At 43.4% G+C, this 57,671-nt stretch carries 59 protein-coding genes, 1 other RNA gene and 1 pseudogene (2 of these 61 only partly in view); 30 read left to right on the forward strand and 31 right to left on the reverse strand.

Features of this window, described 5'->3' with window-relative positions; all coding sequences use genetic code 11:
• From GK047_RS22190 to GK047_RS22215, 6 genes are all read right to left on the reverse strand, one after another.
• Window positions 1–531, reverse strand: partial view of a stalk domain-containing protein gene (locus GK047_RS22190; protein WP_163951830.1) — the start only. Its footprint begins 1,092 nt before the window's first position; the window shows 531 of its 1,623 coding nt (coding positions 1–531); its start codon is at window positions 529–531; the stop codon falls past the left edge of the window.
• 36 nt (window positions 532–567) lie between these two features.
• Window positions 568–2,199: a FecR family protein gene (locus GK047_RS22195; RefSeq protein ID WP_275901700.1), complete on the reverse strand. Its 1,632-nt coding sequence runs from the start codon at window positions 2,197–2,199 to the stop codon at window positions 568–570.
• A 206-nt stretch (window positions 2,200–2,405) separates the two neighbouring features.
• On the reverse strand, window positions 2,406–4,253 hold the full coding sequence (locus tag GK047_RS22200; protein ID WP_163951833.1) for a CHASE2 domain-containing protein: 1,848 nt from the start codon (window positions 4,251–4,253) through the stop codon (window positions 2,406–2,408).
• A gap of 164 nt (window positions 4,254–4,417) precedes the next feature.
• Complete coding sequence (locus GK047_RS22205; RefSeq protein ID WP_127454548.1) at window positions 4,418–4,651, reverse strand: ferredoxin; 234 nt, start codon at window positions 4,649–4,651, stop codon at window positions 4,418–4,420.
• Between the two features lie 65 nt (window positions 4,652–4,716).
• Window positions 4,717–5,214: a molybdopterin-guanine dinucleotide biosynthesis protein B gene (mobB, locus tag GK047_RS22210; protein ID WP_163951835.1), complete on the reverse strand. Its 498-nt coding sequence runs from the start codon at window positions 5,212–5,214 to the stop codon at window positions 4,717–4,719.
• A gap of 10 nt (window positions 5,215–5,224) precedes the next feature.
• A complete protein-coding gene (locus GK047_RS22215; RefSeq protein WP_163951836.1) occupies window positions 5,225–6,520 on the reverse strand; it encodes a DNA polymerase IV in 1,296 nt (431 codons plus the stop codon).
• Between the two features lie 215 nt (window positions 6,521–6,735).
• Here GK047_RS22215 and cimA point away from each other — a divergent pair, with 215 nt between their 5' ends.
• On the forward strand, window positions 6,736–8,355 hold the full coding sequence (gene cimA / locus GK047_RS22220; protein WP_163951838.1) for a citramalate synthase: 1,620 nt from the start codon (window positions 6,736–6,738) through the stop codon (window positions 8,353–8,355).
• A 62-nt stretch (window positions 8,356–8,417) separates the two neighbouring features.
• Here the strand turns inward: cimA and GK047_RS22225 are convergent, their stop codons facing one another.
• Window positions 8,418–8,951 (reverse strand): TlpA family protein disulfide reductase, encoded by a 534-nt coding sequence (locus GK047_RS22225; protein WP_163951840.1) that lies wholly within the window; start codon window positions 8,949–8,951, stop codon window positions 8,418–8,420.
• A gap of 131 nt (window positions 8,952–9,082) precedes the next feature.
• On the opposite strand from GK047_RS22225, the gene GK047_RS22230 reads away from it, so the two are divergent.
• Together GK047_RS22230 and GK047_RS22235 are read left to right on the forward strand one after the other, a co-directional pair.
• Window positions 9,083–10,390 (forward strand): MFS transporter, encoded by a 1,308-nt coding sequence (locus tag GK047_RS22230; protein ID WP_163951842.1) that lies wholly within the window; start codon window positions 9,083–9,085, stop codon window positions 10,388–10,390.
• Between the two features lie 80 nt (window positions 10,391–10,470).
• Window positions 10,471–10,887 (forward strand): M67 family metallopeptidase, encoded by a 417-nt coding sequence (locus GK047_RS22235; protein WP_163951844.1) that lies wholly within the window; start codon window positions 10,471–10,473, stop codon window positions 10,885–10,887.
• Here the strand turns inward: GK047_RS22235 and GK047_RS22240 are convergent.
• From GK047_RS22240 to GK047_RS22250, 3 genes are read right to left on the reverse strand one after another with little or no spacing between them, the layout of a single operon-like run.
• Entirely contained in the window at window positions 10,881–11,615 is a 735-nt protein-coding gene (locus GK047_RS22240; protein WP_163951846.1) for an exonuclease domain-containing protein, read from the reverse strand. The genes GK047_RS22235 and GK047_RS22240 overlap by 7 nt on opposite strands.
• A gap of 52 nt (window positions 11,616–11,667) precedes the next feature.
• Complete coding sequence (locus GK047_RS22245) at window positions 11,668–12,741, reverse strand: DUF294 nucleotidyltransferase-like domain-containing protein (protein ID WP_163951848.1); 1,074 nt, start codon at window positions 12,739–12,741, stop codon at window positions 11,668–11,670.
• Between the two features lie 47 nt (window positions 12,742–12,788).
• The gene (locus GK047_RS22250) at window positions 12,789–14,174 is read right to left on the reverse strand and encodes an ammonium transporter (protein WP_163951850.1); all 1,386 of its coding nucleotides are present in this window, start codon (window positions 14,172–14,174) and stop codon (window positions 12,789–12,791) included.
• Between the two features lie 304 nt (window positions 14,175–14,478).
• Here GK047_RS22250 and GK047_RS22255 point away from each other — a divergent pair, with 304 nt between their 5' ends.
• The gene (locus tag GK047_RS22255) at window positions 14,479–14,919 is read left to right on the forward strand and encodes a MerR family transcriptional regulator (RefSeq protein ID WP_163951853.1); all 441 of its coding nucleotides are present in this window, start codon (window positions 14,479–14,481) and stop codon (window positions 14,917–14,919) included.
• A 21-nt stretch (window positions 14,920–14,940) separates the two neighbouring features.
• Window positions 14,941–15,628 (forward strand): annotated as a pseudogene (locus GK047_RS22260) (zinc metallopeptidase).
• Between the two features lie 65 nt (window positions 15,629–15,693).
• Here the strand turns inward: GK047_RS22260 and gltC are convergent.
• The gene (gene gltC / locus GK047_RS22265) at window positions 15,694–16,581 is read right to left on the reverse strand and encodes a glutamate biosynthesis transcriptional regulator GltC (protein ID WP_163951855.1); all 888 of its coding nucleotides are present in this window, start codon (window positions 16,579–16,581) and stop codon (window positions 15,694–15,696) included.
• A gap of 159 nt (window positions 16,582–16,740) precedes the next feature.
• On the opposite strand from gltC, the gene tpx reads away from it, so the two are divergent.
• Window positions 16,741–17,259 carry a thiol peroxidase gene (gene tpx, locus GK047_RS22270; protein WP_163951857.1) on the forward strand — a complete coding sequence of 173 codons (519 nt, stop codon included), beginning with the start codon at window positions 16,741–16,743 and terminating at the stop codon, window positions 17,257–17,259.
• Between the two features lie 52 nt (window positions 17,260–17,311).
• Here tpx and GK047_RS22275 read toward each other — a convergent pair whose 3' ends face one another.
• Both GK047_RS22275 and GK047_RS22280 read right to left on the reverse strand, forming a co-directional pair.
• Window positions 17,312–17,701, reverse strand: a complete 390-nt coding sequence (locus tag GK047_RS22275) for a DUF1499 domain-containing protein (protein WP_163951859.1) — start codon at window positions 17,699–17,701, stop codon at window positions 17,312–17,314.
• 189 nt (window positions 17,702–17,890) lie between these two features.
• Window positions 17,891–19,237, reverse strand: coding sequence for an Nramp family divalent metal transporter (locus GK047_RS22280; RefSeq protein ID WP_163951861.1), 1,347 nt, complete (start codon window positions 19,235–19,237; stop codon window positions 17,891–17,893).
• Between the two features lie 185 nt (window positions 19,238–19,422).
• Here GK047_RS22280 and GK047_RS22285 point away from each other — a divergent pair, with 185 nt between their 5' ends.
• Window positions 19,423–19,917 carry a GNAT family N-acetyltransferase gene (locus tag GK047_RS22285; protein ID WP_163951863.1) on the forward strand — a complete coding sequence of 165 codons (495 nt, stop codon included), beginning with the start codon at window positions 19,423–19,425 and terminating at the stop codon, window positions 19,915–19,917.
• Window positions 19,918–20,729: 812 nt separating this feature from the next.
• Here the strand turns inward: GK047_RS22285 and ssrS are convergent.
• The 3 genes from ssrS to cshA all read right to left on the reverse strand — a co-directional run bounded on the left by ssrS (window position 20,730) and on the right by cshA (window position 23,754).
• A non-coding RNA gene (gene ssrS, locus GK047_RS22290) (6S RNA) lies at window positions 20,730–20,911 on the reverse strand.
• 50 nt (window positions 20,912–20,961) lie between these two features.
• Window positions 20,962–21,792, reverse strand: coding sequence for a YesL family protein (locus GK047_RS22295; RefSeq protein ID WP_163951865.1), 831 nt, complete (start codon window positions 21,790–21,792; stop codon window positions 20,962–20,964).
• A gap of 354 nt (window positions 21,793–22,146) precedes the next feature.
• Window positions 22,147–23,754, reverse strand: a complete 1,608-nt coding sequence (cshA, locus tag GK047_RS22300; protein WP_163951867.1) for a degradosome RNA helicase CshA — start codon at window positions 23,752–23,754, stop codon at window positions 22,147–22,149.
• A gap of 279 nt (window positions 23,755–24,033) precedes the next feature.
• On the opposite strand from cshA, the gene GK047_RS22305 reads away from it, so the two are divergent.
• From GK047_RS22305 to GK047_RS22330, 6 genes are all read left to right on the forward strand, one after another.
• Window positions 24,034–24,570 carry a DUF4178 domain-containing protein gene (locus GK047_RS22305; RefSeq protein ID WP_163951869.1) on the forward strand — a complete coding sequence of 179 codons (537 nt, stop codon included), beginning with the start codon at window positions 24,034–24,036 and terminating at the stop codon, window positions 24,568–24,570.
• 48 nt (window positions 24,571–24,618) lie between these two features.
• Entirely contained in the window at window positions 24,619–25,308 is a 690-nt protein-coding gene (locus GK047_RS22310; protein ID WP_163951872.1) for a DUF4247 domain-containing protein, read from the forward strand.
• Between the two features lie 153 nt (window positions 25,309–25,461).
• Window positions 25,462–26,283 (forward strand): YitT family protein, encoded by an 822-nt coding sequence (locus tag GK047_RS22315; protein WP_163951873.1) that lies wholly within the window; start codon window positions 25,462–25,464, stop codon window positions 26,281–26,283.
• Window positions 26,284–26,414: 131 nt separating this feature from the next.
• The gene (locus GK047_RS22320; RefSeq protein WP_163951997.1) at window positions 26,415–26,609 is read left to right on the forward strand and encodes a hypothetical protein; all 195 of its coding nucleotides are present in this window, start codon (window positions 26,415–26,417) and stop codon (window positions 26,607–26,609) included.
• 117 nt (window positions 26,610–26,726) lie between these two features.
• A complete protein-coding gene (locus GK047_RS22325) occupies window positions 26,727–26,963 on the forward strand; it encodes a Sec-independent protein translocase subunit TatA/TatB (protein ID WP_163951875.1) in 237 nt (78 codons plus the stop codon).
• A 239-nt stretch (window positions 26,964–27,202) separates the two neighbouring features.
• Window positions 27,203–28,372: a putative glycoside hydrolase gene (locus tag GK047_RS22330; protein ID WP_163951877.1), complete on the forward strand. Its 1,170-nt coding sequence runs from the start codon at window positions 27,203–27,205 to the stop codon at window positions 28,370–28,372.
• Between the two features lie 26 nt (window positions 28,373–28,398).
• On the opposite strand, the gene GK047_RS22335 is transcribed toward GK047_RS22330, so the two are convergent.
• Window positions 28,399–28,608 (reverse strand): DUF3906 family protein, encoded by a 210-nt coding sequence (locus tag GK047_RS22335; RefSeq protein WP_163951879.1) that lies wholly within the window; start codon window positions 28,606–28,608, stop codon window positions 28,399–28,401.
• 108 nt (window positions 28,609–28,716) lie between these two features.
• Between GK047_RS22335 and GK047_RS22340 the strand changes: the two genes are divergently transcribed.
• Window positions 28,717–29,670, forward strand: a complete 954-nt coding sequence (locus tag GK047_RS22340; protein ID WP_163951881.1) for a D-2-hydroxyacid dehydrogenase — start codon at window positions 28,717–28,719, stop codon at window positions 29,668–29,670.
• A gap of 56 nt (window positions 29,671–29,726) precedes the next feature.
• On the opposite strand, the gene serS is transcribed toward GK047_RS22340, so the two are convergent.
• From serS to GK047_RS22365, 5 genes are all read right to left on the reverse strand, one after another.
• A complete protein-coding gene (gene serS, locus GK047_RS22345) occupies window positions 29,727–31,013 on the reverse strand; it encodes a serine--tRNA ligase (RefSeq protein ID WP_163951883.1) in 1,287 nt (428 codons plus the stop codon).
• 307 nt (window positions 31,014–31,320) lie between these two features.
• Window positions 31,321–32,289: a 6-phosphofructokinase gene (gene pfkA / locus GK047_RS22350; RefSeq protein WP_163951885.1), complete on the reverse strand. Its 969-nt coding sequence runs from the start codon at window positions 32,287–32,289 to the stop codon at window positions 31,321–31,323.
• A 34-nt stretch (window positions 32,290–32,323) separates the two neighbouring features.
• A complete protein-coding gene (locus GK047_RS22355; RefSeq protein WP_163951887.1) occupies window positions 32,324–33,349 on the reverse strand; it encodes a tetraprenyl-beta-curcumene synthase family protein in 1,026 nt (341 codons plus the stop codon).
• A gap of 31 nt (window positions 33,350–33,380) precedes the next feature.
• Window positions 33,381–34,013, reverse strand: a complete 633-nt coding sequence (locus tag GK047_RS22360; protein ID WP_163951889.1) for a hypothetical protein — start codon at window positions 34,011–34,013, stop codon at window positions 33,381–33,383.
• A 60-nt stretch (window positions 34,014–34,073) separates the two neighbouring features.
• Window positions 34,074–34,388: a hypothetical protein gene (locus GK047_RS22365; protein WP_163951896.1), complete on the reverse strand. Its 315-nt coding sequence runs from the start codon at window positions 34,386–34,388 to the stop codon at window positions 34,074–34,076.
• A gap of 190 nt (window positions 34,389–34,578) precedes the next feature.
• Between GK047_RS22365 and GK047_RS22370 the strand changes: the two genes are divergently transcribed.
• The 6 genes from GK047_RS22370 (at window position 34,579) to GK047_RS22395 (ending at window position 41,043) form a co-directional block, all read left to right on the forward strand.
• Window positions 34,579–35,910: a multi antimicrobial extrusion protein MatE gene (locus GK047_RS22370; RefSeq protein ID WP_163951898.1), complete on the forward strand. Its 1,332-nt coding sequence runs from the start codon at window positions 34,579–34,581 to the stop codon at window positions 35,908–35,910.
• Window positions 35,911–35,935: 25 nt separating this feature from the next.
• On the forward strand, window positions 35,936–37,123 hold the full coding sequence (locus GK047_RS22375; protein WP_163951900.1) for an MFS transporter: 1,188 nt from the start codon (window positions 35,936–35,938) through the stop codon (window positions 37,121–37,123).
• A 17-nt stretch (window positions 37,124–37,140) separates the two neighbouring features.
• Window positions 37,141–37,833: an ATP-binding cassette domain-containing protein gene (locus GK047_RS22380; protein ID WP_163951902.1), complete on the forward strand. Its 693-nt coding sequence runs from the start codon at window positions 37,141–37,143 to the stop codon at window positions 37,831–37,833.
• On the forward strand, window positions 37,830–39,185 hold the full coding sequence (locus tag GK047_RS22385) for an ABC transporter permease (RefSeq protein WP_163951904.1): 1,356 nt from the start codon (window positions 37,830–37,832) through the stop codon (window positions 39,183–39,185). The genes GK047_RS22380 and GK047_RS22385 overlap by 4 nt, the downstream gene beginning before the upstream one ends.
• 13 nt (window positions 39,186–39,198) lie before the next feature.
• Window positions 39,199–40,299 carry an efflux RND transporter periplasmic adaptor subunit gene (locus GK047_RS22390; protein WP_163951906.1) on the forward strand — a complete coding sequence of 367 codons (1,101 nt, stop codon included), beginning with the start codon at window positions 39,199–39,201 and terminating at the stop codon, window positions 40,297–40,299.
• Between the two features lie 96 nt (window positions 40,300–40,395).
• Window positions 40,396–41,043: a nitroreductase family protein gene (locus GK047_RS22395; protein WP_163951907.1), complete on the forward strand. Its 648-nt coding sequence runs from the start codon at window positions 40,396–40,398 to the stop codon at window positions 41,041–41,043.
• 152 nt (window positions 41,044–41,195) lie between these two features.
• On the opposite strand, the gene GK047_RS22400 is transcribed toward GK047_RS22395, so the two are convergent.
• The 3 genes from GK047_RS22400 to GK047_RS22410 form a co-directional block, all read right to left on the reverse strand.
• The gene (locus tag GK047_RS22400) at window positions 41,196–41,936 is read right to left on the reverse strand and encodes a YebC/PmpR family DNA-binding transcriptional regulator (protein ID WP_163951909.1); all 741 of its coding nucleotides are present in this window, start codon (window positions 41,934–41,936) and stop codon (window positions 41,196–41,198) included.
• 161 nt (window positions 41,937–42,097) lie between these two features.
• Window positions 42,098–42,295: a cold shock domain-containing protein gene (locus GK047_RS22405; protein ID WP_163951911.1), complete on the reverse strand. Its 198-nt coding sequence runs from the start codon at window positions 42,293–42,295 to the stop codon at window positions 42,098–42,100.
• A gap of 127 nt (window positions 42,296–42,422) precedes the next feature.
• Window positions 42,423–43,139 (reverse strand): class I SAM-dependent methyltransferase, encoded by a 717-nt coding sequence (locus tag GK047_RS22410; protein ID WP_163951913.1) that lies wholly within the window; start codon window positions 43,137–43,139, stop codon window positions 42,423–42,425.
• Between the two features lie 584 nt (window positions 43,140–43,723).
• Here GK047_RS22410 and GK047_RS22415 point away from each other — a divergent pair.
• The 5 genes from GK047_RS22415 to GK047_RS22435 all read left to right on the forward strand — a co-directional run bounded on the left by GK047_RS22415 (window position 43,724) and on the right by GK047_RS22435 (window position 47,707).
• On the forward strand, window positions 43,724–43,915 hold the full coding sequence (locus GK047_RS22415; protein WP_163951915.1) for a hypothetical protein: 192 nt from the start codon (window positions 43,724–43,726) through the stop codon (window positions 43,913–43,915).
• 273 nt (window positions 43,916–44,188) lie between these two features.
• Window positions 44,189–45,025, forward strand: coding sequence for a TerC family protein (locus GK047_RS22420; protein ID WP_163951917.1), 837 nt, complete (start codon window positions 44,189–44,191; stop codon window positions 45,023–45,025).
• 87 nt (window positions 45,026–45,112) lie between these two features.
• A complete protein-coding gene (locus GK047_RS22425) occupies window positions 45,113–45,295 on the forward strand; it encodes a hypothetical protein (RefSeq protein WP_163951919.1) in 183 nt (60 codons plus the stop codon).
• Window positions 45,296–45,537: 242 nt separating this feature from the next.
• Window positions 45,538–47,328, forward strand: coding sequence for an oligoendopeptidase F (pepF, locus tag GK047_RS22430; protein WP_163951921.1), 1,791 nt, complete (start codon window positions 45,538–45,540; stop codon window positions 47,326–47,328).
• A 61-nt stretch (window positions 47,329–47,389) separates the two neighbouring features.
• Entirely contained in the window at window positions 47,390–47,707 is a 318-nt protein-coding gene (locus GK047_RS22435) for a LapA family protein (protein WP_240344097.1), read from the forward strand.
• A gap of 227 nt (window positions 47,708–47,934) precedes the next feature.
• Here the strand turns inward: GK047_RS22435 and GK047_RS22440 are convergent, their stop codons facing one another.
• Window positions 47,935–48,744 (reverse strand): DUF92 domain-containing protein, encoded by an 810-nt coding sequence (locus GK047_RS22440; RefSeq protein ID WP_205516916.1) that lies wholly within the window; start codon window positions 48,742–48,744, stop codon window positions 47,935–47,937.
• 203 nt (window positions 48,745–48,947) lie between these two features.
• On the opposite strand from GK047_RS22440, the gene GK047_RS22445 reads away from it, so the two are divergent.
• Window positions 48,948–50,153, forward strand: a complete 1,206-nt coding sequence (locus tag GK047_RS22445) for an HD domain-containing phosphohydrolase (protein ID WP_163951925.1) — start codon at window positions 48,948–48,950, stop codon at window positions 50,151–50,153.
• Here GK047_RS22445 and GK047_RS22450 read toward each other — a convergent pair.
• Entirely contained in the window at window positions 50,150–50,782 is a 633-nt protein-coding gene (locus tag GK047_RS22450; RefSeq protein WP_163951927.1) for a fumarylacetoacetate hydrolase family protein, read from the reverse strand. The two genes, GK047_RS22445 and GK047_RS22450, sit on opposite strands and share 4 nt — an antisense overlap.
• Before the next feature lie 17 nt (window positions 50,783–50,799).
• Window positions 50,800–52,059 (reverse strand): CapA family protein, encoded by a 1,260-nt coding sequence (locus GK047_RS22455; RefSeq protein ID WP_205516917.1) that lies wholly within the window; start codon window positions 52,057–52,059, stop codon window positions 50,800–50,802.
• A gap of 154 nt (window positions 52,060–52,213) precedes the next feature.
• On the opposite strand from GK047_RS22455, the gene GK047_RS22460 reads away from it, so the two are divergent.
• The 3 genes from GK047_RS22460 to GK047_RS22470 all read left to right on the forward strand — a co-directional run bounded on the left by GK047_RS22460 (window position 52,214) and on the right by GK047_RS22470 (window position 54,595).
• Entirely contained in the window at window positions 52,214–52,987 is a 774-nt protein-coding gene (locus tag GK047_RS22460) for a metallophosphoesterase family protein (protein WP_163951929.1), read from the forward strand.
• A 70-nt stretch (window positions 52,988–53,057) separates the two neighbouring features.
• Window positions 53,058–54,275, forward strand: a complete 1,218-nt coding sequence (locus GK047_RS22465) for an MFS transporter (protein ID WP_163951932.1) — start codon at window positions 53,058–53,060, stop codon at window positions 54,273–54,275.
• 101 nt (window positions 54,276–54,376) lie between these two features.
• Window positions 54,377–54,595, forward strand: coding sequence for a hypothetical protein (locus GK047_RS22470; RefSeq protein WP_163951934.1), 219 nt, complete (start codon window positions 54,377–54,379; stop codon window positions 54,593–54,595).
• A gap of 71 nt (window positions 54,596–54,666) precedes the next feature.
• Here the strand turns inward: GK047_RS22470 and GK047_RS22475 are convergent, their stop codons facing one another.
• Window positions 54,667–55,305, reverse strand: coding sequence for an O-methyltransferase (locus tag GK047_RS22475; RefSeq protein ID WP_163951936.1), 639 nt, complete (start codon window positions 55,303–55,305; stop codon window positions 54,667–54,669).
• 114 nt (window positions 55,306–55,419) lie between these two features.
• Here GK047_RS22475 and GK047_RS22480 point away from each other — a divergent pair, with 114 nt between their 5' ends.
• Window positions 55,420–56,571, forward strand: a complete 1,152-nt coding sequence (locus tag GK047_RS22480; protein ID WP_163951938.1) for a THUMP domain-containing class I SAM-dependent RNA methyltransferase — start codon at window positions 55,420–55,422, stop codon at window positions 56,569–56,571.
• Window positions 56,572–56,770: 199 nt separating this feature from the next.
• On the opposite strand, the gene gloA2 is transcribed toward GK047_RS22480, so the two are convergent.
• Together gloA2 and GK047_RS22490 are read right to left on the reverse strand one after the other, a co-directional pair.
• Window positions 56,771–57,166 carry an SMU1112c/YaeR family gloxylase I-like metalloprotein gene (gene gloA2, locus GK047_RS22485; RefSeq protein WP_163951940.1) on the reverse strand — a complete coding sequence of 132 codons (396 nt, stop codon included), beginning with the start codon at window positions 57,164–57,166 and terminating at the stop codon, window positions 56,771–56,773.
• 151 nt (window positions 57,167–57,317) lie between these two features.
• Window positions 57,318–57,671, reverse strand: the 3' end of a protein-coding gene (locus GK047_RS22490) for a DHH family phosphoesterase (RefSeq protein ID WP_163951942.1). It continues 561 nt past the right edge of the window; only the last 354 of its 915 coding nucleotides appear in the window; its start codon lies off the right edge, out of view; it ends in the stop codon at window positions 57,318–57,320.

Below are 57,671 nucleotides of genomic sequence, written 5' to 3' on the forward strand. Positions count from 1 at the left end.
CTGACCATCTTTATTACCGATAAGTCCATTACCCGCTACTGTAGATACTTGTCCATTCGTGTCTACTCTACGTATGGCGTTATTAGCTGCATCTGCAATCCATACATTCCCTTTGACATCAACAGTTATTCCAGTCGGTTCATTGAACAACGATTGACTCGATTTACCATTCACTAAACCACCTGTTGGTAAACCTTGACTATTCGTTTTCACAACAATTTCGGGGCCAGCGAATGTCGTTACTATCCCTTTTGAGATTTTACGAATGACATGATTGCGCGTATCGGCGACAAGAATACTTCCATCTGGAAGTTCGGCTATGCTGCTAGGCGTGCGGAAAGCCGCAGTCAGCGCGTCGCCATCTTTGTCATCAAAATCACCGATGCCCGCATGCGTTGTGATATCCGCCATTATTTGCCCATTTCCAGCGAATAACGCATTGGCAGACAATCCTGAAGCCGATACAAACGAGCCTCCAAGGAATGTAGCCATCGCCATCGAAGTTATGACTATATATGTAAAGGGTTTCATTGATTTCTCCTTTTTAAAATTACACCTTCGGACAATTTAACCAGCTGGAAGAGCATGGCCTTTTAGAGTAATTGTAGTTTTTACATTTTCTTTGGGAACAACGACCCTCTCAAGAACGCTCCCTTTTTTACGAACAATAATAATATCTTCTAGTGTAATCGTTGCTGTACGATCATTACCACCATCTGAGAATCCTTGCATCGGTATCGTCACTAATTTCTTTGTTCCTTTGAAACCAGTTGAATTGCCCGCGTTAGCTCCGTAGTTTGTCACTACATAAACCAATTCATTTTTAAGAGTACTCTTATATTCCTTAATGCCGGCAGTACTGTTATTCATATCGAAAATAGTACCGTTGACCAACTCTGAATTCGTGTAACTAATTGTTGTGTCATACAGCAAATGAGCCTCTACAGCATAGATGGAAGTATTATCATTAAAATCACTCAAATTAATATCCAAATCAAATAATCCAGTCTGACTTTGTTCCCCTGCAGACAAACTAATGGTCGGTTTCGGTGTTTCCGTCGGCGTTTCACTACTCCCCCCACCAGAAGTTCCCGTTGTTGGGGTTGATGTGGGCCCGCCATTTCTAGCTTCTTCAAATTTCTTCTTCTCAGCATCAGAAAGTTTCTTTAAGAGCTCAGCTTCTGCTCTGGCCTTCTCATCCGCTTTCACCTTCAGGTTCGCTTCTTCAATCTTTTTATTTGCATCCTCAGCTGTTTTGAGAATTGTAGTAAGTTTTTGCTTTATTTCGTCTAATTTCTTAGCTTCATCTTCCGCTTTCTTAATCTTTACCGCTTCAAACTTGAGAAGTTCATCTTGCTTCTTTTTTTCCAATTCTAAATCCACGCCTGCGGTCTTATCCAATTCCTGCACGTTATCCAGATCAAGCTTCCTCGTATTATCACTTATTTTCTTGTTCGTTTCCTCAATAACTTTGTTCATATCTGCTTTACTGATTTTTTGATCCTTCAATGCTCTCTTGGCTATATTTCCAATAAGGTTATCAAGGTTTTTCTTCACCTTATCAAGCGCTGCCTGATCTTTAATAAACATGGAGGTTTGATCTGCCGTTTCTTTACCTTCTTCCAATTCCTTCTTTTTCTTTGCTATAAATTCGTCATTCTCCCTATCAATATCAGCTTTATTTTGAATAAGAGCCTTAATAACATCAGGAGAAGCATCATTAATGAAATCCTCCAAGTCTATCAATTCAACCTTTAACGACAAATCCTGTACTTCATTTCGCGAATCTAAAGATATCTGTTGTGTAGGGTACAAATAAACGACTTTAGCAGCTTGTTCGCTTCCTGCATTAGTAGTGACTGTAGTAGCTGAAACTTTGCCGGCTCCAACAAACATTTTTGTTTCCCCAGTCCTTGGATCCACATGAACAAAAAATTGCGTTCCACGCACACCCATAACTGCCGTTGGTGTTTCAACTTCAAATTCATCATCAGAACCAGCTAGAGACTTAACCTTTACCCACATGGAGCCAGCCCATATTTTTAACTTGGATTTCTCGCTTCCACCCGATGTATGTAAATCCGATACATTAATTTCAGCGTTGTCACTCAATGTGACGGTGGCATCCCCGCTGCTCAAGTTAAGCGTAACAGTGGAATTCTCTCCCGTGTAAAGCGTGTCTCCCTGGTTTAAGCTCATATTCTCGTAAGCGTCGTATGTCTTAGAACCTCCACCCTTCTTCACCGTGACTTCTCCACTTAAAGAGGCAATTACTGCGATTCGGATCGTCTTAGCTTCAACAGACTTCACTTGCAAAGCAGAAAATAAAGTAAACACAAGACAAAAGCATAAGAAAACAGAAAGGAATGATTTCTTAGTAACTCTCACGATAAACGCCTCCTTAATTATAAATTCCCTATCACTTCATAAACCATCACTGGTTTTTCCTTACCTTTCACTTTCATTTCACCTATTGGTTCAATCCGAAAGAGACCTTCCACCCTCGCATAGGTAAGCTCACTGATCAAAATTTGACCAGGCTTGGCGTTGGATTCCAATCTCGCAGATAAGTTAACCGTATCTCCAATTGCCGTGTAATCAAGTCTTAAATCCTCAGAACCTATATTCCCAACTACCGCAGGTCCGCTATTAATGCCCAGTCCAAATTTAACACCGATGCCGTATTTCTCGATAAGCTTTTGCTCAAGAACGCCAGCTTGGGATTTCATTTCGATAGCTGCACGTACAGCCATCTCAGGATGGTTATCATATTCAATTGGCGCTCCGAACATAGCCATAACGCCGTCTCCGATAAATTTATCAAGCGTGCCATTATATTTAAAAATAGCTTTTGTACAAACATCTAAATATTCATTCAAAACTCGAATAACTTGCTCAGGCTCAAGCCGCTCGGACATGGGTGTAAAGCCACGAATATCAACAAAAATAAGGGAGATATCTTTGCGGCTCCCCCCAAGCTTCACATCCTCGCCAGAGCGCAACAGCTCATCTACAACTGATTTAGAAACAAATCTGCCAAAGATCCCTGTAACACGATTGCGTTCCATTCGTTCTTTTAAATAATGACTTACAAGCGACCACATGTATATCGCGACGATTGCGAATTGCGGATAAACAAGAGGAGCAAATATCGATCCTATCGTATACAGAAGCATCCAAATCAACCCGTATACAACTAACATGGCAACGAATAGAAATAAAGCCACTCTTCCTTTAAATCTCTCAAATAGGAATAAAGCTAGCAAGGCTACAACCAGAATTATAACAATACCAATAGGCTTGCTTGTATCCCTGTAGAATTTGCCTTCGATCAGCGTCTGAATCATATTCGCATGAATCTCAATCCCAAACATTTTCACAGAGCTGATTGGCGTTGGATATTCATCCTGCATGGCTGTTACAAATGGTCCAACAAGAGCGATTGCGCCTTCTAAGGGTAAAGGTTTCTTGCTATTTATCACATCTATGTATGATAGCGTTTCGTACCCCGTGCCTACGTCCATTTTTTGTCTAGGTAACGAGTAGAATTCTGTTGTGACCTGATTACGATCATTTGTAGGTATGATTATATTACCACGTTTCCATTGTCGTGATGCCACATCGTAACTTATTTTTTCTTCATCATTCAAAATTAAATTCGTAAGTGCAACACTGAACGCAGGTATATTATGCTGATTCTCATCAGGCAGTCCGACCGGAAGCTTTCTGGCTTTCCCGTCTTTATCTACAAACACATTAATATGGGCCATTTGTTCTTTATTCGTCGTTAAGGTTGTGGAGGGATAGTCGACCTTCTCAGGGACTAATTCACCAGCTTGCTGCTGCTTGGTGGGGTAGTTAATTTGAACAGGTAGAATCACATTATGGTATTTGGCCAATACATCAGCCAAAGCTTTATCATCGTCGGGGTTTTTCGAAGGTTCGGCCAGAACTACGTCTATGCCGATAGCTGCTGCACCTGACTGCTCTAATTTTTCTATCATTTGGGCATACGTTTTTCGATCCCACGGAAATTTCCCAATAGCCGCGAGAGATTTTTCATCAATTTTAATAATTTTTATTCGATCTTCAGGCTGTCGTTCGTCAATAGACTTTGCTTTTCGCAAATTATCTTGAAGTGGATGCTCAATAAAATAAAACAAGCCACTCGAATTCACTGTATAGAAATATGTCGACAGCATGATCAAAATAACTCCTGCGGTCAACGTTTGTATCCAACTCTTCTTACCCATAGGTTCCTCCCCTATACTTACTAGACTTTATTGTAAGATGGCGTGTACAAAATGGCAATGAATTGTTACCTGTTTATACAAATCGTATCAAAAAAAAGAGCTCAATTCCTTTGTAGGAACCGAGCTCTTTCGAAATCACAAAATCCATGAACTACTATTAAGGTTTAGTTAAAAGGTGAATCTGCCACTTTAATGGAGTCTGTTGGACATCCATCCTGTGCATCCTGCAGATCATCAAATAGATCTTCTGGGATTTCAGTTACGCCTTTATTGCCATCTCCGTCGAAAATAACTTCTGCTAGACCTTCATCGTCGTAATCATAAATGTCTGGAGCAGTAGCCCCGCATGCGCCGCAAGCGATGCAAGTATCTTTATCAACAAATGTATACTTTGCCATTCTGTATTCCTCCTCTAAATATCCTCAATGTAAAATATAATATAAATGCGAGTAAAGTTCAAACCTTAATATTGACGAGCTTCGAAAAATGTGACAATAAATGTAGCGACCGCTTCTACTTCATCCATCTTATACGAAGGAAGTACGCCATTCAAGTCGACCAAATCCGTTACAATTGCAAGGGGTTCTGAATCCAGCTCGGCCATAATCGCACTTTGTTCTATTGTACGAAAGATAGCTATCTTTGGATGCTTTTCCTTCTTAAACCCCTCAATAATTACGTAGTCTAGATGCGCAAATGCTGCAAGTTGCTCCTTCATATTCGGTTCAGACTTTTTCTCATAGACGTGCACACCGTCAGGCGATAAGGTTGCAACCGCATCTGCACCCGATTGAATGAACGTCGATGAGTCAGCGCCTTTCGCTTCTTTATAATGTCCATGAGCATCGTGTTTCATTACACCTACCAAATAACCGCGTCGTTTCATCTCTCCAATTAACTTGGCGATAAACGTTGTTTTCCCACTGTTTGAAAAGCCTGCAAACCCAATGTAATGTGCCATTTTTTCTCCCTTACTCATCTTGATGAAGCGGGTTATTCTTCAAGTGATCCATCTGTAGAGACGTCCCTCTTGCTTTGTGGTTTCTTATCAAAGCGGAAGGATCATCTCCCATCATCCCAGCAGTCAAGATCGCATTTTCACCAAATTTGTCTCGAAGCTGATCCATAATTCGATTTAACTGATCTCTACGAGGCTGTTTCTCATAATCGAAAAGATCAAGCTGAATAGCCGTCTCTTCCTTGGCTCCTAAGTTTTGCAAAGTAACGCCTAAAAGCCGAATTGGACTTGTCTCCTCCCAGTGATGATCATATAAATTACAAGCCGTGCTGTAGATATCAGCCATATGTTCTGTTGGGGTCTGAAGGGTAAGCGAACGCGTAATAGTCCTCATCTCGGGATCCCGAATTGTAATCTGCACCGTAGATGACATGAGCTTTTGCCTACGGAGTCTTCTCGCCACTTGATCCGCTAGATTGAGGAAAATACGGTACACTTCTTTTTTATCCGTCACATCATGCGGCAGCGTTGTCGAATGTCCGATCGACTTGCTCTGTTCCTGCTCCGGATTCACAATAGAATGGTCGATGCCCTTAGCTGATTGTATGAGATGAGGACCTAGGATTCCAAAGTGCTTGCTTAACAGCTTCTCTTCAGCTGCGGCCAATTGACCGAGTGTATGAATATTTAACTTTATTAATTTATCTGCTGTCTTTTTCCCAATACCATATAGGTAATGACATGGCTTATCCCATAATAAGGTGGGCACATCGCGAAGTCGCATAACAGATATCCCACTAGGCTTCTTCAAATCTGAGCCCATTTTGGCAAGCAATTTATTTGGTGCCACACCAATTGAACATGGCAAGCCCAATTCATCCAAGATTTTCTTTTGAATGTGATTCGCAATCTCAAGCGGTGTCCCAAACTGTTTTGAGCCCGTAATATCAACAAAACACTCATCGATAGACATAGATTCCACTAGAGGTGAAAAACTATAGGCAATCTGCATGAAACGACGGGAGAAGCTGCGATACAAATCGAAATCTGGGCGTATAAGGATCAAATCCGGACATATCCGCAGAGCTTGCCTCACTTGCATCCCTGTTTTAATACCCAAATAACGAGCTGCATAGGAAGATGTTACAATGATTCCTTTCCGCAGCTCTACACTTCCCGCTACTGCAAGAGGCTTCCCTTTGTACAAATGAGGCTCAACAGCCTCATGTACGGAGCAATAGAAAGCGTTCATATCAATATGAAGGATGACTCTGCCTTGTTTGGGGTAATGATTATGAACCAACACCATGCACAGAACCTCCCATAATGATAAGCATAAGCTCAAGTCCACTTCAGCATACAAAAAAATATTCTTTCAAGCAAACGTATTTTTGCGTTATGATGTCCTTACAAATACAATTATGTTATAATCATTAATTATACATTAACGCTTTAAAGCGAGCGCACTTACTTTCATTTTCAATGATGTAATTAGTCAGTTGCCAGCTTTCAAAGGAGGAACCCATGCCAACATCAGTTAAAATCTTCGACACTACGTTACGAGACGGAACGCAAGGAGAAGGCATCAGCTTATCCGTTGAGGATAAAATCAAAATTGCCCTCAAGCTCGATGAACTTGGGGTTCACTATATTGAAGGCGGATGGCCCGGTAGCAATAGTAAAGACATTGAGTTCTTCGAGCGCACCCGCGATATGAATTTCGCTAATGCTAAGATCACGGCATTCGGCAGCACAAGACGCAAAGATTCCAAGGCTGAAGATGACATTAATCTGAATAGACTTGTTGAATCCGGCGCAAAGGTTGCTACGATTTTCGGAAAATCTTGGGATTTCCATGTTCGAACCGCGATTCAAACTTCCCTCGAAGAAAATTTAGCAATGATATTCGACTCTGTCCAATTTTTAAAAAGCAAAGGTCTTGAAGTAATCTATGACGCCGAGCACTTCTTCGATGGTTACAAGAATAATTCAGATTACGCCTTACAAACGATACAAAAGGCACAGGACGCAGGTGCAGACTGGATCGTATTATGTGATACCAATGGCGGCTCACTCCCAGGTGAAGTCTCTGAAATCGTTACCACAGTGAAACAACATGTTAGCACACCAGTCGGAATACACGCTCACAATGATTGTGAATTAGGTGTAGCAAATAGCTTGGCAGCTGTACAAGCAGGTGCTGGACAAGTACAGGGAACAATTAACGGCTACGGTGAACGCTGCGGGAATGCTAACCTGAGCTCGATTATTCCTAATCTTCAATTAAAATTGAAATACGACGTCATTTCAGCCGAGCAATTAATGTCATTAACGCAAGTTTCCCGTTATATTAGTGAAATTGCCAACATGCATATGCCCGTTAACCAACCCTACGTAGGCAACGCAGCATTCGCCCACAAAGGCGGTATCCATGTTTCAGCTATTTTGAAAGATGCGAGCACCTATGAGCATATCATGCCTGTTCTCGTCGGAAATAAGCAGCGTGTGCTTGTTTCCGAGCTTGCTGGACAAAGCAATGTTCTCGTCAAGGCGCAAGAGTTAAATCTTGACTATCAAAATGAGCCTCAAAAAACAAAGGATGTCATCGAGAAGATCAAGGATCTCGAGCATCAAGGCTATCAATTCGAAGGTGCAGATGCATCTCTTGAGCTGCTTCTACGCGAAGCGTTCGAAGGACTAGAGGAAATCTTCACTTTGGAGTCGTTCAAAATGCTTGTTGAGAAATCAGCAAAGCATCCAGTTGTCTCCGAAGCGATCATCAAGGTTAAAGTACATGGTGAAACCATTTATACCGCGGCTGAGGGCAATGGTCCTGTCAATGCGCTCGACAACGCGCTACGCAAAGCCTTAATCCAGTACTACCCTGATATTCAACACATTCATTTGTCCGATTATAAGGTACGCGTACTTGACGAGAAAGACGCTACTGCTGGCAAAGTTAGAGTCTTAATGGAATCCACCGATTTCAATACATCATGGAACACACTCGGTGTTTCTAGTAACATTATTGAAGCAAGTTGGTACGCTTTAGTGGATAGCTTGCGCTATGCTCTTCTAGGCAGAACACGCATTGAACCAACTAACAAAGATCAACAAGAACGCCTAGGCTTAGTAAATCACTAAGATAATTACTACAAAAAAAGCTGCACGGAGTTGGCTAATGTCCTCCTGCAGCTTTTTCTATTTTAATTTTTTATTAAATTTGCGATTTTCTTATCCAGTTCTTTGGGAGACAACACATGAATAACTTCCCGGACAACCCCATTTTTATCAATCAAAAAAGTGGTTGGTATCGCAAGCACCCGATATGCATCTGCGTTCTCGCCTTTTTTGTCGAGCAACACGGGAAAGGGGAACTTATATTCTTCAACGAATTTCTTGATATTATCCATTTTGTCACCAGGCGTGACATTGACCGCATAGAGATCGAATTGACCTTCATACTTTTTATACATGGCCACCAAGTCAGGCGCCTCAATTGCGCAAGGTCCGCACCAGGATGCCCAGAAGTTAACTAAAAGCGGTTTATCTCGCGGACCGCCAACGGCATAGCTCTGACCATCGAGCCCTGTTAATGTAAATGCGGGCGCAAGATAATTCACTTTTGGCGCTTGCTCGGTTGGCATGATCGTTTCTTTATTCGCATGTTGGGCGTTTTGATAAACGGCTAATCCTGCAAGCAACAAAACGAAAGCTAGTATGATTCCATTCCTCTTCAAAATTGCTGCACCTCCACTCTGTCTATATTATCTCCATTTCCGGCAAAATTCCAACATCTGAGGAATATAAGATAAGTATGTCCAGACGGTGACAGGGCAAAGTAATAAAAAGCCGTAAGACGGAGGTTCAAATGGAAAAAGCGAAAAGAAGAACATTCAACATCGCTTTAGAGAGCGAGAGGTCCGATGATCTTCCACAGCCTCATCAAAGCAAAAATAAACCCAATAGAGCTAACGAAAGTGAAGGTCAAGGGCACCTTTGGGAATTCATCGCGATAGCATCGATCCCTCTAGTATTAGTTCTTGGCAATTCCATGCTTGTCCCAATATTGCCCGATATGCAGGAGAAAATGGGTATTTCACGCTTTCAAAGCAGTCTTGTTATCACTTTATTTTCCATCACAGCTGGACTAATTATCCCGATCTCTGGGTACTTATCCGATCGCTTTTCTCGCAAAGCTGTTATGATTCCCTCCCTTATTATTTACGGAGCAGCTGGCGTTCTAGCAGGTTTTGGGGCTATATGGAACTCTTACTCGATACTTATCATCGCTCGCGCCATACAAGGTCTGGGAGCTGCTGGCACCGCACCTATTGCGATGGCTCTGGTCGGTGATTTGTATAAGGGAGGTACAGAAAGTAAAGTGCTCGGCTTAACGGAAGCATCTAATGGTGCTGGGAAGGTCGTTAGTCCGATATTCGGTTCCTTATTAGCCTTAATGGCTTGGTTCGCCCCATTTTTTGCCTTTCCGTTCTTCTGCCTTCTCGCTTTACTTGGTGTAATTTTCATCATTAAAGAACCCAAGAAGAATAAAGAACCCCAAAGCTTGAAAGCTTACATCGGACAAATAAAGACCATTCTCAAAGAAAAAGGTCGCTGGTTGATTACCTCCTATTTTGCGGGTTCATTAGCGTTATTCATTCTTTTCGGCGTCCTCTTTTATTTATCCCAAATATTAGAGGAGAAGCCTTACCAAATTGAAGGGGTTAAAAAGGGACTTATCCTTGCGATTCCTTTGTTAGGAATGGTCGTCACTTCCTATACAACAGGAGCCCTCATCAAGAAAAATGGTACGTTAATGCGTTGGTTAATCAACATCGGACTCATGCTGATGACCATTTCCTTGGCACTTACGATTTTCTTCCATTCCAATCCTTACGTTTTTATTGGTTTATTGACATCAAGCGGTATTGGCACAGGCCTCCTGCTCCCTTGTTTGAATACGATGATTACTGGCTCTGTGGAGACTGAACAACGCGGGATGATCACCTCTTTATACAATAGCCTGCGCTTCATAGGCGTTGCTTTAGGACCACCTATTTTCGGTTGGCTTATGAACGTATCGCACCAGGCTATATTCATTACCGTCTCTTCCCTTGCTCTCCTCACATTAGGCTTGGCATTTTTCTTTATCAAGCCCAAAGGACAAATTAACTAACAGATTCCATCAGGGATCTGTTTTTTCACAATCGTACCCTATATAATTACATCATTCATTCCAACATGGGGGCGTATGCGTTGATTCAAATCCAAGACGAACTTCACAAGAAGCTTATTGATTATTGTATAAGTACATTACCTTACGAAGCTTGCGGCTTCATTACAGGAACTGTAATTTCTCAAACAATTGAAGCCATATCCATGATTCCTTCGAAGAATCACGCAAGCAATCCGCGCCACCATTTCGAAATGAGTCCCCATGACATCATTCCTGTTCTTGTTAACCCTAAAACTAAGGTAATCGGAATCTTTCATTCCCATCCCACTGCGCCCCCAGCCCCGTCAGAAGCAGATATAGCAACCTTATGGCATACTTTCCCTACTTATTGGATTGTATCTCTCCAAAACCCGTTTAAACCTGAACTGCAAATCTATCAAATAAAAAAAGCCCCCCAGACCTCAATCCACAAACTTTCGTTTGTCATCGGTCAGTGATGGCTCAATAAGGCATATAAATCGCCTAATGTATCAACATCCTTAGATTTGATTTCTTCCATGAATTTAGACCATAGCTGTGCGGTCATAAGCGAGTCATCAAGTGCGTGATGACGGTTCGTTACGGGGAGCTCATAGGCATGCAAAAGCGAGTCCAAACTTAAGTTTTTACGCTTGGGCATCAGCCACTTTGCAATCATTATCGTATCCAGCACACGGTGAGACAAGCTCACTTTCGATGTCCGCCATAACGCTGCATTCAAGAAGTTTTTATCGTGACCCGTTGCATGCGCCACTAGCACCTTTTGCTGTACAAACTCCAAAAAATCGCGAAGCACAATAATTAAGTCAGGCGCCTCTGCCGCCATATCATTCGTAATTCCAGTTAATTTTACAATTTCATCAGGAATTTTACGTTTCGGATTGACAATGCTATAAAATGTTTGATCGTACTGAATCTCGCCGCCGATGACGGAAACAGCGCCAAAAGAGATAATCTCATCCCCATTATACGGATAAAAACCTGTCGTCTCTAAATCAAATACAACGAGCTCCATTGCATGCAACGGAATTTCAAACAGTGAATTTTTTCGTTGCTCCTTCAACATGGAGCGAATAAATGCCATCTGCTGAGCGCTCTGCGCGTCAAACATAGAGGTAATTGCGGGCGTAAAGCCCCCCATTTTATATAAATGCCACATCCGACCTGCTCGATGCATATCTTTCAAATTAATCCCCTCGCTTCTGACCTTCCCGCTTCCATTCGCACTAACCTTTTTCTTATTTATCTAGTTGTAATTCTATTGATTTCTTCACATATTTTTGCAAATCAATACCAACACGTAAACAAAGTTTTAAATCTTGTCTCACCTTTTTGGACAACTGATCCGCGCTAAGCTTACTTCTGGTCGTGTACATGCCATCTTCAATCTGATAAGGCGTTAGATCTCTCAATTTTAGAGCCATACAAAATGCTTGATGCCATTTATCTGCGTAACAATCAGAAATAATAGCACTCTCTGTCAACTGTTTTAATCTTCCTAATGTAGAGGATTCATGTATACCTGATTGAATGGACAATAACCGAATCCCGTTTACAATAGGAATATAAGCGCCATATTTGATATCGAAGCCACCAGCATCTTCACCGAAACGTTCTGTGATGAGATGACCGAATAACCCTAATGAAATTTTATGATGCAGTGTATTAGACAACAGATAGGTGAGTATACCGGGGTGTTCCTTAACATAGGTTAAGAAATTATCCCGAAGTCGATCCACTAGACATTTATCCCCATAAATACAGCGCATATCAGCCAAAATTAACAAATAACGCACGTTTTCCCAATCCGGCTCTTCAAACCACTCCATCATCATTAAGTTATAGTGTCCAAATGGTTTTCTCCATTGCTTATTGCTTGCAATGACATTACCTTGACAAGGCGGATAACCAAGCACATCTAAGCCCTGAAGTATACAATTCACTAGTCGAGTAAAGTAAAGCTCTAGCTCTTCCTTCGAATAATCGACGCTATCGGCATAGATCAATCCATTGTCTTGATCACTCCAAAGTGTCTGTTCTCTTCTCCCTCCACTACCAAACAAAATGAATGCATATGGGACAGGCGGCTTCCCATGTCCTTCATCTTCTAACATGTGTTCAGCCAATTGAATCGTTCTGTGAATTAATGAATCGTGGACTTCATTCACTCTCTCACCAAGCTCAAGTGAATGAGATAAAAGGAGATGCTCCCGAAACCTCTCATGCACTTGATCTCTGGTTATTCGCATCTCATCGAACTGCTCCGATAAATGAATGCGTTCCAAGATCTGTTCCACTGAGAGACGTTTCATGTTGCATCCCCTTTACATTAGTAATAAGTGTGTAGGTATTAGAAGTATTACATGGATACGCCGTTTTGACTTGCTTTTTTCATTTGTTCAGGATATCCATAAGAACCATGTTCAGATAAATCCAGACCAATAATTTCCTCTTCTTCCGTAACACGCAAACCTACTGTCACTTTAATAATACCTAGGACAATGAAGGAAAGTGCAAGCACGAATGCGAGGGTCCCGAAAACACCCAGCGCTTGAATCCCCAATTGGTGGAACCCGCCACCATAAAATAATCCCGAGCCACCAACACCGACCTTTGCCGAAAGCTCAGGAGTGGCGAACAAACCTGTTGAAAGCGTACCCCATATCCCGGCAATACCGTGTACGGAAAAAGCATAGATCGGGTCATCAACACCAGCTTTTTCAAACCATTGTGCCGTAAAGAAGGTTACAATTCCTGCAACAGCACCGATAACAATAGCAGCCCAAGTATCTACAAAAGCACAGGCTGCTGTGATGGCAACAAGCGCAGCGAGAACACCATTTAGCATACTTGGAATATCTGCTTTCCCAAAATACATCCAAGAAATAATTAATGCGGCAACCCCACCTGCTGCTGCTGCCATATTTGTCGTTAATGCAATGTAACCAAAGAACCCGTCACCCATCGCACTAAGTGTACTACCTGGATTGAATCCGAACCAGCCGATCCAGAGGATTATTACCCCAAGAACAGATAATACTTGGTTGTGACCTGGAATTAAGTTAGGCGTTTTATCTTTATTGTATTTGCCAATGCGTGGTTTTAATAGAATGGTCGCGACGAGAGCTGCTGTCGCGCCTTGAAGATGGACAACGGTTGAACCCGCGAAATCTTGCATACCCAATTTACTCAACCAGCCGCCGCCCCAAACCCAATGAGCTACGATCGGATAAATAACGACTGTGAACAAAATACCGAAAAGAAAATATACAGGGAGTTTCGCTCTTTCGGCAAATCCCCCCCATGCAATGGCTAAGGATACACCTGCGAAAGCAAGTTGAAATAAGAATTTGATACCAATAGGTACATCAGATGCAGACAAAGAACCAAATGCTGCCGTAGCTTGATCCTCTAATCCAGAAACGAAGAATCCAGTAGTTCCGAAAAACGCATTTCCGTCTCCGAATGCGAAACCAAATCCTACAGCCCAGAAAGCAATCGCACATAAACCGAATGTTAGAATTGTTTTACCTGCTACGTGTCCAGCATTTTTCATTCTAGTCGATCCTGCTTCCAATAAAGCAAAACCTGCTTGCATGAAGATTACTAAGATGGCAGCCAACATGACCCATACCGCATCAATTGCGCTTTGCAATTGAGGGATTGTAGCTTCATCTGCTGCAAACGCGAGAGTAGGGAACAATAACGCCACAATGCCGAAAGCTAACATCATTTTTTTAGCCATACAACCACTCCCTATAATGTTATATTTACTGACATACAATGAAACTCTTAGTGTCATTATATACACGTGAATGTCGTTTGACAATAGAATTTTCTCTGAAAATTAGAAAAAAAAGAAAAATAAGCTCACATGAACCATACATAATTCGTCTTTCCATTCATATAGAAGCATTTCTTCAGTAAACTGGGTGTATTACCCATCCAAAGCCCAACAAGCATCACGTTTGACTGTACGGTTTAGAATCAGTTATCATGAGTCTTAGAAGTAGATTTTGTACATAACATGGAGTAGAGGTGAATTTGTAATGGGGAATGAAGTGCTTTATAAAATCGGGGAATTAGCTCGGCTAGCCGATGTCAGTCCTCGAACCATTGATTACTACACCAAGTTGGGCTTGATCGAACCTGAGAAAAGATCAGACACGAATTACCGACTGTATAGTGATGAGACCTTAAATCGGCTCAAACGTATTGAATCGATGAAGACCGAGAAATATACGTTAGAAGAAATCAAAGCGAATTTACAGCAAATGAATAAAGTTTCTCGTGACGATGCGGTGAGAGATAAGCTAACATCAATCCAACTTCATTTAGAACAACTAATGAAAGAAGCTAAAGAACTTGGGCCCATTATGCAGCAACTTAAACCGAACCAGTTGAAGAAACTTTCAAAAATTTTAACGCAGCCAACAGCCGCCTGTATTGAAGCGCTTATTGTTCTTCTAGGTAAAAATCCGTTCTCATAATGAAATACGGAGGCATGCATAATGTTTTTTCACCCAATGGATTTTCTCATTATTATTGCATTCGGACTTCCTTGTGGGCTTCATTCCGAGTTCGTGGGACGTTTAACAAATGGTCCGAGGTTCCCATTTATTCAGGGATGACCGGGACTCAAGCAGCTAGAAGAATGTTGGATGCTAATGGACTTTACGACGTCCCTGTAGAAGCTGTTCCCGGCTCACTGTCTGACCATTATGACCCAACGGCTAGAGTAGTGAGACTGTCGGAGCCCGTTTTCTATCAAAGCTCCATATCTGCCGTGTCAGTCGCGTATCACGAGGTTGGTCATGCCTTTCAGCACAAGGTGCAATATCCAATGCTCGTCATGAGACACCAAATGTTCCCTGTCGTTAACTTCGCTTCTGGCGTTGCTCCCTTTCTGATCTTAGCAGGATTCTTATTTCAACAAGTTCCTTGGTTGCTTGGAATCGGCATTATATTCTTTGCCGCAGCCGTTGAATTCAACTCATTACCCTGCCAGTTGAATTCAACGTCAGTTCACGAGCGCGTGAATTGATGATTGCCGAGGGCTTCATTTCCAACGAGGAAGAACGCGGGGTAGCGAAAGTTCTTAATGCCGCGGCACTCACGTACGTAGCAGCAGCCTTAATCTCAGTTCTTGAGCTTCTGAAATATATGATGATCTTTAACAATCGCAGCAATGATGACTAAATAACAAAAAGCTTTCCTTTTGTGCTCTCAGGCGCACAGAAGGAAAGCTTTTATTGTTATCCAGTTTATTCATTGAAATATTCATGCAGGAAACGTCGGAACACCTCAGCCACCAATGGTAGCTTTTCACCACTTCGACTAATCAAGCCCACAGTTCGAGTTACTTGAGGATCCGTCACCCGAATTTTAGCCGGCTGCATCTTACCGCCCTCCATAAGAGCCATCGAAGGCAGCAAACTTACACCCATTCCTGCTGCAACAAGCCCTCGAATCGTATCCGTCTCTTCGCCCTCGAATGCAATCTTCGGTACGAATCCAGCTTTTAAGCATGCCTCCATCACGATCGAACGCAAGGTGTATTCTTCACTGAACATAACAAACGATTCATTCTTGAGCTGCTCTAATCGAATCGAAGTATACTCAGCTAATATATGGTTCGAAGGCAAGATTGCGTATAATTCTTCAGTTAGTAATATTTCGCCTGTGACATGTTCATGTTTTTCAGGGAAGGGAGAAATGAATGCTAAATCAATCTCCCCTTTAGTAACGTCACGAATCAAACTGGTATATGTTCCTTGGCGCAGCCTAAATTTGACGTTGGGGTGATCTTTTTTGAAAGCAGCCACCACGGAAGGAAGTAAATTAATGACTAAACTGTGGGGAAAGCCGATGCGAATCTCTCCAGCCTCCGGATCAAGAAATTCATGGATTTCTCCTACCGCTCGCTCTAGCTCCGTAAGAATGCCCTCAACTCTACTCAAGAACAAATGTCCGACCGAGGTAAGGTGCAGGTTACGACCTTTTTGTACAAACAAGTTAACGCCCAGCTCTTCTTCCAACAAATGAATTTGACGACTCACGGCTGATTGAGCAACATGAAGCTCCTCAGAAGCTTGTGTGACATGCTGTTTCCTTGCTACTTTTACAAAATACAGTAGTTGTCTTAACTCCACGCCATAAATCCTCCAACTTCTACGTCTTTCGAAACCGTTAACTCAGCTGCTACGGATCTAATTATAGCTCTACACCAACGATTGGACAACCTAACTTGAAAAAGCTTATAATAAAAATGTTGATATCTAGCATGGAAAATAGAGGAGGAAACAGTACTCATGGCACAAGAACGTACAGGTGTTGCTACCTTTAAAAGCAATCCGATTACACTCGTAGGCCCCGAAGTTAAAGTTGGAGACAAAGCTCCTGACTTTAAAGTCAACAAAGATTTATTGAATCAAGTTTCCCTCGCAGACTATGCAGGAAAAGTTAAGCTGATCAGTGTTGTTCCGTCCCTGGATACAGGGGTTTGCGATGCTCAAACTCGTCGTTTCAACGAAGAAGCAGCCGGCCTTGGCGACAACGTAGCTGTACTAACCATCAGCGTTGACCTTCCTTTTGCACAATCCCGCTGGTGCGGTGCTGCTGGAATTGACAAAGTAATTACTTTGTCGGACTACAAAACAAAATCTTTCGGAGAAGCATATGGCGTTCTGATCAAAGAACTTCAGCTTGATATGCGTTCGATCTTTGTTATTGATGCTAATGACACTGTGCAATATGTAGAATACCTAAGCGAAATGACTGCTCACCCTAACTACGAAGCAGCTGTAGAAGCTGTAAAGAAACTTGTATAATTTATAGAGATAAATAAAACAGCAAGGAGGCCTAGCTTCCCTGCTGTTTTTTCTAACCATCAATTTTATATGAGGCAAGCTTACGATCCAATTGTTTATAAATATCTATAATCGTACGATAATTCGAGCCCAAATCTCCCATAGAACCGCGTGAAGCAGAGTAAATGTCAACGGCTGTTTTTACAGGGTTAATCCCAAACAAGGTCAATGTAACATCTTGTGTTCTACCTAGCACTGTACGACGTTCGGCAAGAATTTCCCCGACACTCTGAACTTCATGAAGAAGCTTGTACCCCGGTGTTTTCTTCAGTACGGCAGTAACTTCTTCCCATACCTGTTCCTTAGGAAGCTTATAGTACCTTGTTTTGAGCAATGGATCTCTGGCTTTATCTCCGGTCGTTTCGTGACTACGAACCAATCCAATCAAAGTTCTCTTTAGCAAAAGCTTTTCCCCCCTTCAATGAAGTGTATGGACCGTTTGCCATTTCTACACTATTTTCTATCTTACCACTGTTTAACCTCAAGAAAAAGAGGGAAAGTAAAATGCCTTCGGAAATGAAGGATCCGCTCAACTAAATGAAAAAAAAGCAGCGGATGAACTTCATCCCTGCTTTTCTCACATAAAAGACCTTTATTTAAATAGAGTTCCATAAAGTAAATAGACATTCAGTGCTGCGATAATAACAGCTACAACCCAACTCAGTATGACCATCCATCGTGGAGCTACGAGTACTCCCATCTTTTTTCGATCCGATGTAAATTTGACTAGCGGGATAACAGCAAAAGATAATTGTAAGGATAAAATAACTTGGCTGAGCACGAGTAGATCTGTCGCACCGCGCTCTCCATAAATACTGATGACGATAACCGCAGGAATAATCGCGATTAAACGAGTAATTAATCGCCGTAACCAAGGCGTGAGTCGAATATTCAGAAAGCCTTCCATAACAATCTGACCAGCTAAGGTACCTGTCAGCGTCGAATTTTGTCCTGAAGCCAGAAGCGCCACCCCGAATAAAATGCTCGCTGCCCCTGTTCCAAGCATTGGACCTAGCAGCTTGTATGCATCTTGAATTTCTGCTACTTCTTGACCCACCGAATGAAAAGCCGCTGCGGCGAGTATAAGAATAGCCGCATTAACGAATAGCGCCAACATTAACGCCACCGTAGAATCAATTGTAGCGAATTTAATCGCTGAACGTTTACCTTCTACCGTTTGTTCAATCTTACGAGTTTGAACAATGGACGAATGTAAGTATAAATTATGAGGCATTACTGTAGCACCTAGAATACCTAACGCGATATACAGCATAGATGGATTTGTTATAATTTGAGTTGTAGGAATAAATCCAGCAGCTACCGCTTTAAAGTCAGGGTGAGAAAAAATAATTTCGAATACAAAACATAATGCGATGAGAACAATTAAACTAATAACCAGCGCTTCAATGTAACGGAAGCCCTTTTTTTGGAGCATGAGCACCAAGAGAACATCTAATGCAGTAAGTATGACCCCATAAATAAGAGGTATGCCAAACAATAAGTTCAAAGCAATTGCGGCCCCAATTACTTCCGCTAAATCACACGCGGCAATGGCTAGCTCACACAAAATCCAAAGCCCAAATGAGACCGGCTTGCTATAATGATCACGGCACGCCTGTGCCAAGTCTCTTCCAGTAACAATCCCCAGACGACCGGATAATGCTTGCAGGAGAATGGCCATTAAATTAGAAATTAAAATAACTGATAATAACGTATATCCGAATTGCGACCCACCTGCTAACGCAGTAGCCCAGTTACCCGGGTCCATATATCCAACAGCTACGAGATACCCAGGTCCAACAAAAGCAAGTAATTTCCGGAAAAAACTTGCTTTTTTCGGTACATGTAAACTATGATGCACTTCAGGCAAGCTAGGCATGGTAGAAGTCCTTTTCCAGCCGCTCGGTTCCTGCTCAGGCTTCTTGTAAGCCACTTCCATAGGATTACCTTCTTTCTCTTGACCAATAATGTTGTTCAGGGGAAACTTTTAAGTCTATTATACTACATAATTTTAAATTATGCTATAGGTAAAAATTTATGCCCATGAGGAAATAAGTTTCCCTCAGGAAAAACTCATACATCAAGGAATCTATAATTAACCCCATACTAAAGGAGTAGTTCCGTATGATCATTCGACAAGCTTTAACAGAAACAGATGTTTTGAACGCTTTTGACATCGAGCAAACTGTCTATTCATCTGAAACAGCAGCATCATTAGAAGCTTTTATGATGAGAAAAGAGAATTTCAGCCTTTATTTTCTTGTTGCAGAGACAAGTCATCGTCAGATCATCGGGGTAACTAATAGCGTTAAGCTCCAGCATATTCATTTGACCGATGAAAGCATTAAGCAATCTACAGCATCTACTTTGGATGGTGCTTACTTATGTATCTTAACAATTGCTGTTCATCCTGCTCATCAACGGAAAGGCGTAGCCTCTTTACTCCTTCAACAAGTCATCCAACTAGCAAGGAGAGATCTTCTAAAAGGCATTGTGCTTATGTGCGAAGAACATTTAATTGAGTTTTACGAAAAACATGGATTTGTGTATATTTCCCCTTCAACTTCTGAGCACGGAGGGATTAAGTGGCACGAAATGAGCTTAATATGGGATGTCTAAGATGCTCGATCCCCTCTACTTCAACTTCTGAGTTAATAATATGCAGTAGAAAGGCTTTGCGTTCTAATATAGAACGGCACTTCGTATTTCATTGGTTTCGATTAAGGGACTTCCCGATTATTCGTATTTTGCACAATTAAAGGAATCCGCTTACGCTTAGAAAAACCGGCGTTCCTAATTCTAAGGTGGGTCTTGCCATTTAGAATGAAGGCAAACACCGCTCTTTGAATCCAGGCATGTGGTCGGGTAGGTACGCCTGAAGCCGTGAAGCACGACCGGATTTGCTTTCCCTGCGCCTTAGTCGTAAACGGCGACAATTTCCTTAGCGTGGATGAGAAGGCGCGACTTCTGTATCACCAAGCACTTCTGTGTCGTCTTTGTCCATCCCGATACTTACCGAGCAGACGAAGATTTTCGGTTTTCTTTCGCATGGGATGATAGGTCGTTGGAGGCTCAGATGCTTTCATTGCCCTTCTGGGGTGCGATGGCTGCCGTCCCTGCCCAACTACAGAGAGAGCAAGCCAAGATGGCGTCCCGATCCCAAAACACGCGTAGGGTTCACTAGATAACGTCTACCTATCACGGAAAAGCACATCTTCCGCGGCAATTCTGGAAAGCGCTTTCGGACTCTGAACCTTCTTCAATTAATCTGAAAATGGGAAATTGCATTCAACTTTTCGTATGCAGCATTCCAGAAAACGTTCGTTCCATCAATTCAGTAAACAAGTTCAAATCAAAAAACCGTCCTTTCAGGGACGGTTTCTTCGCGAAATTTTAGATTTATTCATAAAGTAGAAGCAAAAATAGGCGCAAAAAAACCCGCCTATGCCGTCCGGTTTTGGTGCTTCAAACCCGCTCTCGCAGGTGGGTGTCCGCAGAAGTATTTTTGAGTTCCCCTTTCGAGGGCATGTCAGCCGCACTTCAATATAGGTCTCCCTAGAAACAGTCATTGGTTTAAAACAACTTAAAACCGAAACGAACATCGCAGGATTCTTCTGTATTTCTTATTATAGTGCTACACCTACAGTTTTTCAACTGGTAGGTTTACTCTCTATTCTTCTCATTTTCTTCCGATTTATGCTTACCAGTTTCTTCTTCTACATGAAGACCAACCTCATCTTTCGCTGCCTCTTCCGCGGCTGCTTCCGCAAGCCTTTGCTGTTCCTTCTCCTCAAGCTCTTGCTGCTTAGTTTGGAGCTTAGTGAAGCTTCGATTAAACTGCCAGAATGAGAATGTCGCCACGATACTTCCCATGAAGAAGACAACCAGGAACATATTCAGCTTTGTTAGACAAATATAAACAATAGCTCCATTACATAGGAGCATAACGATTGAGTTAATAGGATTGCCTATTGTGATAAGAATTGCATTTTTGACAATTTGTAATATTTTCATATGCAAATGCACTAAGATAGAAAAGAAATTAAACAAGGCAATTATCATGATAACGGTAAAAGCAATAAACAAAACCGCTAATACCTTTAGTGAACTTCCTTGCTTGAGATAAAAGAAATAGTTTACGACAATAACAGCAAAAATAATTACAAAAAAGATTCCGCCTACCATGCTCTGCACATAATTATCTTTGTACCCACGGAAAAACGTTTTAAATAAAGGTACGTCCTCTTCACCTGTTACCCATTTTCTAGCGACAGCAAACATAGCCGCGGTTGCTGGAAATAAAGTAAACGGTGCCAAAATAGCAATGAACGGCAATGTAGACATAAATGCATCTGTAGATTGGCTTACCAACCCCATAAAAGCAAAAAAGAAAACCGGAATGGAACATATTAACCACAGAAGATTAATCACCGATAAGCGCATGATCCATTCCGATATTCTGTAAAGCCCTCCCATAACTCCTCTAAACTCCAAAACTGTGTCCTCCTTAGAGTTTCCGTTTGGAAACTTTCTGCGTCAGCATAATCTTTTTGCTATTGTTATGGATTAATTATAGCCTATTTTTGCTTAGATAGGTAGACGTCTAGTCCGTGCAGATTGGATTACATAGTATAGTATTGTTAATACGATTTCTCTTTAAATCATTTCTCAGGAGGTTGATACGATGTCACATCCAGTTGGAACATCTGCAGGCGCAATCTTGGTTCTTTTCATTCTACTTGTTATCATTACTAGCTCTTTTGTTATCTAAGTTAAACACAGCTTAAAGCGCCCTTTTGCAAAGAAGGCGAAGATCCCTTAGGGATCTTCGCCTTCTTTTGGATGTTCTTATTTGTTAATGAGTGTTTCTTCGCTCTTACGAGGAGCTTTGGAACGATCACGGTTTCCGCTATTGCCATACTCACGATTACGTGAAGAGGAAGAAGAACCCCCGCCTTCACGGGAACCATACTCTCTAGCGCCGTCTTTGCGCGGATAACGGGAGCCAGAGTTATTGGATCCATAACCACCTTGACGGTCGTTTCTACGGTCTCCTGAACCACCTGAGCTTCCTGAACCGTATCCACCGCCAACGCGTCTACCAGAACTGCGCACGTCGAATTTTTTCTTTCTCGCACGGATTGGATCCTCAGGAGTAAGCTCGATTTCCACTGCTTTCTTTTCGCCAGTCAATAATTTCATTGCTGCCGCAAGCAGATTAACGGAATCGTATTGCTCCAACATTTGAATCGCTAAACCTTTGAATTCAGCTTGAGTTTCATCTTGCAGAACGTCGAGAATACGTTCAGCTGTCATTTTTTGCTTACCTTCAATAGCTTCAGCCAAGCTTGGCAAAGGCTTTTTAGTAATTTTATGACGCGTTACTTTTTCAATAAAGTGAAGGTGGTCGATCTCTCTTGGTGTTACGAAAGTCCAAGCTGTACCTTCTTTACCAGCACGCCCTGTACGACCAATACGGTGAACATAGCTTTCTGGATCTTGCGGAAGATCGAAGTTAATTACGTGTGTAACACCAGATACGTCTAGACCCCTTGCAGCTACGTCTGTAGCTACGAGAACGTCGATGCTGCCATCACGGAATTTTCTCATCACATTATCACGTTGGTTTTGGGATAAGTCACCGTGTAGACCTTCAGCCGCGTAGCCTCTTTTTTGCAAAGCTTCAGCCAACTCATCTACTCTGCGTTTAGTGCGTCCGAAGATGATTGCAAGATCTGGCGCTTCCATATCGATCAAACGGCTAAGCGCTTCGAATTTTTGTTTTTCATGCAATTCAATGTACGCTTGGTCAATCAATGGCGCACTAACATGCTTAGGGATAACCGAAACATGCTCTGGATTGCTAAGGAATTGTTGAGCCAGCTTTTGGATATTTGCAGGCATTGTTGCAGAAAAGAGCATAGTGTGACGCTCAGTCGGCACCAAGCTTAAAATGGATTGAATATCTTCCATAAAGCCCATATCCAGCATTTCGTCCGCTTCATCCAAAATAACGGTTTTTACATCATCTAACTTGATCGTTTTGCGGTTAATATGGTCAAGTAGACGTCCAGGCGTTCCGATGATGATTTGCGGCTTCTTTTTAAGAGCGCGAATTTGTTTGACGATGTCCTGTCCACCGTAAATAGGCAAAGAACGAATACCTTTGAAACGGCCAAGTTTTTCAACTTCTTCCGCAACCTGAATGGCAAGTTCTCGTGTAGGACACATGATCAAAGCAGAAATGCGCTCTTCTTTAATATTGATTTTGTTTACAAGCGGAATACCGAAAGCAGCTGTTTTACCTGTTCCAGTTTGCGCTTGCCCGATCAAATCGCGACCTTCCATGGCCAGCGGGATCGTTTTTTCCTGAATTGGTGTGGACTCTTCAAAACCCATCTCCGTAATCGCGCGTAAAATTGTTGGTTCTAAACCGAACTCTTGAAATGTTTTCAATCTATTCAATCTCCTTTTGTACAGGGCAGGCTAATGCCTTGTATCTTTTTTACCCTTAAGTACGACTTCCTATCCATATCTATAGTTTCTTGGTGGAATACACTTTCGATTCACATCATCCATGATCCAACTGGCCGCCCTTAAGAATATCTCGGATATTATACCACAGGTCCCACACACATTTCCAGAGGGTCTCTTTACTAATTAGAAACGAAACCTAATGCACAACCTAAACGTATTAGAAAGAAGAACGTCAAATGGAACAGAGGAGAGTTTTCTATGTCAATTTTTAAACGTATGAGCAACATCCTTCGTAGTCAAAAACAAGAGCCTACTGCTGCTTCCGCTGGCAACCCGCTTGAGGATGCCAAAGTCGGAGATATCGTCAATGTAGATTTGGAAGAGTACGTAATTTCCGGTAAAGTCATTTACTTTGACCGCGGTTTTGCACCACACCGATATGCATACTATTTGCAAAGCGGTAAAAATATGCAGTGTCTAATTGTTGAAAAAGGGCGAACCTATGACTGTTTCATCTGTCATTTCATTGAAGGAGCCCTAGATGATCCTAATGATGTACCGTCGCGTTTGGAACTCGACGGGGATGCTACCTTTGAGCTTGAGAATTACCGAAATGATATGTCGCGTACAGAAGGAAACACTGATTTCCGCACCGGGGATGATGTTACATTTTGGCGTTATTTCGGACCAGACGATCGTTTCTTTTTCTTACAATGGCAAGATGGGAAATTTGTCGCTTTAGAGGGAGAACGAACACCAGGGAACCAAATCAAATTTTTAAAAGCCACTCATTAAAAAAACAACGGCATCACGAACGAAGATTGGAAGGAGGGATACTCGACAGTGAAAAAGTGGACTTCAGGGCTTGCATTTGCATTGATCATTTCCCTACTGACCGCTTGCGGTGCTGATGCCGGCAGCTATATTAAGAATCAATACCCCTTGGTAAGTGCAGACGGCAATGGCAGTAATTTGTCTAAGGTATATGCCGTTGAGGGAAAAAGCGTACCTGCTGTGGCAGCCGAATTGGCCGCAAAAGAACCACCTAAGGAAAAAAGCAAAGAATCAGACGATCAGATGTTTCTGGTTTACGATAATAAAATTATTAACATTCAAAAAGACCCTAAAGACAGCAACAACACACTTGTCCAAATCGATAGTATTCAATACGCGAAGAGTCATTATGATTCATCGTTTTTGCAAGGTTTTTTGACAGCCACCATTCTTCAATCTGTCTTTGGCGGTGGTTGGTTTAACAATCGGACCTCCTATGACTATAGAGGATATACGAGGACCCCAGCCTACAGTTCAGGAGGCAGCACAACTTCTCCTAGAACCGACACTTCCAAAGACAAGTCGCCGACAACATCAGATCGAACGGGGAGTTTTAAAACCGGAACGGGCTCCTCAAACACAGGCAGCAGTTCGACCACCCGTAAAAACGATGGATCTACATCAAATAAAGTAACCAAACCTTCTGGTAGTAAACCAAGTACTAGCACACGTTCAGGTTCATTCAAAAAGCGCAAATAACTTACAAGAAAGCTGTAGTCCCGAATAAAGGGCTCAGCTTTTTTTAGTTATCAACCCCCTCATTAATTGAACATCGGTTAAATAGTTGTTGAACTTTTATAAGAATGAATTATACTGGCATTATGCTGCATACTATTTTAGAGGTGATTAGGTTTGAAAAATGCGCTAGACGTCATCGTTACTCTAGTTGGCGCACTGCTTGTTGCGGTTGGGTTCAACATGTTCTTGATTCCGCACCAGTTATTAAGCGGCGGAGTGTCGGGGATTGCAATGATTATTGGTTATTTTACGGATTGGGACATCAGCTTTCTATATTTCATTTTTAATTTGCCTCTCTTATTCTGGGGGTTAATTAAATTAGGACGCAGATTCATTATTATTAGCGTCCTTTCTGTTGTATTAACCGTGTGGTTAATGCAACTAATTCCGACTAGCTATGTGGCTCAAGCACCCATTCTTGGCGCTGTTTTTGGGGGCGTATTGATTGGTATAGGAAGCGGGATTACGTTAAGAATTGGAGGTTCAAGCGCTGGCTTCGATATTGTCGGCTCGATTCTAACAAGGCGCTATGATTTTCCTCTTGGCACTGTTCTTTCTGCGTTGAATGGCGTTGTTATTATAGCTCTAGGTTATTACAAGCAGAACTGGGATTTAGCGCTGTATTCTATGTTAGCCATTTATATTAGCGGTAAAGTTGTGGATACGATACATATTCGCCATGTTAAAGTCACTGCCTTCATTGTTACGAAACAGAAAGATGAATTGATTAAACGATTACTTCAACTTCCTCGTGGCGTCACGCTTGTAAAAACAGAAGGCGCATACACAAACCAGCAGCACGACATGCTGATGACAGTTACTACGCGATACGAGTTGGTCGAGTTAAAACGAATTATTAAAGAGCTTGATCCTAAAGCGTTCGTAAATATTGTGGAAACCGTCGGCGTGCTTGGTGAATTCCGTAAACCGAAATGAGAAATGGTGGAAACAGCCCCTTCTTTATAAAGCAGTTTGTGTTATAATAGGAATTGTTATTTCATATAGTTCTGGTTCAATCGGAGTGATTCAGGCGCAGTTCTTTTTCTAATCTTATGATTGGAAGGGTGATGCTTGTGGAGACAGTCAAGTTATCCAGGATTGTAATGAAATTAACACCGGAATTGGTTCCATTCCTCACCAGCCATGAGCTGGATTCGGAGATTGTCCTCCGTTATGGGTTAGAGGCGCTCGAAGCAAACGATGTAATGGAAATTATCCAATTTAGCATTTCTGAACATCAAAAAGAAGCCTTTTATCATTAAAGGGCTTCTTTTTTTCTTTTTAGTTTGGAATGTTAATGCGTTTGTAATAATTAGGGTGTATAGTTTATGATAAGAACATGGTAAGATAAACAAAGTTGAAATAATGGAGGTGCGCGTATGGGACCTTTTTCTGCATGGCACGTGATTTTAATTGCTGTTGTTGCACTGCTTCTTTTCGGGCCAAGCAAACTGCCTGAGCTAGGTCGCGGTTTTGGTAAAATGTTCAGAGAGTTCAAAGATGCAACGACCGGTAATGGCCTCGCTTCTTCTACTGAAGAGCAGCCGGCAGCACGCAAAGAGATTAATCCTGCTGAAGTAACCAAAACGGAATCAGGACAAGTTCAAAACAAATAAGTAAAAACACCCGGCACATATCCGGGTGTTTTTTGTTGCTTAAGACCCATTTTGTTCGAATACGTTTGTGTACGCATGAACATGCATACGGAAATGGTTCCAGGTTTATTCCTTTGTCTAATCTCACATTCTACCACAAGGCTTTCTCCTACAATTCTCTACAAATTTCCTATGTGCGGAAGTCCCTTGTTTGTTTTATAATATAGCTAGAAACATAGATAGGAGAGGACTTATTCATCATGGAAATTTTGCTCGCTTCACTAGTCATGATCTGGGGCAACGTAACGGCTTCCCACGCAGATGCCAACTTTGACCAACTTGTTCAAGCTTCTCTGGATGCTAAGAACGCGATTGTTCAGGCTGCTCCAGGTGCAGATCCTCTAGCACCAGTAAACAAACAAGACCCACAGAAAGATGCCCCTAAGGTAAAAGGTATCTACGCAACCGCTCACAGTGCCGGAGGCAGCCGCCTGAATACACTTGTGAAGCTGCTCGACGACACGGAGCTCAATTCATTAGTCATTGATGTGAAAGATGACTGGGGCTACATCACGTGGGAGACAGGGAACGCTTCTCTGGATGCAATGGGAACCACACAGAAAATTATTGCTGATATGCCTGGATTGATGAACACATTGAATGAGCATAAGATTTATCCAATTGCCCGCATTGTCGTATTTAAGGACACGTTGCTAGCGAAAAAGAAGCCGGAGCTATCCTTCGTGAACCCTGACGGTACACTTTGGGGCAATGGTAAAAATCCTCCGGATAGCTTCGTAAATCCTTATAGCAAGGACGTTTGGGACTATAACATTGAGGTTGCCAAAGAAGCCGTTAAAGCTGGTTTTAAAGAAATTCAATTCGACTATGTACGATTCCCAGAAGGCTTTGAGAAAAGAGCAGACATCCTGAAATATACGAAGGACGAACGTTCCCGCATTGACGCTGTTGCTTCTTTCGTGAAATACGCCAAAGAGCAACTGCAGCCACTTGGTGTCCGTGTCTCTGTTGATATTTTCGGCTATGCCGCTTCCGTTCCAGCAGCTGAAGGGATCGGTCAGGATTTCGAGAAAATATCTCAGAACACAGATGTCATCTGCCCAATGATTTATCCGAGCCATTACAGTACAGGTTGGTTCGGCTCTAAAGTACCAGATGCAGCCCCTTATGCAACGATTAACGGCGCCTCCAAGGATACTCACAAGAAATTGGAGGAGGTTGATAAAAAAGGAATGAAACCGATTATTCGTCCTTGGATTCAAGACTTTACCGCCTCATGGGTACCTGGTTATATCAAGTATGGCAAACATGAAGTTGAAGAGCAGGTACGCGCATTAAAAGATAACGGTGTTGATGAATTCCTACTTTGGAATGCTAACAATAACTACACCCCGAACGTTAACTATTAAAAAGACACCCTGAGGGCATCTCGCTCTCAGGGCGTCTTCGTTTCGATCACATAGCCCGAACCGGCATGGACACGCTTTTTCTCTAATACCGTTAGTTGGTAAACCTTAGGCTTAGCAATAAAGTGACGTTCCAAATGCTCTTCAGCATACTGGAATGCTTTCTCATCAGTTTCTGACAACACAATAAAATAAGCAAGTTGTTCTTGCAGCTCGATTTCCATCCGATACATAAACATGATTCGCATTGCTCCCTTATTTACATTAGAATTCAATTTGATTATCATGTTACCAGACATAGACAAGGGTTGTACAATAAAACAAATTGATAGGAGTTGTAAGGAAAAATGAATATTGTAGCTGTCACTGGTATGGATCTTACCTACTTGTGTGAACATATGCCCGAAGATTTGGCCAGTCGTGTCCATTTTCATTGGTTCAAAAACGCTAATGAAGCGAGCAAACATATCCCTGAGGCTGATGCAATTCTAACAGCAGGTCGGATGAATCCCGAAATTATGAAACAGGCTACGAAATTAAGATGGATTCAAACGCTCTCCGCTGGTGTTGATAAATTACCTCTTCAAGAATTGAATGAGCGGAATATTGTACTAACCAACGCTCGTGGTGTGCATACCGTTCAAATGAGTGAGTTTACAATCAGTCTTATGCTGCAATGGGTTCGTAGATCAAATTTGCTTCATGATCAACAACAGAAGCACGTATGGGATCATCAGATCGCTTTCGACGAGCTTTACGGTAAAACACTAGGAATTGTTGGCGCAGGAGCGATTGGCGAAGCCGTGGCTCGTAAAGCAAAGGCTTTTGATATGACGATCATCGGCTTGAATCGATCAGGAACACCTCTACCTGCATTCGATCGCACCGTTCATGGAGAGGATGGGCTTCAGCAGCTTTTATCTGAGAGTGACTTTATCGTTCTGCTTTTGCCTAGCACTTCAAAAACAAGACGTTTCTTGACCAAAGATCATCTTGGGCTTATGAAGAAAAGCGCCTTTCTTATCAACTTAGCGCGTGGAGACGTCATTGACGAACAAGCCTTAACAGAAGCTCTCCAAGAAGGCAAGCTAGCTGGTGCTGCACTGGATGTTTTTGAACAAGAGCCCTTACCCACTAATTCTCCACTATGGAGGATGGACAATGTGATTATGACACCACATATCGCAGGCTCCTCTGCTCGCTATACGGAGCGTGCATCTTCTATCGTATACCATAACATCCGTGCCTTGTTAAACGGTGACGATATGATTAACGTCGTTAATTTAACCGAAGGCTACTAGCTTAACAAAAGCGTACCCTCTCCCCACGGAACGAACGGAGAAGAAGGTACGCTTTTTTACTGGCAAGGTATCGAGGACATCCCCCTCATATAGGGTCTAAGCGCAAGTGGAATGTAGATTGATCCATCCGATTGCTGATGGTTTTCGAGGAGCGGAATCAGGATGCGAGGCGAAGCTACTGCGGTATTGTTTAGTGTGTAGCAATAATGCAGTCCACCTCCTTCGCGCTGATAACGAATTCCACTACGGCGTGCTTGGAAATCAAGTAAACTAGAAGACGAATGTGTCTCGCCATAGTTCTGTCGGCTCGGCATCCACGTCTCGATATCATATTGTTTATAATTTTTTGCACCTATATCGCCCGTACACACCGATACAATACGGTAGGGGAGTTCAAGCAGCTCCAAAATCCGCTCTGCATGTTGTGTAATTTCTTCCAGCATTTGCTCCGCGAACGCCTCATCATTTTGACAAATAATCACTTGTTCCACTTTAGCAAACTGATGGACACGGTAAAGCCCTCGGACATCTCTTCCAGCCGACCCAGCTTCCTTACGGAAGCAATTTGATACCCCCGCTAACCGGATTGGTCCTTTTGACAAATCTACAACCTCATTCGCGTAGTACGAAATTAACGGACCTTCCGACGTGCCAACCAACCATTTATTTTCATCTACCAACTCGTAGGTTTGATCCTTGCCACCAGGGAAAAACGCTGCATTCACCAAAGTTTCTTCCCGAACCATTAATGGAACGTCCATCACCGTAAAACCCTGATCGGTTAAAAGATCCAACGCTAACTGTTGAACAGCCCTATGAAGATAAAGCCCCATCCCTTTCAGATAGTAGTTCCGACTGCCAGCCACCTTCACGCCACGGGGAATATCAATGAGATCCAGTTCTTCCCCGAGTTGCACATGATCCTTCGGTTCGAATGCAAACATAGTCGGCGTTCCAACAACTTTCATCACTACATTGTCCGCGTCAGACTTTCCATTTGGCGTTCCAGCCGAAACAAGATTTGGCACTTTAAGCATCATTGCTTCAAATTGGGCCTCCTGATCTTCAAGACCAGCTTCATAGTCATTCAGCGCTGCGTTACATTGCCGCACGTGCTCCTTGAGACTCTCTGCTTCTTGAAGCTGCTTCTGTGATATTAACAATCCAATCTGAGCCGAGAGCACGTTCCGCTCTGCACGCAGCTCATCTACACGCTGCCGCAAATTCCTTCTTTGAAGATCCACGTGGAGTAGCTGCTCAACTGAAAAATCCTGAACTCCTTTGCTTCTGGCTGCTTCCGATACTCGATCTGGATGATTGCGAATCCATTTGATATCCAACATAACTGACACCGCTCCTCTTCTTTTCTGAAAAAGACAAAGAACGCCCCTGTCCGATTGGGACGAGGAGCGTTCTGCTCGCGGTGCCACCCAACTTGATGAATAAACATGCGTAAATTCATCCGCTTGGTTCCGCGATAACGGGCGGTACCGGCTTATTTAAAGAAAAGGCGCATACTTAGACGCCCTTTCCGATCATAAGCGCCTCCGAGTTGGATTCTCTTCATAGACGTAATGTCGATTTATTCTTTGTGTCGTTATTATAGCCAAAGATAATAGCAAGGTCAATCCATGAAAGCAAACTTTAAGCTTATTGGGACAAGCGCTGCGCTAACTCATAAAGTTCAGTATTAAACGCGCGTTTCGTGTTTACAACCAAATCGATATCGGTTGCGACTAATTCACCTTTCATAACGCCACAGCCTTTAGAAGAATCGCCTTCCATGAGCTTGCGTACTGCGAAGTCTCCTAGGCGGCTTGCTAATATACGGTCATTATGAGTTGGTGCGCCACCACGCTGAATATGGCCAAGCACCGTTACACGCGGCTCAATACCATTGCGCTCGGTAATCTGTCTAGCGATACCATCGCCTGTTCCTGCGCCTTCAGCGACAAGAATAATACTATGACGTTTACCGTGTGAGAAGTTGTCTTTCATCCGATTCGCCACTTCATCGATATTGATCGGAACCTCAGGCACGATGATCGTCTCAGCCCCACTGGCTAGTCCAGCGTAAAGAGCGATTTCACCGCAATGACGTCCCATAACTTCGACAACCGAAGAACGTTCGTGAGAAGTCATCGTATCTCGCAGTTTATTAATAGCATCCACAACGATACTAACCGCTGTGTCGAAGCCGATCGTAAAGTCAGTAAAAGGAATATCATTATCAATCGTTCCTGGCAAACCCATTGTCTTAATTCCTAACTTACTTAGCTTGTTAGCTCCTTGATAAGAGCCATCGCCACCGATAACAACTAATCCGTCAATGCCTCGCTTGCGCAAATTATCAGCCCCGATTTGTTGACCTTCGGGAGTTAAAAACTCTTTGCAACGAGCAGTTTGCAGGATCGTCCCTCCACGCTGAATAATATCCCCAACGCTGCGCAAATCCATTTTACGGATATCATCGTTAATAAGCCCGTGGTATCCACGTTGTACCGCGTATACGTCAAGCCCGTGGTAAAGAGCACTCCTTACAACGGCACGAACAGCCGCATTCATTCCCTGAGAATCGCCACCGCTAGTTAATACCGCAATCGATTTTACTGCTGACATTTCATATCCTCCTCCAAATTCTCCTGCATAATATTCATGATGTAGTTCTTATGTACATACTATTTAGCCAGAAAAATAACCGGGTTAATGGACTATTTTTCATTAGACGTCTAGAGATTTGTTTCACCTGCTGCTGATGATTGACTTTAGGGTCAGACAAGTAGAGCGCAAGCAGACCTTCAATTATCATACGATGAAATCGAGGATGTTCCAAGCATAAAATTTTCGCACGAGCTTCCTCGGTAATGAAAGCGATTCGCTCGATGGTCACATCCATCGAATCATAATAACTGCAAAAGTTCAGATCGCCGCCGATCTGATCCTCTTCTTGGTCGATCAAATAATCAAGCAGGATATGCAGTCCGCATACATAGGGAAAATAAGCTTCACGTATGAGATTGACCTGCTGCTGCTGCACGCGAAGCTCGCAAGCAGCCAAGAAAAGCATGAATATCCCCAGCGTAGATCCTGTTGCCGCGGCAAACTCATTCCAACCAATTTCCCGGTAATTACTTTGGTGCTTGTCCCACCAATTCGTAAGCTCAGACTCACGTAGATCTTTACGAATATGTTTATACACTTGTAAATCACAATACAAAGAAACAAGCCCACGAACCTGATCCGCTACTAAAGCATAAGATGGCAGTAGACAAATGCAGGACTGGCATGTTTTGACGAGATTGTTCAAATAGTTGCCGTCTTCCTTCTCTTCCCTGTAAGCGTAGTAGTCATGCAATGGGGCAGAGGGATCTACAGCATCAAGCATCGACTGATGAAGTTGGCGGAAATCAATTGGATCTAACGAAGTACTCCGATCACACAGGTTATCCAAATAATCACTGATCGTTTGGAATGCGACTATTAAAGGAATTAATACATGGCGCATGGATAAATGGGCTGCGGCATACACAGCACCACCTTGACAGTGAAACTGCTTCGTCGCAATACTAGCTAAGGCTTGCGTACGGAGCTCTGTATCCGGAATTCGCTCAGCTGCTTCCTTCCAAAGAGATAGTTGACTGCCAACCTCCGGCAAAATGTATCGGTAGACCCTTAACATTAGTCTGAAGGGGCCCCGGGGAACCTTTGTCCTACTTCTGTCCAATTGCTTCAAGCAAACTTCCTCCACAACTTTGTTCATAACAGTATTGCAGTAACAACTGCATCTCATAGCGTTGAATTTGCTGCAACCACTTCTCGACAGCAGCATTCTGCACATCGGATACTTGCAGTTCAACAGCATCAATAAATACGCATGGATTCCAAACGGGTGAAGTAATAAGCACCTCAAGTTTACTGCGAAGCGCTTCATTATCCAGATCCGCCAAATCTTTGACAGTCAAAATATTCCTAACGCATTGGATAAGACTCGAATAGATGGGATGATGACCAACATCATTAAACCAATATTTAGCGTTGCTGTAATCGCCCTCCATCCGGTGCATTAAAGCATGCCAATAGCTACCAGATGTATTCGTAATTTCCTGGGCAATATCATGGGACTTGTCGAGGCTTTCATTCAATAAAAAAAGACCTGCTTTAATCGCCATTCCATATGACTCTTGATCTATGCTTCCCTTGGTAAGGTTCTCCAATAACAGAGCTTCAATACGTGCATCCATCTCTGCATCCCACTGTTCACTTGGGTACAAAGAAGGCAGATGCTCTAGCAGCGGCTTCGCAATTACATCTAGCCAATTGGCTTCATCCTTGTTGCTATGCATGCCAGTCACTCCCATTCTTAAGTTATGAGAAATAAAGTTGACGTTGTAAGGCAGCCATTCTTATTGGTGAACTTTGGTTTCCAAATCTTGATTCATCCTAAACCATAAGTGTAAATCATTTATCGTACTGGCTAAGTCAGCAATCTCCGAATTTAAGCGACATGATATTGGAAAATCGTCCTCGTGATTGAGTTGGTTTTGCTTCACAATAATGACCGATTCGATCTTCATAATGCGGTCAGGAATCGCTCCGCGTATTTGCTCCCAATGGAATAAAATATGAGCGCGCACTTCAGAAGAGTAATTGTCCCACTCATCCTCCAGCTTTGGAATCTCAATACCTAATCTCTGATCATATTGAAAATAATTACTCATCTTCTGTTCTACCTCCTTGCGGGAAAAACTTGCTGCCTCCGTTTAAACTACACTTCAAGAAACATTCTACCTTTAAATGTATCACTTCAACCCTTCGGATTCCAGTTAAAATTGTATGTCAACCTGATTTCATTTTCTGCTATACTTAATTAATGTTTTGTAAAGGGAAGTTAGCGAAGGAGAGATTAAGATGTCCGCTACGACGCAAAAAGTACCGCTCACATGGAAACAGCTCCTCTTCTTTTTTCTGCCCCTAGGCCTTTCCGCGACCCTAGTTACGCTCTCGCATGTTATTATTAACAGTACGCTTGCCAGAGCCGCCAATCCTGAAGTGGTCATCGCTACGTATGCACTGCCATTAAGCCTTCTTGGCTTAACGGAGAAACCAGTCGTTCTTCTCAGACAAACGTGCTCAGCGTTAGTAAGAGATCGAATATCCTTTCGTGCAATGGGAGCCGTCAGCTCGTACGTTTTCGCTTGTATCATCCTAATAGGCCTTATTCTTTGTTATACACCTGTTGGAGAATGGGTGTTTCTTTATTTTTTTGGTGTTGAACGCGAGTTGTTAGCTGCCACGATCAGCGTCTACCGGATTCTCATGTATGTCAGCATTTTCTCTGGATTACGTTGTTTATTTCACGGCATCATTATTTTTAATATGCGAACCAAATGGCTGACCATCGGGATGTGCATCAGACTCGCTGCCATGTACTTATTATCTCTCTATTTCATCACGACGAATAATGTTTCCAGCGGACGTGTTGGAGCTATCATTTTCCTCGTGGGGATGATCATTGAAGCAGCGGTAGCGATTTGGGAAGGTACCTCTTTGCTGCGTAAAGCTATTCCTGAGAAAGCAAAAGAACATCCGATAGAAACCAAGCAGCAAATTTTCAACTTCTATAAGCCACTTTTATATTCTTCAATCATTGCTGTCATCATTGGTCCTGCGATCAATGCAATGCTCGGTAAAACAACACATATTCATTTGGCTATTGCTTCGTTTGCTATTGCGGGGAGTTTAACTCAACTCGTAATGAGCTTTTTTTCATATATCCATCAAATCGTACTGAATTTCTATCGCAAAGACTCGTCAATGGTTTTTCGTTTTTCTCTACTCCTTAGTTTCATACCCGGAACGTTAATAGGGATACTCGGCTACACTTCGTTAGGTCCCCTGTTCATGACCCATGTGATGGGGGTAAATGCAGAACTGATGCGTGCCAGTTTAAGTACGCTGCGGATCTTTATGATAATGACGCTTGTATTTCCATGGCTTGATTATATGAACGGTATTATAATGCTAAGAGGCCAAACAAAAGTCATGGTTGCTTCACAATCTGCAAACGCTATAGTAACGATTCTCACGCTGGTTACAACGATCCTGTTGACTCCAGGCTGGAACGGCAAAATTGGTGCTTTAGCACAATCTGTCGGTATGCTTGCTGAGCTTCTTGTCGTCTTATATGTTCTTAAAAGGACAGCAAATGAGCAAGAACAAAATCTCTCTTCAAAAAAATGATGAGGAAAGCGAGTGATAAGGATCAATGCAAACGTCTATTACTACGAAGTCCCATGATCTGATCTTAAAATTGTTCACGTTTTCCTTTTATATGACAATGGGCATTGTCGTCACGTTCTTCCCGCTTTACTTTGATTACAAAGGCTATACAAAGATTCAGATCGGGCTGCTCTACGCCATCGGACCGCTTATCGGGATTGCTACGAACCTGCTGTGGGGTTATTTGAGCGACCGTTTCCAGACGGTAAAGAAAATAATGATAATCCTCATTTGTGGGCAGCTGGTCACAGCCATTCTTGTGTTCACATCTGGATGGTTCTCCCTGTTGTACATATGTTTAGCGATGTTTTTCTTTTTTCAGCAACCGGTAAATTCCCTTAATGACAGCCAATTGATGTTAAGCGTCAGTCATAGTGGCAAAAGTTACGCCTCCTTCCGAATATGGGGCTCCATAGGCTTCGCCGTGTCAGCAGGTGGTTTTGGTCTGATATTAAGACACTATGGAACAGGATTAACGCCAATTCTTTGTATTTTAACCATCAGCTGCACGTTAGTAATCACCTTCTTGCTTAAAGACGCCCGACAAGGTGGAAAAAAGATGGAATTGGGCGGGATGCTGAACATTGTGAGATCCAAAAAATTTATTTGGTTCCTCGTGTTAATCATTGTTATGGCCGTCTCTCATCGTTTCAATGATGGCTTCCTTGCCTTGTATATGAGACAACTTGGGGCATCGGATTCCTTAATTGGGTATGCTTGGATGACTTCAGCGCTAAGTGAGATCCCGATGTTTTTCTTACTCAGCAAATACGGTCATCGATTCAAAGAATTGCCGCTGCTCGCTTTTGCAGGGATTGCTTACACCGTTCGTTTCGTTATTATGGGGTTCGTTCAAGATCCGGGTTGGGTCTTACTCGTACAGCTCTTGCACAGTGTGACCTTCGGAATATTTTTATTTACCGCAATCCGCTATATCCAGCAAATCATACCCGACGAGTATCGATCCTCAGGGCAGGCCATTTTCGCTGTCGCATGGTCTTGCGTAGCAGGATTAATCAGTGGAATGTTTGGAGGTTGGATTTATGATGTATGGGGCGGCAGCACCGTTTATTTCCTCGGGGCAGGCCTATCTTTGCTGGCGGCAATTGGTTTTCTAGGAACCCACTTGCTGCAAAGTGATGATGGAATCTCAGCAGGAAAAGTGAATTCATAAAAGAAAGGGATGATCGTGTGTTAGCCGTTGAACGGTTGTCTCACAGCTTCCGCACAGGCCAGGAAGATACGCCCGTCCTTCATGAGCTTAATTTCCGAGTGGAGCAAGGAGAAATGGTCGCTCTACTCGGTAGCTCTGGCTCGGGGAAATCTACACTTTTGAACTTAATGGCAGGTTTGATGAAACCGACCAAGGGAAGCATTCTAATCGCAGGTAAAGCCATTGAGCAGATGAATGAAAACCGTTTAGCCGAGTTTCGCAGGACGCACATCGGATTTATTTTTCAATCTTATGAATTAATCCCTCATTTAACCGTACGTGAGAACGTCGAGCTTCCGTTAGTGTTTCAAAGCATCAACAGTAAAGAACGCAAAGAAAGAGCCATGACCTTACTTGGGCAAGTGCGTATCGGCGACAAATCCGAACTATTCCCTTCACAGTTGTCCGGAGGGCAGCAGCAGCGTGTTAGTATCGCACGCTCACTTATCACTAAACCAGCTATCGTGTTTGCGGATGAGCCTACAGGTAACCTGGATACGAAAACAGAAAAGGAGATTATCGATCTCCTTATCGATTTGAATCAAAATTCTGGCATTACCTTCGTCATCGTCACGCATGAGCATGAAGTCGCTTGTCGAACACAGCGCATTTTACAGCTACGCGACGGCTATTTGCTTGAAGACGGTCATCAGGAGGACGCCACAGGATGAAACTTAAGGATTATATTCGCCTTGGCTGGGATCAATTGCAGCGCCGAAAAGTCGTTACAGCGCTTTGCACGGTAGGCATTGCAATTGGCTCTGCTTCCATTATGGTTGCGTTAGGATTCGGTGAATCCATCCAGCATTACAGCCAGAAGCAAATGAGCTTTTACTTGAAGACAGATGAAATAACAATTCAGGACCAACCAGATGATCCCAGCGGCCAAGGTAAAATAACAGCGGCCAAGCTTGATCTAATTCGCACGTTTCCTCACGTCAAGTCAGTTGCCAGCTTTCAAGAATTGGGAAACTTCCAATTTACTGTAGATGACGGGAAACAGAGCTATTTTAATCTAATCGCTACCGAACTCAATACTTTAGTCGCCTTCGACAATAAGTTTCAGCAGGGCGGCATCACCGAGAACGATAACAGTATAGTCGTGAGCTACGGCTCTACCATGGGATTGATGGATGAAAAGACTCAGCAGGTTCGTTCCAAGCTGTATAAGCAAAATTCGAGCAAGGAAATGGAAGAAACGTTAACAAAGATGAATACGATGCTTTACCCACTCTTGCAAAAACAGCTTCTTGTGAAATTTAGTAACGCTGACAATCAACCCTCAGCCACTGGCAGCAAAAGCACAACCATAAGGCAACCCGAAATTACTTTTCGAGTTACAGGTATACTGAAAAAACCAGAAGGGCTACCTGACTCTATGGTACAAGGAAATAAAACAGCCTACGTTTCACCCGACATGGGTCGTAAAATACTCGAGTTAATGAATAAATCTTCTGGAAATGGACGCGTTAACTATTCATCGGTGCGAGTGAAGGTCGATAGTAGCTCCCATGTCAAAGAAGTAGATGATCTCATTAAGAAATTGCGTCTAACCAGTCAATCCAATCTGTATCAAGAGGATCGCATGAAAGGTCAATTCGCCATTGTGCGTTTACTTCTAACCGGAATTGGTCTTTTCGTTCTACTCGTCGCGTCCATCTCCATTGTAGTGGCCATGACGATGTCTACGCATCAGCGCCGTAGGCAAATCGGGATTATGAAAGTATTGGGCGCAAATTTAAAACAAATCCGCAACATGTTTATTGTCGAATCATCGCTGCTCGGCATGCTGGGAGGATTCGTAGGCATTCTATTGTCCTATTGGGTTATATGGGGAATAAACTTAATTATTATTAAATTTGGTTCTAATAACAGCGGTGAGAACGCAGAAATCTTGTTCATCAGCTTATGGATTCTCCCTGTGGGCATGTTCTTCGCAATCATGACAGGTGTGCTATCCGGACTTTATCCAGCTGTTAAAGCTTCCCGAACAGATGCCTTAACGGCGATAAAACGAGAATAGGAGATAACTGGAAATGAAGAAAAAGAAAACATGGGGGCTAATCGCGGCAGTCGTTGTTGTGTGTGGGATTAGCGGAATCTTATACCTATCAAGCCATCCCAAGCAAACGCGTAATCTAGATGCAAATGGAGCAGCTAACTCAGCTCTACAATTTAAAGTTACCCAAGAAGATTTAGTTAATAGCGTAGAGGTAAAAGGAAAATCTGCTTACCAAAAAGAAACACGCATTTATGCGCCATTCAATGGTGAGATTAAAAAGTGGAACGTTGTGGAGGGCTCACAAATAAAAAAAGGCGAGTTGATGTTCGAGCTAGATGCAACACCTTTGAAAAGTGAGATTGCCAATTTGCAAACAAGCCTTAAGAAACAAAAGCTAGAAACAGATTTATCTAACTTTAAAGCAGCAGGTTCAACAGTCGATCCTTCGCTTGCAGGAGCTTCCTCCGTTAGTGAGGCTGAAGCGAGACTTCGTTATGCAGAAACCGAAGGTCGAAAAATTCAAGAACAATTGAACGGTGTCAACAATGAAGCGATTCAGCTTCAGTTAGCAAAGAAACAGGAAAAGGTTGGGCAGGCTGCTTACGCCGCTCCAGAGGACGGCATCTTTTTATTTGAAGATTCCGCGAAAATCCCTCAATCTGTTGAGGAAAGCGTACGAATCGGTAAAATCGTTGATTTATCCAAACTAAAGCTTGTTTGCACAGTCAGTGAATTTGACGTATTCCGAATTAAACCCGACATGGGCGTACAAGTAAAAGTTGACGCATTAAAACAAACCAAGCTTCAAGGTAAAGTTGAGAAAGTTTCTAAGTTCGCCAAGTCTGGCACTGAACAGGGCTCCGGCTCCGCTCAATTCGAGGTTACCATTTCATTAGAACCGAATGACCAATTAATCGCAGGACTTAGCCTCTCTGGAACAATCGAAACTGAAAAAAAACAGGGAGTCCTCGTTGTTCCTACTCTAGCGGTGTTACATGAAAAGGAATCCTACTACGTTATGCTTCAAACAGGCCAGGGGACAGAACGACGCGAAATCGAGATTGGCATGGAAACGCCTGAGAAGACAGAAGTCGTTAAAGGACTCAGCGTTGGCGATACGGTTGTGCTGCAGTAGCAACTGACATATAATAAGGATAAAGTCTTAGTACCAAGTGACAAAGGACTCCCTCTTTCTTATAAACTGAGAAGTAAAGGCAGGTAACATTTTCTTATGAATTATGAAGATTTCAAAAACATTGTACTAGATCGTCGTAGTGTGCGTAATTTTACAGAGCAAGAGGTCGCTACCGAAGATATTCGTGAGATTATCGACTGCGCCCGCTATGCGCCAAGTGATACGAATTCACAGACTTGGCAGTTTATTGCCATAAGAAATAAAGAAAAGATTAAACACATTGAGCAGTTGACTTGGGATCAGCTTCACCTCAGAGCCGCCGAGGCTGAACAGCGTGGACTCTCTAAAGAAGCACGTATGCTTGTAAGATCTTTTGGCCCTTATGCTACCGCTTTCTCTGACGCGCCAGTGCTAATCATTTGCTTAGCTACCCCATATGCATCTAAGTTCCGTGACCGAATCTTTGATCCGATTGAGCTTGTGGATGATGCTGTTTGGGCGGAAGAAGGCATTAAGAGTTCTTGCCTTGCTTCTCAGAACCTCATGCTCGCTGCGCACGCAAGAGGTTTGGCTACTTGTCCGATGACGGGTCCCGTTCTCTTAGCCCAAGATCAAATTCGGGAATTTCTTGACATTCCAGAAGAATGTCAAATCAATATGGTCATCTCACTCGGGTATCCAAAGGAACGTCCTGGTAAACTAGCTCGTAAAGAAATCGATGAAATTCTTCAAATCATCGACTAGGCCATAAAAGTCATAGAGAAAGGAGCTGTCGTTGACAGCTCCTTTCTCTATGTTCTTTAGGCTCTCTAAGGCAAGATTGTACATGTTTCTTCTGTTTGGCTCCCTACGATTCTAGTTCCTTTACTTGCTAGAACACAGCCTCGCTATTCCTGTTAACCTATACGCTGCATCTCTTCTTCACTGATTTCGAAGTTTGCAAATACATCTTGAACATCATCATTATCTTCAAAAGCATCCATCATTTTCAGGAGCTTTTCTGCGTTTTCGCCTTCTACCAACACGGTATTTTGTGGAATCCAACGTACGGCTGCTGAGCTAAATTTGAAACCTTGCTTTTCAAGCCCATTCTTCACAGTTTCAAATTCGTGCGGGTGCGCGATAATTTCATAATTATCTTCAGAAGTAGACAGATCTTCAGCTCCAGCCTCCAACACTTGCATCATTAGCTCGTCCTCTTCTACTTCTAACTCTTCCCGATCAAGCACCAAAATACCTTTCTCATCAAACATATAGGATACACAGCCTGATTCGCCCATGTTCCCGCCACGTTTATTAAATACTGCGCGAACATCAGCCGCAGAACGATTGCGATTGTCCGTTAAGCACTTCACCATAATGGCTACACCACCAGGTCCGTACCCTTCATAGAAAATTTCCTCATATTCCACGCCATCGCCATCACCGCTAGCTTTCTTAATTGCACGCTCAATATTATCATTAGGCATCTGTACTTGACGAGCATTACTAATCGCCGTTTTCAACGCATAATTGGCATCAGGGTTAGTTCCCCCTTTACGAGCCGCTACATAGATCTCGCGCCCTAACTTCACAAACTGATTATTTTTGGCCTGATCGGCTTTTCCTTTACGGTCTTTAAATAATTTAAATTTCATCGTCGAAACGCTCCCCTTCATCATTTTGCCACTTTAGTTTACCATTCGGCGTAGTTTCGGTCAAAGGAGAAAAGCAAAAAAGACAGATCCGAGTACTTCGGATGCTGTCTTTTGTTGTTTGTGCTATGACACTCTATTTATAAGTGGGAAACCCCAAATTCTTATAATTTGGTGACGTTAGCTGCTTGAGGGCCGCGGTTACCTTGAGTAATATCAAACTCTACTGCTTGGCCTTCTTCTAGTGTTTTGAAGCCATCGCCTTGGATTGCGGAGAAATGTACAAAAACGTCGTCTCCACCATCAACTGAAATGAATCCGTAGCCTTTTTCTGCGTTAAACCATTTAACTGTACCTTTCAAATGAACAACCTCCTAAAAATATCGCCATCTGTGGCGAATACCAAAATTATATCACCAACAGCTCTATAAATCAACGAAGAATACGTATAAAACCACTAAAATTAGAGAATACTTCAATGTTTTGGAATCATGCGCAAATGGACTTGTCAATAACCAAATAATGCTGTGAATTTGGCAGAAAAGGCAGATCCGCATCCTTTTTCACAGCTAAATGCCCCAATAATGTCAATTCGTCCAATAATTTTTGCATGCCAGCGTACTCGTTTGTATGGAAATTAAGCAGTGGATAGATGCGTAATTCCCCGCCCGGTTTACACACGCGCAGCAGCTCCTGAATGGCCGCTAAATGGAAGGCATCATCGAACTGTTCTTCATATAAAAAAAGAAAATGGCTGCAAAGAACGAGGTCAAACGCCCCATCAGGAAAAGGAAGTTCCGGCAATAGCGCCCTGTGATATCTAGAGGCTGAATCGCGACTGGCGTAATCCTCAGTAAATCGCGTAAGACTTTCCACCCGTGCTGCTTTGTGTTGTTCCACAGAGCCATAGAACTCCCAGTTATACACCTCAACCAATTTCTCCATTTTTGACGCGACAATTTCAATCTCATCTCTACCATGTCTAGCAATCTCTTCCGGCGATTTACTATAGAGGGGGTCGGCCGCTTCTGCAAAGATCCCTTTTTCTCTAGCCTCAACCGTAAAGGACGAAGCGCCCCCTGCTACATCTAAGACTCGTTTTCCTTGTAAATGCTTGGAGTCCAACACAAACATTTTCTCATACTCCACATAAGATCTTGAAGTCATTGCGACCCCTGCCTGTTCATATACGCGCTTTGGTTCCATCCTAATCTCTCCTCTGCTCTGCTCTTATATTTTTGAGGCGCTACCGCCACTTCACCCTTCCCCTATGGAAAGGATTAGGAGGATTTTATCATCATAATTGACTCCGTGCAACCCTCTTTCTCTAGGCCTCTTTACATTTTCCCGGGTTCATCGGTTACAATCGATTTGCGAGCTTTCACAGAAACATGTACACTTTAACGAGGGGGCTATTTGGAAGCAAAATTTTTCTTCAGTCCGAAAACTTGCTATGCCCGAAATGCTAACCAATATGGTAAAATACATAAAGACTGCGGTTTTGAAATTGAGTTTCACTAGACTTCACAGACCTAAACACGCTTCAGCGTCATTGTTTAATAAAAGGCGTTCATGCCTCTGTAATATCCTTTCGTCTGGGACATTCTAACATTAACACTACGATGTACACCTACGATCATGATGTAAAAAGGCTGATGAAGGTGACGTGAAACTTTCAATGAGCGTCCCTATCTGTCCCCAACTTGCCCCAATTAAATAGAAATGAGGAATATTCATTGTCAAATCAAGGATTTAAAAAACACGTTATCTACAAAAAAGACAAATGGAACATGATTAATGTCGAAGTTCAAGGCACCAAGATCGTCCTGACAGAGATTACAGATCAGTGGGGAGAAGAATGTCACACATTCATCGGCCGACCTGCCATGATGCAGTGGGCAACTGAAAAATTCCCTAAGGATAGTTTCGAGGGTACTGAGGAAGAATGGCAAGCTATTATGGATGCTTTCAAACAAGTCTAGCTTCTTTTTTTGGGAATAGCCTTGACTTTAAGTTTGTTATGTCCTTATAATGATGACATAAACGCATAGTTTCCACTCCAAAGGGGAGTAGCTGGTACAGTAAAGTCGTCAATTCGGATCCTCATCAGATCCCGGCTTTATTGGCAACGACAACGTTGTTAGCAAGACCTTTGCCAATTTTATTGGTGAAGGTCTTTTTTGATGAAATAGAGCCTTCACCGCAAAACGGTGTTAGGCTCTATTTTTTTCAAAAAAGTAAAGGGAGTGTTGAGTATGGATTGGTTATCAACTGGTTTTTTGGTCTCATTATTAAGTATCATCCTCATTGATTTGGTTCTTGCAGGGGATAACGCGATTGTCATCGGTATGGCCGCTCGAAATCTGAAGAAAGAAACTCAAAAGAAAGTAATTCTCTGGGGGACTGTAGGCGCTATCGTTATTCGCGCTTTCGCAACGGTTATTGTCGTCAGCCTTTTGAAAATCCCTGGCTTGTTACTAGCCGGAGGACTCCTGCTGCTCTGGATTTCTTACAAGTTGCTCACAGATAAGAAAAATCATGAACAAGTTCAAGCCAAGGATAGTATGTGGGCTGCTATTCGTACAATTATCATCGCAGATGCAGTCATGGGTCTCGATAATGTTATCGCGGTTGCTGGCGCAGCCCACGGAAATTTCTGGTTAGTCATTATCGGTCTGATGGTTAGCGTACCTATCGTAGTATGGGGAAGCACCTTGTTCATTAAATGGATTGAAACTTACCCATGGATCATATATATCGGATCAGGTGTACTCGTACTTACAGCAGGAAAAATGATTACTGGAGAGAAGTTTCTAACTCCTTATTTTGAATCCAACCCATTCGCAAAATGGCTCTTAATCGGATTACTTATTGTCGTAGTTCTCGCTGCTGGTAAATGGAGCAAAATGGTCGGCTATCTCGTAGAGGTGGGGGAGCGGGGTCAGTTAACTTTACCAAAAGAATTGAGCGACGAAGCGCAAATTGAGCCTGAGGATCGGTTCACCGTTAAAATGGATTCCCGAGGTAAACTCATGTTGGTCAAAGTCGAGGACGGGGAAAATCCAGACGGTACGATGAAGCATGCTGGCTAACAAAAAGGAATTCGCCGGCAAACAGCGAAAGTTATTTAGGTGATACCATTTAGCTCACCATATTCTAAGCTGATAGGATGTTTTTAAATGACCGATTCCGGTTCGATATTGACCTTTATTCTCGTATCTTTTTGTCTTGCTGTCATTTTAATTATGAAAAAAGATTCGCTGCCGCCTCAAATGAAACGCTACCTAGCCTTACTTGCCATAGTTATGGTCTCTATCTCTTTTGTACTCGTTTTGATCAGCTTCTTCGGCGTCGGGATGTAAATTTACTTCTTTCCAGCTTTTTCATATAATCATAAATACATGAGCTAACGGTCATACTAGGTGAAAACCATCTTATGGATTTCATGTGATATCGATGGGGATATGCCAGGAGCGTGACCGTTATACGCTGGATCTGTGTAACTGCTGCCATCAGCCTTCTTTATAGCTCCATGCCAGCGGTTCATTTGCACACGATAGGAATCACTTTACCCAAATCTCAATATAAAGACAGGAGGGCTCCGATGAATCAAGTACTGGAACGCAAACAAGTATCGGCCGAGCACCGATGGAATCTGGAGGATTTATTCGCCGATCAGAAGGCTTGGGATCAAGAATTCCAGCAAGTAAGGGATTCGCTTAGCAAAATTAGCGCCTTTCAAGGAAAGCTTAGTGAGCCGGCAGCCGTCAAACAATGCTTTGAGCTAGAGGACGATGTCTCTCAGAAAACCGAAAGGCTCTATGTTTATGCCAACATGAAGCACCATGAGGACACAGCAGAACCTACCTATCAGGCCTTATCCGATAAAGCTAAGAAGATCAGCGTTGAGGTCGGTGAAGCGCTCTCCTTTATTTCACCGGAAATTTTAAGCTTATCCGATGAAAAATTGCAGCAGTTGGTGACCGATGCTTCTTTATCCTTTTACAAAGATACGTTAGAGGAAATGATGCGTCAGAAGCCCCATACGCTTACCAAAGAACAAGAAGCTCTGCTTGCGCAAGCAGGCAATATGGCTGGAGCACCAAGCACCATCTATAGCATGTTAAACAACGCGGATTTGAAATTCCCTAAAATCAAGAACGAAAAAGGTGAAGAAGTCGAGCTTACGCACGGCAGCTACATCCAGTTCTTAGAATCCCGCAACCCGGAAGTTCGTAAACATGCATTCGAAGCTGTTTATACGACTTATCGCAGCCAAAAGAATACGATCGCAGCTACCCTTAGCGCGAATATCAATAAAAACATTTTTTATGCCAAAGCGCGTCGCTATCCTTCTGTGCTTGAATCTACCCTCTTTGGCGACAATATTAAGAAAGAAGTATATACGAATCTGGTTTCAACGATCCATGATTCTTTGCCTGAGCTGCAGCGTTACCTAAAGCTCCGCAAGAAGCTTTTAAAAGTTGATGAGCTCCACATGTACGATCTGTTCGCGCCTCTGGTGGAAGAGTTTAACATGGACATTACATACCAGCAAGCCAAGGAAGAAATTAAGAAAAGCTTGCAGCCACTAGGCGATAATTATTTGAAAATTCTTCAAGATGGCTTTGATAACCACTGGATCGATATTTATGAGAATCAAAACAAGCGAAATGGCGCCTACAGTTGGGGCGCATATGGTACGCATCCCTATGTATTATTGAACCACAAGGAAAACTTGAACAGCATGTTTACGCTCACACACGAGATGGGTCATGCGATTCATTCATATTTGTCAGATGAAAATCAAGCGTATCGTTACGCGCAGTATACGATTTTCCTTGCGGAAGTGGCTTCCACGCTAAATGAAGCACTTCTTATGGATTACTTGCTGAAGCGCGTAACGGATCCGAAAGAGAAACTCTACTTACTTACCTATTACGCGGATCAGTTCCGTACAACCGTATTCCGTCAAACGATGTTTGCCGAATTTGAAATGATTACTCACGACAAAGCGGAGCAAGGTGATTCCCTCACACCGCAAGAATTCAGCGAAATCTATTATGGCTTGAATAAATTGTATCATGGGGATGCAATGGTCGTTGATCAAGACATTGAGATGGAATGGGCGCGCATTCCTCATTTTTACAACAGTTTCTATGTATACAAATATGCGACAGGCTTCTCTGCAGCTACCAGCTTTGCTAAACAAATCCTGGATGAAGGCCAACCAGCAGTTGATCGTTATCTTGGCTTCCTGAAAAGCGGCGGTAGTGATTACTCGTTGAACATCTTGAAACGAGCTGGCGTCGATATGTCGACACCGGAACCCATCAAGCAAGCGATGAGCGTATTCAGCTCGCTGCTCGACCAAATGGAAGAACTGACTAAATAAATGTACGAAAAAGGTTGAAGGTTCCTTTCACCCTTTTTCTCCATGAAAGGAGAAACCTTCGTTGAAGATGCAATGGATTCTTATTTGCGCGCTAGTCTTTGCCCTAATTACCGCGGTTTTCGCAGTAATTAATGTTGAACCCGTCCAAGTCAATTTCATGTTCAGTCAAACGCACACACCCTTAATTCTTGTCATTCTGACTTCTACTTTATTGGGTGGTGTTATCGTTGGCCTATTCGGTATGATTCGTCAATACAAGCTTCAGCGTAAACTTCGTCAACTGGAAAAACAGTTGCAAGAAGCTCTTACACCTGCGGTAATCGAGCAAAACGGTAGCGAAACGCAACCCAAAGAAACGAATAACTCATTGAATCTTTAACGGCGTTAGTAACGTCAACAACCCTGCTTCCACTTAGGAAACAGGGTTGTTTTGTATCTTTGCCTGAATTACAATAGTATAGGGCACCATATTTGCCTATTATGAAAAAGGGAGCCTGACACCATGATCGCGGTAATTGTTTTTTCTATTCTCATCGTTGTTGGCATGCTTGGTTTACTCATTTGGGTATTAAATAAAGCGTATTCTCGTAAAGATGAATAAACGTTCTACGAAACAAAGCAACTAAGCACCAAACAGATCAAGCCTCCAGCAAGCGAACTTACGGCATTCACATAATCATTCGTCATTCCGCTCATTCCACGAACCTGCCTAGCACGCTGTTCACAGTGTACCTGCTTCTCAATCGTTCTACCACATACATCACAGCGGAACATCACTTGCAGCGTTGCACCTAGCCATGAATCAATAAGCGATCCCAACAAACCGGATAATGCTGCAAGTAAAAGTAAGGGTAAGAAACTAATTCCTGTTTCCAGCTGACCCATTTGACTGCATAACCACCCAGCGAGTCCAATGAAAAGACCACCCAGAAGGGAAGCAAGCAAACCGAATCCCGTCACGCCTCCTGATGTACCAGCAGACACTCGCTTACCACTGACGATCGATCTTGGCTCGGTTTTACTTAACCCGCCGATTTCCGTCGCCCATGTATCTGCATTCACAGTCGCCATCACGCCAACGAATATTGCCCACCAGGCGGGGTGAGGCAGCCATGCATGGCCTAAACATAATAACAGGCCAATTCCCCCGTTTGCAGCAACTTGACCGGCATCTCTTCTGCCGCTTTTCGCATAGCCACTCTCCGCGCGAGCTTTCCGTTTATGCTTAAACTTGGAAAGCAAAGTAGAAGAGATAAAAAAAGCGATCAGCGTTCCTGCCCAGGCGAAGCTACCAAGCGCAAACATCGTTGTTCCTAGCAACACTGCCGCAAGCGTACCTGATAGAGATAAGGATCCCTTCCAATAAGCAACTCCTGCAATCAGCAAGCTTCCCAGCAATCCCCAAATCCATTCCAAACAAAACACTCCTATTTTTTCATTTCATCCGTTCCTTCATGACCCTCCAATTATACCATAGCGCTAATTACGTCTCTATGTCTGTCTCCCACTCGTCGATTATTCGACAAAATAAGTCAAAAATACAGCCTATCCAGAAGGAAGTTAGCGATCTAAAGCTGAATATATGTATAGAATAATGTTCGGTACGTTAGGAGGCTATCATGGAACACGAACGATTTGATTTAGAGCCTCTCCCCAGAAGAGATCTAGATCCTCAAGAGTTGCTGCGCGTCATATTTGATTACGCCGCAAAAATTGCGAGTGCGCGCATCCTTGAGCATGTACTTTTGCTCATGGCTGATATGGGCCGGGATATGATTGTTTCTGATCGGTGCACGGTATGGCTGCTCGATGTGAATAAAAATGAGTTATGGTCCAAAGTGGCGCATGGCCTTGATGAAATTCGCATTCCGAAAACCGCAGGTTTAGTTGGCTATGCCGTTACTCATGATAAAGCCGTTTTCATTGACGATGCCTACACGAACGAGGAGTATCAGCCCTACTTACTTAATGGCGCTTTGCTTACAGACCAACAAACGGGTTATCGAACTAAAGCACTCATGGTTATCCCCTTCCGGAACAATCAAGGTGAAATTATAGGGGCATACCAAGCCATAAATAAAATGACTGCTACCGAGCAGTTTTCGGCGAAAGATATGGAGTATTTAACGTTGGCAGCCTCCTATGCCGGAAAATCTTTAGAATCTGCTTTGCTTACGAATGAAATCGAAGAAACGCAAAAAGAAATCATTTTCACGATAGGTGAAATCGGTGAATGCCGCTCCAAAGAGACTGGAAATCACGTTAAGCGCGTAGCTGAATACTCGTATGTACTAGCGCTTGGTTTAGGACTAAGTCACGAAGAGGCTGCTTTACTCAAAATGGCATCTCCGATGCATGACATTGGTAAAATGGCTATCCCTGACGCCATTCTCATGAAACCAGGTAAGCTGACGGAGGAAGAGTTCAACCGAATTCAAAACCACACAGTCATCGGTTATCATTTACTCAAAGCCTCCAAACGGCCCATCCTTCAGTCAGCCGCAACAGTTGCTTATGAGCATCACGAAAAGTGGAACGGAACCGGCTATCCACGCGGACTCCGAGGCGAGGAAATCCACATCTTTGGCCGTATCACGGCCATTGCCGATGTCTTCGATGCATTAGGCAGTGAACGCGTATACAAAAAAGCATGGGAACTGGACCGCATCCTTGAGCTTTTCAAAGCTGAACGGGGCGAGCATTTCGACCCTGCTGTCGTAGATGTTTTCTTCCATAAGCTTCCGGATATCTTACAAATACGTGATACCTACGTGGATACCCATGGTGAAAAACCATCTCTTAAAACAAAAAAACGGAGGCATTAGCCCTCCGTTTTAATCGTTCCAGCTCCAACTACTTCTTCTCCCCATAACAGCTCCAAGCGATCACCGTTATGAACAGGCCCTACACCTTCTGGTGTTCCCGTATAAATAATATCTCCTACACCTAGACCATAATGCTTTGCTATGTAATCAACAATTGTTTGAAGATCGAAAATCATATTGCTAATATTGCCATTTTGAACAACATTACCGTTCTGCAGAAGTTGGAAATTCGTTAACACAAGTGCAGCGGCACCGGGAAAAGGACGAAATTTACTGATTGGGGCCGATCCTAGAAACCCTTTGGCAGGAAGCCAGGGCTGCCCTTTTTTCTTAATCACATTTTGGACGTCCCGCAGTGTAAAATCAATCCCTAGCGCATATTGACCAACGATATCATCCACTGAACTCTCTAGTGTATAAGGCTTCGTGATATGCAAAACCAATTCCGCCTCGTAATGTATCTCACCTAGATTACCAGGAAGCGTCAGATCTCCCCCGTTCAACTCAACTAAAGCATGCGTTGGTTTCGTAAAAATCATCGGTTGATCAGGAACATCATTCCCAAGCTCTGCAGCATGTGCGCGATAGTTACGTCCTACACAATAAATGTTACGAATCGTTTCTTTCATATGGTCTGCACCCCTTTTCATTTCTTCGTGAGATTGCCTTGCTCATCCACACGGGCGCCAATCGAAATTTGGCTCAAGCGCTGAAACAGCTTGGTCCCATCCTCAGTATTCATTGGTGTCGGCAGAGCGCCTTTAGTAAGAATCGGTACAAGGTGTACATCGCATTTCTTATCTTTGGTGCATGCAGCCTCCAAAATAACCGTCTCCCATGTTTTTGGAAAATCGTTAGTTGTAAATATAAAATTACCTAAGCTATAGGCGATCCACTTGCCCTTATATGACTCAAAGCCTTGAAGAACATGTGGATGACCTCCAACAACAAGATCAGCTCCTGCATCAATATAACGATGCGCAAGATCCTTCTGATTTTTGTCTGGTTGATCTTCACGTTCTATTCCCCAATGGGCAACGACGACGACAAGATCAGCCTTTTCCTTAGCTTTTTGGATCGCTTCAACTGGCGGTTTGTAGTTGTAAGTATCAGCGACGCCTGGATGCCCGAGAGCTGCTTTCCAAGAAGCTTCTGGAACAACGTGGCTGAACCCGAAGAAGGCAATTTTCATTCCCTGCTTCTCTACAATGACAGGTTGATAGGCCTCTTCCAAATCCTTCCCAGCCCCCACACGTTTCACACCTTCTTGATCGAGTGCTGCCATCGTATCTAATAAGCCTTCTGTTCCATAATCCATGACATGGTTATTCGCCAAATTGACGATATCGATGCCAGAGGCCTTCAAAGCAGGCAGCGCTTGAGGTGAAGAACGATACACATAATCCTTTTTTTGAATCGTACCTCTCGTTGTTAGGGGTGTTTCCAGATTTGCAATTGTGTAATCCGGCTTACTTAAAAAATCGGATACATTCGTATAAGGGTATTCATAGCCTTTTTGCTTCAAAATATCTTCTACTTTAGAAGCAAGGAGCACGTCTCCTACAAAGCTAAGTTTCACTTGGGAGCCGCTTTCAGCAGGCTTGTCCGAAACACTCGGCGACGGAGCAGCGATAACTGCCTTTTGTGTTGGCTGAGGACTTACTGGCGTGCTTGACTTCGGATTTACTTGAGCTGTTTGTTGTGGTGTAATCGTAGGCTGCGTTGTTGAAGCAGAATGAGCTTCCTCCGCAGGAGCGCTGCGTGTTGATAGATAGGAAGCACCTATACCAATGGCGAAACAGACAGCAGCGGCAAGTGTAAGTCCACCAATTACTTTGAGCGGTGTCTTGGTGCGAACCGGTCGCTCTTGTTTTTGTTTACGATAACGATCTGATCTGGATTCCAATGGAACATTCCCCTTTCCCCCTACAAATTATAGCAGAACAGACACTATTCCGACATTAGTAAAAAGTCACTAACTTTCTCATATCGTCTAGGTGTGGTATAAAAGAAGAATCAGAAAAATACATAAACTCGATTTAAGAAAGGATACAATCTCGTTGGATAGCGTAGCGATTATCTCTGATATTCACGGAAATATACCGGCGCTGGACGCCGTGCTTCAAGATATAAAACGTCGGGAAATCACACGCATCATCTGCCTTGGTGATCTGGTCGGCAAGGGCCCCGGCTCCGCAGAAGCGGTAGACCGCATCAAAGCCGTTTGCGAAAATGTGGTGCAGGGGAACTGGGACTTGGGCATTACATCCCCACAAGATCTACCGGCAGGACAGTGGCATCAAGAGCAACTCGGAGCAGAACGGCTTGCCTATTTAGAGCAGCTTCCCTTTTCTGTCGATGTGCGTTTGAGCGGAAAGTTAATTAGGCTTTTTCATGCATCTGCCCAAAGTGTCTTTCACCGATTGAAACGAAAAGCTTCCAAAGAAGAACGGCTCGCAGTGTTTGAGAACACAGCGATGACAGGTACGCCGCTCGATGGAAGGCAGCCCGACATCATTGGATATGGGGATATTCATATCCCCTATCTATTAACGATCAAAAGTCCGCGCCAAAATGAGTCAACGATACCTGCGTGCCAAGGACTTACACTTTTCAACGTGGGCAGTGTAGGCACTCCCTATGACGGCAATCCACAAGCCTGTTACTGCATCGTAGAAGGAGAAACGGATTCCTCCGTGCCAGCCGGATTATCCATTCAGTTTGTTCGTGTCCCCTATGATATCGAGCTCGCGGTTCGTCTTGCTTACGAAGTAGAAATGCCCGATCGAAGAAGATACGAACTTGAAATCACAAGCGGCTTGGTACATAAATAATAAATCTCCATACTAGTGAAATCCTAAGTAAATCATACGATGATGACGCAGCATGAAATGAGGATTTGAAATGGTTCGTTGGCAAGTCAATTTAATCGTCCTATGGTTAGGACAATTTCTAGTCATGGGCGGCATGACCATGATTGTGCCGTTCCTTCCCTTATATTTGCAAGAGCTCGGTATGAAAGACCCACATGAAGTAGCGACGTGGGCGGGTGTTATTTTCGCAGGTAATTTCGTGACTTCCTTCTTGTTTCAACCCATCTGGGGCGGTTTAGCCGACCGCTATGGCCGCAAGGTTATGCTTTTACGCTCTGGGTTCGGAATGGCCGTCGTTATGACATTGATGGGATTCGCAGGTAATGCCTGGCAGCTGCTTATTCTGCGTATGGTGAACGGAACCATTTCTGGCTACGCGCCAGCTGCAGTAGCTCTCATGTCGACGAACACGCCGAAGGAGAAGATGGGCTTCGCCATGGGCACACTGCAATCGGGGGCTGTCGCAGGAACAATCCTCGGCCCTTTTATCGGAGGTTTACTCGCTGAATGGATTGGTTATCGATATATTTTTTACATTACCGGGATTTTATTGTTCATCGCTTCCGTTTTGACTCTTCTCTTGGTGAAAGAGAAATTTAACGTCAAAGAGGCTGCTGCGAAGCCGAAAATATCCGTCTTACAAGGATTAGGACAATTAAAACATGTCCGTCAACTTCCTTCCCTTTATGCGGTTACATTCCTCATCCAATTCGCCATGCTCAGCACGATGCCATTAATGCCCTTGTTCGTGGCAGAGCTTCATGGGCAAACAGCAGGTCTCGCCTTTTTTGCTGGCTTAGTTGGCTCCATCACAGGCTTCTCCAACATGTTTGCCTCGCCACTGCTTGGGAAACTGTCCGACCGTATCGGACCAGAGCGTATTCTTAGTGTTTGTCTCGCCGGTGCGGCCGTTCTCTTTATCCCACAGGCACTCGTACATAATGTGTGGCAACTTTTTGCCGTGCGATTCGGCCTTGGCTTTTTCATGGGGGGACTGCTGCCTAGCGTCAATGCACTTATTCGTAAATATACGCCTGAAGGTATGGAAAGCCGTTCATATAGCTTTAATACAAGTGCGTTGAGTCTTGGAAATATGACGGGACCTGTCGTTGGTGGCGCTATTTCGGGTCTGCTGAATATCCGAGAAATATTCCTTCTCTCTTCCATCCTGCTTTTCGTGAATTCCTTCTGGGTGTACAAGACACTTTTCGCCAAGAAATCGATATCAAATCCTTCCCCAGACCAATGACCACTCAGGAAAAGGCGGTTACAATTTGGTGTAAAAAACGATAGTCACCGATTCCACAATATGGTAATATGGGATTATTGTTGAAAGCGAGGATGCCAAGCATGAAACTCAACTTACGCAAAATTATGTTTATCGTCGTTTGTGCAGAATTGTTATTTATTTATTGGAACAGCATTAGTGCCATTCCTTTTAGGAGACAACAAACGACAAATCCGATTTCTACGCCTAGATCGAATCCTTCGTTGACCCAAATAAAGCCGCTTACCTTACGTGGAGTTACAGTTACAGAAACTTATCACGAGGTACAGAAAGCATCATAAACATAAAAGCGCTATGGACTGATAGTTAATCAGCCTGCAGCGCTTTTTTCTTACCATAAATGGATGCTGTTTTACTTGACTCGAGCCAACGCTAAGCCATCGTAAGCAGGAAGAATCGTGCTTTCTAGTCTTGGATCACTTGCAATTAAGTGATTAAATTTACGCATAGCCTGCACAGAAGCCTTATTTTGCTGAGGGTCGATAACCTTCCCCCGCATCAACGTATTGTCGCCTGCTATAACAGCTCCATGATTCGCTAATTGAATAGCATATTCTAAGTAGTTTGGATAATTCACTTTATCGGCGTCAATAAAGAAGAAATCGAAACGCTCTCCCCGCTCCTTAAGCTGAGTCAGATGCTCCAATGCTTCCCCAATACGATATTCTACGCGATCCCCGTAGCCCGCTTCTGTAACATTGTGCTTGGCCACATCAGCGAAATCCTGCTTAAGCTCAAGCGAGATAAGCTTGCCGTTCTCCTTTAGACCGCGCGCTAGACAAATGCCGCTATAGCCGCCTAAAGCGCCTATCTCCAAAACCCGCTTAGCTCCGATCATTGTGACAAGCATAGTAAGCAATCTGCCGTATCCTGGCGCAATGGATATTTCCGGCATATTGTGCGAACGAATACCTTCTTTGACTTTCTCCAATACCTCATCTACTTCATATAAACCTTCCATATAGCTCTCGGCTGTATTCGTTTCCATCATCGCTTCTCTCCTCACTTTCGAGTTTCGTTTGTAAGTGTACCTCATTTGTCCTATACTTGTTAATTGTATGAGTTTTATGAGCGATGTACAACCCGGATAGAAAGGGATACGACCATGTCACGAATTGAACTAATTGCTACTTGTCCGATGGGACTTGAAGCCATCGTTGCTCGCGAGATCCGCGATCTCGGCTACAATGAGGTGACCGTTGAGAACGGTCGCGTACGATTTATTGGAGACGAACTGGCCATTTGCCGTGCAAATATATGGCTTCGAACGGCCGATCGGATCCTCGTCCTGATGGGACAATTCAAGGCTCTCACTTTTGATGAGCTTTTCGAGGGAACGAAGGCGTTGTCTTGGCCGGACTGGATTCCCAATGATGCAGAATTCCCTGTAGAGGGCCGTTCGCACAAGTCACAGCTATCGAGTGTGCCTGCTTGTCAGGGCATTGTAAAAAAAGCTGTTGTAGAGAAAATGAAGCTGCGCTACGGCACCGAGTGGTTTGCCGAAAACGGAGCTCGCTATGTGATCGAAATTGCACTTCTAAACGATATCGCGACGCTAACTATCGATACGACTGGCTACAGCCTGCATAAGCGCGGTTATCGCAAGCTCGCAACCGAGGCGCCGTTGAAAGAGACCATGGCTGCCGCTATGGTTCTGTTGAGCCGCTGGCGCGTGGATCGACCGCTTTACGATCCATTCTGCGGCTCGGGGACGATTCCGATCGAGGCTGCAATGATCGGGTGGAATATTGCTCCTGGCCTACGGCGCAGCTTTCCCAGCGAAGAGTGGGGCAACGTCCCTTTCAAGCTTTGGGAGCAGGCACGGGATGAGGCCTACGACGCCGTACGTGACGATGTGCCACTGAACATCGTCGGCAGCGACATCGATGGCGCGGCCATTGAAGTCGCTGAGGCTGCTGCCAAAGCAGCAGGCTTGACGAAAAAGATCAAGTTCATCGTCGAACCTGTAGCCAAGGCTCGCCCGCGAGGCGACTACGGCTGCTTGATCACCAATCCTCCCTATGGGGAGAGGCTTGGCGAACTTAAGGAAGTCGAGCAAACCCTTCGTCAGCTCGGCGCTATTACGGCTCCCATGCCATCTTGGAGTATGTTCGTGTTAAGCCCGACCTTGCAGCTTGAACATTATGTAGGCAGACGCGCCGATAAGAAGCGCAAACTATTTAACGGTCGAATTGAATGTAATTTATTCCAATTTATGGGCCCCTTGCCTCCTCGTAAACCGCGAGAAGGCAATTAAGCTCATGTAACAAAAAAATCCCTCGATTCACTTCTCTCAACCCGTGCAAGCTGCCGGCAGAGCAAGTGATCGTGGGATTTTTCATTTGGAAAACAACCACCAAATCATCAACGCCCAAAGGGGAATGGAAAAAACAAGGCTCCACAGACAGCCTCTTGCAAACCCAAGTTTAGGTTCTTGTTCCGTCCTTTGCTCCGCGTCATTTCGCATCTTCAACTAATTCTAGGGGCAAGCCATCCGGATCAGAGAAAAAAGTGTATCTCTGACCCGTGATCGGATCAATGCGCACAGACTCTACCGAAATACCTTTGCTGGCAAGCTCTGCGATGCTTTCCTGGATATTCGCTACCGTGAATGCTAAATGCCTGAGACCACGTGCCTCTGGTTGATTCACCCTCTCCGGCGGATGCGGGAAAGAAAACAACTCAACTTGCTGCTTCGTGTCCCCTACACGTAAATCCAGCTTGTAGGATTCTCGATCTGTACGATAAGATTCATGAATTACGCTCAGACCCAGCAGTTCCACATAAAAATACTTGGATTTTTCATAATCCGAGCAAATAACAGCCACATGATGGATGTTCTGTAATTTCACCTTATTCCCCTCCATTCCCTCAACAATATCGGCTTAGTTGTACCTAGCCATTCCCTATTTTGCAGCTATGTCCCTGATACCTTCTTCGTCTATCATCATACAACGAAGCCGCAGTCAGGTACTCACCTTCCTACGGCTTGTAATAGCCCTTTTAACCGTCCGCTCGCATAATAGCTACTAATTCCTTTAATACTTGTTCTGATTGCTCGTAGGGCACCTGACAGGTGCCAGCAGCTTGATGTCCGCCACCACCGTTCTGGAGCATTAAGGTGCCGATATTCGTTTTGGATGAACGATTGACGATGCTATGTCCACAAGCAAACACACAGTTTTGTTTATTACGACCGTCAACGATCCAAATGGAGATGTTTTGTTCCGGATAAAGGGCATACACCATAAAACGGTTACCTGGATAAATGGTCTCCACATCACGAAGATCGGTAATAATGACATTCCCTTCCGTACGGGTATATGCCGCCAGCATGTCCCGGTACAAAACATCCAG

The organism is Paenibacillus sp. SYP-B3998 (assembly GCF_010820665.1).
Classification (GTDB): Bacteria; Bacillota; Bacilli; order Paenibacillales; family NBRC-103111; genus Paenibacillus_E.

Excerpts from the sequence above, each read along its gene's own strand:
- GK047_RS22195 (WP_275901700.1), bottom strand. The coding sequence starts at position 2,199 with ATGAGCTTAAACCAGGGAGACACGCTTTACACGGGAGAGAATTCCACT.
- GK047_RS22200 (WP_163951833.1), bottom strand. The coding sequence starts at position 4,253 with ATGGGTAAGAAGAGTTGGATACAAACGTTGACCGCAGGAGTTATTTTG.
- GK047_RS22205 (WP_127454548.1), bottom strand. The coding sequence starts at position 4,651 with ATGGCAAAGTATACATTTGTTGATAAAGATACTTGCATCGCTTGCGGC.
- mobB (WP_163951835.1), bottom strand. The coding sequence starts at position 5,214 with ATGGCACATTACATTGGGTTTGCAGGCTTTTCAAACAGTGGGAAAACA.
- GK047_RS22215 (WP_163951836.1), bottom strand. The coding sequence starts at position 6,520 with ATGGTGTTGGTTCATAATCATTACCCCAAACAAGGCAGAGTCATCCTT.
- cimA (WP_163951838.1), top strand. The coding sequence starts at position 6,736 with ATGCCAACATCAGTTAAAATCTTCGACACTACGTTACGAGACGGAACG.
- GK047_RS22230 (WP_163951842.1), top strand. The coding sequence starts at position 9,083 with ATGGAAAAAGCGAAAAGAAGAACATTCAACATCGCTTTAGAGAGCGAG.
- GK047_RS22245 (WP_163951848.1), bottom strand. The coding sequence starts at position 12,741 with ATGAAACGTCTCTCAGTGGAACAGATCTTGGAACGCATTCATTTATCG.
- GK047_RS22250 (WP_163951850.1), bottom strand. The coding sequence starts at position 14,174 with ATGGCTAAAAAAATGATGTTAGCTTTCGGCATTGTGGCGTTATTGTTC.
- GK047_RS22255 (WP_163951853.1), top strand. The coding sequence starts at position 14,479 with ATGGGGAATGAAGTGCTTTATAAAATCGGGGAATTAGCTCGGCTAGCC.
- tpx (WP_163951857.1), top strand. The coding sequence starts at position 16,741 with ATGGCACAAGAACGTACAGGTGTTGCTACCTTTAAAAGCAATCCGATT.
- GK047_RS22280 (WP_163951861.1), bottom strand. The coding sequence starts at position 19,237 with ATGGAAGTGGCTTACAAGAAGCCTGAGCAGGAACCGAGCGGCTGGAAA.
- GK047_RS22285 (WP_163951863.1), top strand. The coding sequence starts at position 19,423 with ATGATCATTCGACAAGCTTTAACAGAAACAGATGTTTTGAACGCTTTT.
- GK047_RS22305 (WP_163951869.1), top strand. The coding sequence starts at position 24,034 with ATGTCAATTTTTAAACGTATGAGCAACATCCTTCGTAGTCAAAAACAA.
- GK047_RS22320 (WP_163951997.1), top strand. The coding sequence starts at position 26,415 with ATGCTTGTGGAGACAGTCAAGTTATCCAGGATTGTAATGAAATTAACA.
- GK047_RS22325 (WP_163951875.1), top strand. The coding sequence starts at position 26,727 with ATGGGACCTTTTTCTGCATGGCACGTGATTTTAATTGCTGTTGTTGCA.
- GK047_RS22330 (WP_163951877.1), top strand. The coding sequence starts at position 27,203 with ATGGAAATTTTGCTCGCTTCACTAGTCATGATCTGGGGCAACGTAACG.
- GK047_RS22335 (WP_163951879.1), bottom strand. The coding sequence starts at position 28,608 with ATGTTTATGTATCGGATGGAAATCGAGCTGCAAGAACAACTTGCTTAT.
- GK047_RS22340 (WP_163951881.1), top strand. The coding sequence starts at position 28,717 with ATGAATATTGTAGCTGTCACTGGTATGGATCTTACCTACTTGTGTGAA.
- serS (WP_163951883.1), bottom strand. The coding sequence starts at position 31,013 with ATGTTGGATATCAAATGGATTCGCAATCATCCAGATCGAGTATCGGAA.
- pfkA (WP_163951885.1), bottom strand. The coding sequence starts at position 32,289 with ATGTCAGCAGTAAAATCGATTGCGGTATTAACTAGCGGTGGCGATTCT.
- GK047_RS22355 (WP_163951887.1), bottom strand. The coding sequence starts at position 33,349 with ATGTTAAGGGTCTACCGATACATTTTGCCGGAGGTTGGCAGTCAACTA.
- GK047_RS22360 (WP_163951889.1), bottom strand. The coding sequence starts at position 34,013 with ATGCATAGCAACAAGGATGAAGCCAATTGGCTAGATGTAATTGCGAAG.
- GK047_RS22365 (WP_163951896.1), bottom strand. The coding sequence starts at position 34,388 with ATGAGTAATTATTTTCAATATGATCAGAGATTAGGTATTGAGATTCCA.
- GK047_RS22370 (WP_163951898.1), top strand. The coding sequence starts at position 34,579 with ATGTCCGCTACGACGCAAAAAGTACCGCTCACATGGAAACAGCTCCTC.
- GK047_RS22375 (WP_163951900.1), top strand. The coding sequence starts at position 35,936 with ATGCAAACGTCTATTACTACGAAGTCCCATGATCTGATCTTAAAATTG.
- GK047_RS22385 (WP_163951904.1), top strand. The coding sequence starts at position 37,830 with ATGAAACTTAAGGATTATATTCGCCTTGGCTGGGATCAATTGCAGCGC.
- GK047_RS22390 (WP_163951906.1), top strand. The coding sequence starts at position 39,199 with ATGAAGAAAAAGAAAACATGGGGGCTAATCGCGGCAGTCGTTGTTGTG.
- GK047_RS22395 (WP_163951907.1), top strand. The coding sequence starts at position 40,396 with ATGAATTATGAAGATTTCAAAAACATTGTACTAGATCGTCGTAGTGTG.
- GK047_RS22400 (WP_163951909.1), bottom strand. The coding sequence starts at position 41,936 with ATGAAATTTAAATTATTTAAAGACCGTAAAGGAAAAGCCGATCAGGCC.
- GK047_RS22410 (WP_163951913.1), bottom strand. The coding sequence starts at position 43,139 with ATGGAACCAAAGCGCGTATATGAACAGGCAGGGGTCGCAATGACTTCA.
- GK047_RS22415 (WP_163951915.1), top strand. The coding sequence starts at position 43,724 with ATGATTAATGTCGAAGTTCAAGGCACCAAGATCGTCCTGACAGAGATT.
- GK047_RS22420 (WP_163951917.1), top strand. The coding sequence starts at position 44,189 with ATGGATTGGTTATCAACTGGTTTTTTGGTCTCATTATTAAGTATCATC.
- GK047_RS22425 (WP_163951919.1), top strand. The coding sequence starts at position 45,113 with ATGACCGATTCCGGTTCGATATTGACCTTTATTCTCGTATCTTTTTGT.
- pepF (WP_163951921.1), top strand. The coding sequence starts at position 45,538 with ATGAATCAAGTACTGGAACGCAAACAAGTATCGGCCGAGCACCGATGG.
- GK047_RS22445 (WP_163951925.1), top strand. The coding sequence starts at position 48,948 with ATGGAACACGAACGATTTGATTTAGAGCCTCTCCCCAGAAGAGATCTA.
- GK047_RS22450 (WP_163951927.1), bottom strand. The coding sequence starts at position 50,782 with ATGAAAGAAACGATTCGTAACATTTATTGTGTAGGACGTAACTATCGC.
- GK047_RS22465 (WP_163951932.1), top strand. The coding sequence starts at position 53,058 with ATGGTTCGTTGGCAAGTCAATTTAATCGTCCTATGGTTAGGACAATTT.
- GK047_RS22470 (WP_163951934.1), top strand. The coding sequence starts at position 54,377 with ATGAAACTCAACTTACGCAAAATTATGTTTATCGTCGTTTGTGCAGAA.
- GK047_RS22475 (WP_163951936.1), bottom strand. The coding sequence starts at position 55,305 with ATGATGGAAACGAATACAGCCGAGAGCTATATGGAAGGTTTATATGAA.
- GK047_RS22480 (WP_163951938.1), top strand. The coding sequence starts at position 55,420 with ATGTCACGAATTGAACTAATTGCTACTTGTCCGATGGGACTTGAAGCC.